63 protein-coding genes, 1 tRNA gene and 3 pseudogenes are annotated in these 53,634 nt (G+C 66.2%); 23 read left to right on the top strand and 44 right to left on the bottom strand.

Going from position 1 to position 53,634, the window contains the following annotated elements; all coding sequences use genetic code 11:
* The first annotated feature begins 169 nt into the window (after positions 1-169).
* Both APQ99_RS09495 and APQ99_RS09490 read left to right on the top strand, forming a co-directional pair.
* The gene (locus APQ99_RS09495; RefSeq protein ID WP_049892500.1) at positions 170-370 is read left to right on the top strand and encodes a hypothetical protein; all 201 of its coding nucleotides are present in this window, start codon (positions 170-172) and stop codon (positions 368-370) included.
* Between the two features lie 65 nt (positions 371-435).
* Entirely contained in the window at positions 436-579 is a 144-nt protein-coding gene (locus APQ99_RS09490; RefSeq protein ID WP_244288980.1) for a DUF2061 domain-containing protein, read from the top strand.
* A gap of 142 nt (positions 580-721) precedes the next feature.
* Here APQ99_RS09490 and guaB read toward each other — a convergent pair whose 3' ends face one another.
* Positions 722-2,221: an IMP dehydrogenase gene (guaB, locus tag APQ99_RS09485; protein ID WP_136361313.1), complete on the bottom strand. Its 1,500-nt coding sequence runs from the start codon at positions 2,219-2,221 to the stop codon at positions 722-724.
* Positions 2,222-2,731: 510 nt separating this feature from the next.
* Between guaB and APQ99_RS09480 the strand changes: the two genes are divergently transcribed.
* The gene (locus tag APQ99_RS09480) at positions 2,732-3,649 is read left to right on the top strand and encodes a DUF5794 domain-containing protein (protein WP_136361314.1); all 918 of its coding nucleotides are present in this window, start codon (positions 2,732-2,734) and stop codon (positions 3,647-3,649) included.
* Between the two features lie 80 nt (positions 3,650-3,729).
* Entirely contained in the window at positions 3,730-3,954 is a 225-nt protein-coding gene (locus APQ99_RS09475) for a DUF5795 family protein (RefSeq protein WP_010902716.1), read from the top strand.
* A 4-nt stretch (positions 3,955-3,958) separates the two neighbouring features.
* Here the strand turns inward: APQ99_RS09475 and APQ99_RS09470 are convergent, their stop codons facing one another.
* Entirely contained in the window at positions 3,959-4,171 is a 213-nt protein-coding gene (locus APQ99_RS09470) for a hypothetical protein (RefSeq protein ID WP_010902717.1), read from the bottom strand.
* Between the two features lie 109 nt (positions 4,172-4,280).
* Here APQ99_RS09470 and APQ99_RS09465 point away from each other — a divergent pair.
* Positions 4,281-4,456, top strand: a tRNA-Trp gene (locus tag APQ99_RS09465).
* 272 nt (positions 4,457-4,728) lie between these two features.
* Positions 4,729-4,854 (top strand): hypothetical protein, encoded by a 126-nt coding sequence (locus APQ99_RS12960; protein WP_274546368.1) that lies wholly within the window; start codon positions 4,729-4,731, stop codon positions 4,852-4,854.
* Positions 4,855-5,612: 758 nt separating this feature from the next.
* On the opposite strand, the gene APQ99_RS09460 is transcribed toward APQ99_RS12960, so the two are convergent.
* From APQ99_RS09460 to APQ99_RS09440, 5 genes are all read right to left on the bottom strand, one after another.
* Entirely contained in the window at positions 5,613-6,077 is a 465-nt protein-coding gene (locus APQ99_RS09460; RefSeq protein WP_136361315.1) for a hypothetical protein, read from the bottom strand.
* Positions 6,077-6,367 (bottom strand): hypothetical protein, encoded by a 291-nt coding sequence (locus APQ99_RS09455; RefSeq protein WP_136361316.1) that lies wholly within the window; start codon positions 6,365-6,367, stop codon positions 6,077-6,079. Before APQ99_RS09455 ends, APQ99_RS09460 begins: the two co-directional genes overlap by 1 nt.
* 565 nt (positions 6,368-6,932) lie before the next feature.
* Positions 6,933-7,190, bottom strand: a complete 258-nt coding sequence (locus tag APQ99_RS09450) for a DUF7692 domain-containing protein (protein WP_136361317.1) — start codon at positions 7,188-7,190, stop codon at positions 6,933-6,935.
* Between the two features lie 304 nt (positions 7,191-7,494).
* On the bottom strand, positions 7,495-7,812 hold the full coding sequence (locus APQ99_RS09445; RefSeq protein ID WP_136361318.1) for a DUF6166 domain-containing protein: 318 nt from the start codon (positions 7,810-7,812) through the stop codon (positions 7,495-7,497).
* Between the two features lie 236 nt (positions 7,813-8,048).
* A complete protein-coding gene (locus APQ99_RS09440) occupies positions 8,049-8,516 on the bottom strand; it encodes a hypothetical protein (RefSeq protein WP_136361319.1) in 468 nt (155 codons plus the stop codon).
* Between APQ99_RS09440 and APQ99_RS09435 the strand changes: the two genes are divergently transcribed.
* Positions 8,506-8,916, top strand: coding sequence for a Cdc6/Cdc18 family protein (locus APQ99_RS09435; RefSeq protein ID WP_136361320.1), 411 nt, complete (start codon positions 8,506-8,508; stop codon positions 8,914-8,916). The genes APQ99_RS09440 and APQ99_RS09435 overlap by 11 nt on opposite strands.
* 67 nt (positions 8,917-8,983) lie before the next feature.
* Positions 8,984-9,475 carry a hypothetical protein gene (locus APQ99_RS09430; RefSeq protein ID WP_136361321.1) on the top strand — a complete coding sequence of 164 codons (492 nt, stop codon included), beginning with the start codon at positions 8,984-8,986 and terminating at the stop codon, positions 9,473-9,475.
* A 178-nt stretch (positions 9,476-9,653) separates the two neighbouring features.
* Here the strand turns inward: APQ99_RS09430 and APQ99_RS09425 are convergent, their stop codons facing one another.
* From APQ99_RS09425 to APQ99_RS09365, 13 genes and pseudogenes are all read right to left on the bottom strand, one after another.
* Positions 9,654-10,616 carry a hypothetical protein gene (locus APQ99_RS09425; protein WP_136361322.1) on the bottom strand — a complete coding sequence of 321 codons (963 nt, stop codon included), beginning with the start codon at positions 10,614-10,616 and terminating at the stop codon, positions 9,654-9,656.
* 235 nt (positions 10,617-10,851) lie between these two features.
* Entirely contained in the window at positions 10,852-11,340 is a 489-nt protein-coding gene (locus APQ99_RS09420) for a hypothetical protein (RefSeq protein ID WP_136361323.1), read from the bottom strand.
* A gap of 173 nt (positions 11,341-11,513) precedes the next feature.
* On the bottom strand, positions 11,514-12,767 hold the full coding sequence (locus APQ99_RS09415) for a hypothetical protein (RefSeq protein ID WP_136361324.1): 1,254 nt from the start codon (positions 12,765-12,767) through the stop codon (positions 11,514-11,516).
* A 213-nt stretch (positions 12,768-12,980) separates the two neighbouring features.
* Positions 12,981-13,325, bottom strand: coding sequence for a DUF7522 family protein (locus APQ99_RS09410; RefSeq protein WP_136361325.1), 345 nt, complete (start codon positions 13,323-13,325; stop codon positions 12,981-12,983).
* Positions 13,326-13,378: 53 nt separating this feature from the next.
* Complete coding sequence (ilvD, locus tag APQ99_RS09405; RefSeq protein WP_136361326.1) at positions 13,379-15,091, bottom strand: dihydroxy-acid dehydratase; 1,713 nt, start codon at positions 15,089-15,091, stop codon at positions 13,379-13,381.
* A 67-nt stretch (positions 15,092-15,158) separates the two neighbouring features.
* On the bottom strand, positions 15,159-16,127 hold the full coding sequence (locus APQ99_RS09400; protein ID WP_136361327.1) for an isocitrate/isopropylmalate dehydrogenase family protein: 969 nt from the start codon (positions 16,125-16,127) through the stop codon (positions 15,159-15,161).
* Positions 16,120-16,800, bottom strand: coding sequence for a 3-isopropylmalate dehydratase small subunit (leuD, locus tag APQ99_RS09395; protein ID WP_136361328.1), 681 nt, complete (start codon positions 16,798-16,800; stop codon positions 16,120-16,122). Before leuD ends, APQ99_RS09400 begins: the two co-directional genes overlap by 8 nt.
* Positions 16,797-18,221, bottom strand: a complete 1,425-nt coding sequence (gene leuC, locus APQ99_RS09390) for a 3-isopropylmalate dehydratase large subunit (protein WP_136361329.1) — start codon at positions 18,219-18,221, stop codon at positions 16,797-16,799. Before leuC ends, leuD begins: the two co-directional genes overlap by 4 nt.
* The gene (locus tag APQ99_RS09385) at positions 18,214-18,516 is read right to left on the bottom strand and encodes a hypothetical protein (protein WP_136361330.1); all 303 of its coding nucleotides are present in this window, start codon (positions 18,514-18,516) and stop codon (positions 18,214-18,216) included. Before APQ99_RS09385 ends, leuC begins: the two co-directional genes overlap by 8 nt.
* Positions 18,509-19,585, bottom strand: coding sequence for a ketol-acid reductoisomerase (gene ilvC, locus APQ99_RS09380; protein WP_136361331.1), 1,077 nt, complete (start codon positions 19,583-19,585; stop codon positions 18,509-18,511). The genes APQ99_RS09385 and ilvC overlap by 8 nt, the downstream gene beginning before the upstream one ends.
* Positions 19,582-20,208 carry an acetolactate synthase small subunit gene (gene ilvN / locus APQ99_RS09375; protein WP_136361332.1) on the bottom strand — a complete coding sequence of 209 codons (627 nt, stop codon included), beginning with the start codon at positions 20,206-20,208 and terminating at the stop codon, positions 19,582-19,584. The genes ilvC and ilvN overlap by 4 nt, the downstream gene beginning before the upstream one ends.
* Complete coding sequence (ilvB, locus tag APQ99_RS09370; RefSeq protein WP_136361333.1) at positions 20,205-22,109, bottom strand: biosynthetic-type acetolactate synthase large subunit; 1,905 nt, start codon at positions 22,107-22,109, stop codon at positions 20,205-20,207. The genes ilvN and ilvB overlap by 4 nt, the downstream gene beginning before the upstream one ends.
* 268 nt (positions 22,110-22,377) lie before the next feature.
* Positions 22,378-23,556 (bottom strand): annotated as a pseudogene (locus APQ99_RS09365) (LeuA family protein); the annotation flags it as partial.
* A 208-nt stretch (positions 23,557-23,764) separates the two neighbouring features.
* On the opposite strand from APQ99_RS09365, the gene APQ99_RS09360 reads away from it, so the two are divergent.
* The 4 genes from APQ99_RS09360 to APQ99_RS09345 all read left to right on the top strand — a co-directional run bounded on the left by APQ99_RS09360 (position 23,765) and on the right by APQ99_RS09345 (position 26,660).
* Positions 23,765-25,186: a lamin tail domain-containing protein gene (locus tag APQ99_RS09360; protein WP_136361334.1), complete on the top strand. Its 1,422-nt coding sequence runs from the start codon at positions 23,765-23,767 to the stop codon at positions 25,184-25,186.
* On the top strand, positions 25,186-25,482 hold the full coding sequence (locus APQ99_RS09355; RefSeq protein ID WP_136361335.1) for a DUF3006 family protein: 297 nt from the start codon (positions 25,186-25,188) through the stop codon (positions 25,480-25,482). Before APQ99_RS09360 ends, APQ99_RS09355 begins: the two co-directional genes overlap by 1 nt.
* Positions 25,483-25,551: 69 nt before the next feature.
* Positions 25,552-25,911, top strand: coding sequence for a hypothetical protein (locus APQ99_RS09350; RefSeq protein WP_089667527.1), 360 nt, complete (start codon positions 25,552-25,554; stop codon positions 25,909-25,911).
* 167 nt (positions 25,912-26,078) lie between these two features.
* A complete protein-coding gene (locus APQ99_RS09345) occupies positions 26,079-26,660 on the top strand; it encodes an archaellin/type IV pilin N-terminal domain-containing protein (protein ID WP_136361336.1) in 582 nt (193 codons plus the stop codon).
* 105 nt (positions 26,661-26,765) lie between these two features.
* On the opposite strand, the gene APQ99_RS09340 is transcribed toward APQ99_RS09345, so the two are convergent.
* Together APQ99_RS09340 and APQ99_RS09335 are read right to left on the bottom strand one after the other, a co-directional pair.
* The gene (locus tag APQ99_RS09340) at positions 26,766-26,978 is read right to left on the bottom strand and encodes a hypothetical protein (RefSeq protein WP_089667525.1); all 213 of its coding nucleotides are present in this window, start codon (positions 26,976-26,978) and stop codon (positions 26,766-26,768) included.
* Positions 26,979-27,043: 65 nt separating this feature from the next.
* Positions 27,044-28,141, bottom strand: a complete 1,098-nt coding sequence (locus tag APQ99_RS09335; RefSeq protein ID WP_244288981.1) for a PQQ-dependent sugar dehydrogenase — start codon at positions 28,139-28,141, stop codon at positions 27,044-27,046.
* Between the two features lie 568 nt (positions 28,142-28,709).
* Here APQ99_RS09335 and APQ99_RS09330 point away from each other — a divergent pair.
* The gene (locus APQ99_RS09330; protein ID WP_089667523.1) at positions 28,710-29,474 is read left to right on the top strand and encodes a GTP cyclohydrolase III; all 765 of its coding nucleotides are present in this window, start codon (positions 28,710-28,712) and stop codon (positions 29,472-29,474) included.
* 18 nt (positions 29,475-29,492) lie between these two features.
* Here APQ99_RS09330 and APQ99_RS09325 read toward each other — a convergent pair whose 3' ends face one another.
* Positions 29,493-30,944, bottom strand: coding sequence for an RtcB family protein (locus APQ99_RS09325; protein ID WP_136361337.1), 1,452 nt, complete (start codon positions 30,942-30,944; stop codon positions 29,493-29,495).
* 135 nt (positions 30,945-31,079) lie between these two features.
* Positions 31,080-31,217 (bottom strand): hypothetical protein, encoded by a 138-nt coding sequence (locus APQ99_RS12590; RefSeq protein ID WP_168731187.1) that lies wholly within the window; start codon positions 31,215-31,217, stop codon positions 31,080-31,082.
* A 280-nt stretch (positions 31,218-31,497) separates the two neighbouring features.
* Between APQ99_RS12590 and dinB the strand changes: the two genes are divergently transcribed.
* Positions 31,498-32,676, top strand: a complete 1,179-nt coding sequence (gene dinB, locus APQ99_RS09320; protein WP_136361338.1) for a DNA polymerase IV — start codon at positions 31,498-31,500, stop codon at positions 32,674-32,676.
* A gap of 30 nt (positions 32,677-32,706) precedes the next feature.
* Complete coding sequence (locus APQ99_RS09315) at positions 32,707-32,982, top strand: hypothetical protein (RefSeq protein WP_136361339.1); 276 nt, start codon at positions 32,707-32,709, stop codon at positions 32,980-32,982.
* 76 nt (positions 32,983-33,058) lie between these two features.
* Here the strand turns inward: APQ99_RS09315 and APQ99_RS09310 are convergent, their stop codons facing one another.
* The 6 genes from APQ99_RS09310 to hisC are packed head-to-tail and all read right to left on the bottom strand — an operon-like array spanning position 33,059 to position 36,743.
* Positions 33,059-33,238 (bottom strand): hypothetical protein, encoded by a 180-nt coding sequence (locus tag APQ99_RS09310; RefSeq protein ID WP_136361340.1) that lies wholly within the window; start codon positions 33,236-33,238, stop codon positions 33,059-33,061.
* A 43-nt stretch (positions 33,239-33,281) separates the two neighbouring features.
* The gene (gene tpiA, locus APQ99_RS09305; RefSeq protein WP_136361341.1) at positions 33,282-33,929 is read right to left on the bottom strand and encodes a triose-phosphate isomerase; all 648 of its coding nucleotides are present in this window, start codon (positions 33,927-33,929) and stop codon (positions 33,282-33,284) included.
* A 54-nt stretch (positions 33,930-33,983) separates the two neighbouring features.
* On the bottom strand, positions 33,984-34,523 hold the full coding sequence (locus APQ99_RS09300) for a multiprotein bridging factor aMBF1 (RefSeq protein ID WP_136361342.1): 540 nt from the start codon (positions 34,521-34,523) through the stop codon (positions 33,984-33,986).
* Positions 34,524-34,564: 41 nt separating this feature from the next.
* Complete coding sequence (locus tag APQ99_RS09295) at positions 34,565-35,164, bottom strand: CDP-alcohol phosphatidyltransferase family protein (RefSeq protein ID WP_136361343.1); 600 nt, start codon at positions 35,162-35,164, stop codon at positions 34,565-34,567.
* Positions 35,161-35,670 carry an adenylate kinase family protein gene (locus APQ99_RS09290; protein WP_136361344.1) on the bottom strand — a complete coding sequence of 170 codons (510 nt, stop codon included), beginning with the start codon at positions 35,668-35,670 and terminating at the stop codon, positions 35,161-35,163. The genes APQ99_RS09295 and APQ99_RS09290 overlap by 4 nt, the downstream gene beginning before the upstream one ends.
* Positions 35,667-36,743 carry a histidinol-phosphate transaminase gene (hisC, locus tag APQ99_RS09285; RefSeq protein ID WP_136361345.1) on the bottom strand — a complete coding sequence of 359 codons (1,077 nt, stop codon included), beginning with the start codon at positions 36,741-36,743 and terminating at the stop codon, positions 35,667-35,669. The genes APQ99_RS09290 and hisC overlap by 4 nt, the downstream gene beginning before the upstream one ends.
* 101 nt (positions 36,744-36,844) lie before the next feature.
* Between hisC and APQ99_RS09280 the strand changes: the two genes are divergently transcribed.
* From APQ99_RS09280 to APQ99_RS09270, 3 genes are read left to right on the top strand one after another with little or no spacing between them, the layout of a single operon-like run.
* Entirely contained in the window at positions 36,845-37,264 is a 420-nt protein-coding gene (locus APQ99_RS09280) for a hypothetical protein (RefSeq protein WP_136361346.1), read from the top strand.
* A gap of 46 nt (positions 37,265-37,310) precedes the next feature.
* Entirely contained in the window at positions 37,311-37,736 is a 426-nt protein-coding gene (locus APQ99_RS09275; protein ID WP_136361347.1) for a hypothetical protein, read from the top strand.
* Between the two features lie 39 nt (positions 37,737-37,775).
* Positions 37,776-38,210 (top strand): Rieske (2Fe-2S) protein, encoded by a 435-nt coding sequence (locus APQ99_RS09270; RefSeq protein WP_136361348.1) that lies wholly within the window; start codon positions 37,776-37,778, stop codon positions 38,208-38,210.
* 76 nt (positions 38,211-38,286) lie between these two features.
* Here APQ99_RS09270 and APQ99_RS09265 read toward each other — a convergent pair whose 3' ends face one another.
* From APQ99_RS09265 to APQ99_RS09240, 6 genes are all read right to left on the bottom strand, one after another.
* Positions 38,287-39,543, bottom strand: a complete 1,257-nt coding sequence (locus APQ99_RS09265; RefSeq protein ID WP_136361349.1) for an RNA-guided endonuclease InsQ/TnpB family protein — start codon at positions 39,541-39,543, stop codon at positions 38,287-38,289.
* Positions 39,544-39,755: 212 nt separating this feature from the next.
* Positions 39,756-40,001 (bottom strand): hypothetical protein, encoded by a 246-nt coding sequence (locus APQ99_RS09260; RefSeq protein ID WP_136361350.1) that lies wholly within the window; start codon positions 39,999-40,001, stop codon positions 39,756-39,758.
* 89 nt (positions 40,002-40,090) lie between these two features.
* Complete coding sequence (locus APQ99_RS09255) at positions 40,091-41,689, bottom strand: GMC family oxidoreductase (RefSeq protein WP_136361351.1); 1,599 nt, start codon at positions 41,687-41,689, stop codon at positions 40,091-40,093.
* The gene (locus APQ99_RS09250) at positions 41,686-42,204 is read right to left on the bottom strand and encodes a gluconate 2-dehydrogenase subunit 3 family protein (RefSeq protein ID WP_136361352.1); all 519 of its coding nucleotides are present in this window, start codon (positions 42,202-42,204) and stop codon (positions 41,686-41,688) included. Before APQ99_RS09250 ends, APQ99_RS09255 begins: the two co-directional genes overlap by 4 nt.
* A 60-nt stretch (positions 42,205-42,264) precedes the next feature.
* Positions 42,265-42,999: a fumarylacetoacetate hydrolase family protein gene (locus APQ99_RS09245; protein WP_136361353.1), complete on the bottom strand. Its 735-nt coding sequence runs from the start codon at positions 42,997-42,999 to the stop codon at positions 42,265-42,267.
* A 72-nt stretch (positions 43,000-43,071) separates the two neighbouring features.
* Positions 43,072-44,055 carry an aldo/keto reductase gene (locus tag APQ99_RS09240; protein ID WP_136361354.1) on the bottom strand — a complete coding sequence of 328 codons (984 nt, stop codon included), beginning with the start codon at positions 44,053-44,055 and terminating at the stop codon, positions 43,072-43,074.
* Positions 44,056-44,154: 99 nt separating this feature from the next.
* On the opposite strand from APQ99_RS09240, the gene APQ99_RS09235 reads away from it, so the two are divergent.
* The 4 genes from APQ99_RS09235 to APQ99_RS09220 all read left to right on the top strand — a co-directional run bounded on the left by APQ99_RS09235 (position 44,155) and on the right by APQ99_RS09220 (position 47,301).
* Positions 44,155-44,877 (top strand): metal-dependent hydrolase, encoded by a 723-nt coding sequence (locus tag APQ99_RS09235; RefSeq protein WP_136361355.1) that lies wholly within the window; start codon positions 44,155-44,157, stop codon positions 44,875-44,877.
* 179 nt (positions 44,878-45,056) lie between these two features.
* Positions 45,057-46,274 (top strand): RNA-guided endonuclease InsQ/TnpB family protein, encoded by a 1,218-nt coding sequence (locus APQ99_RS09230; RefSeq protein ID WP_136361356.1) that lies wholly within the window; start codon positions 45,057-45,059, stop codon positions 46,272-46,274.
* 101 nt (positions 46,275-46,375) lie between these two features.
* Positions 46,376-46,774, top strand: coding sequence for an OsmC family protein (locus APQ99_RS09225; RefSeq protein WP_136361357.1), 399 nt, complete (start codon positions 46,376-46,378; stop codon positions 46,772-46,774).
* A gap of 80 nt (positions 46,775-46,854) precedes the next feature.
* Complete coding sequence (locus APQ99_RS09220) at positions 46,855-47,301, top strand: DUF5799 family protein (RefSeq protein ID WP_136361358.1); 447 nt, start codon at positions 46,855-46,857, stop codon at positions 47,299-47,301.
* A 36-nt stretch (positions 47,302-47,337) separates the two neighbouring features.
* On the opposite strand, the gene APQ99_RS12585 is transcribed toward APQ99_RS09220, so the two are convergent.
* Complete coding sequence (locus APQ99_RS12585; RefSeq protein WP_168731188.1) at positions 47,338-47,484, bottom strand: DUF7557 family protein; 147 nt, start codon at positions 47,482-47,484, stop codon at positions 47,338-47,340.
* Positions 47,485-47,560: 76 nt separating this feature from the next.
* Here APQ99_RS12585 and APQ99_RS09215 point away from each other — a divergent pair, with 76 nt between their 5' ends.
* Positions 47,561-47,854, top strand: coding sequence for a DUF5779 family protein (locus APQ99_RS09215; protein WP_136361359.1), 294 nt, complete (start codon positions 47,561-47,563; stop codon positions 47,852-47,854).
* Positions 47,855-47,870: 16 nt separating this feature from the next.
* Here the strand turns inward: APQ99_RS09215 and APQ99_RS09210 are convergent, their stop codons facing one another.
* From APQ99_RS09210 to APQ99_RS09185, 7 genes and pseudogenes are all read right to left on the bottom strand, one after another.
* Complete coding sequence (locus APQ99_RS09210; RefSeq protein ID WP_136361360.1) at positions 47,871-48,224, bottom strand: type II toxin-antitoxin system PemK/MazF family toxin; 354 nt, start codon at positions 48,222-48,224, stop codon at positions 47,871-47,873.
* Between the two features lie 2 nt (positions 48,225-48,226).
* Complete coding sequence (locus APQ99_RS09205) at positions 48,227-48,493, bottom strand: AbrB/MazE/SpoVT family DNA-binding domain-containing protein (protein WP_136361361.1); 267 nt, start codon at positions 48,491-48,493, stop codon at positions 48,227-48,229.
* A gap of 55 nt (positions 48,494-48,548) precedes the next feature.
* A pseudogene (locus APQ99_RS12855) lies at positions 48,549-49,043 on the bottom strand (UDP binding domain-containing protein); the annotation flags it as partial.
* Between the two features lie 3 nt (positions 49,044-49,046).
* Positions 49,047-51,242: pseudogene (locus APQ99_RS12955) on the bottom strand (nucleotide sugar dehydrogenase); the annotation flags it as partial.
* Between the two features lie 73 nt (positions 51,243-51,315).
* Positions 51,316-51,666 (bottom strand): TRAM domain-containing protein, encoded by a 351-nt coding sequence (locus tag APQ99_RS09195; RefSeq protein WP_136361363.1) that lies wholly within the window; start codon positions 51,664-51,666, stop codon positions 51,316-51,318.
* Between the two features lie 64 nt (positions 51,667-51,730).
* On the bottom strand, positions 51,731-52,435 hold the full coding sequence (locus APQ99_RS09190; RefSeq protein ID WP_136361364.1) for a VOC family protein: 705 nt from the start codon (positions 52,433-52,435) through the stop codon (positions 51,731-51,733).
* A gap of 151 nt (positions 52,436-52,586) precedes the next feature.
* Positions 52,587-53,579, bottom strand: coding sequence for an IS5-like element ISNpe16 family transposase (locus tag APQ99_RS09185; RefSeq protein ID WP_015298782.1), 993 nt, complete (start codon positions 53,577-53,579; stop codon positions 52,587-52,589).
* Between the last annotated feature and the right edge of the window lie 55 nt (positions 53,580-53,634).

Genomic DNA, 53,634 nt, shown 5'->3' with positions numbered 1-53,634 from the left:
CAACCCCCGCATGGAGACACCCCAGCACGTCCACGGAGACGTGTGCACCGCCGTCCGGATCAGGTAGCCAATGGGTCTCGAAACCCACGTCGTGACGCGCTGGCTGCCGCCAGCCCGCGTTTAATTACATATAACAACAGTTAATGTGGGTGCGCGAGACGCTCCGGTCGTGTCCGACTACACCACCATCTCTCTGAGGAAGGACTTCGTCAGCGACGTCGAAACCTACATCGAGGACGAACCGTTCGCCTCCCCGAAGGAGTTCGTGAAACACCTCGTCGTCCGCGAGATGGAGGACGACGGCGAGATCACCGAACAGGAGGCCCGCGAACTCGGGCAGAAACTCGCCGAACTCGGGTACGTGGAGTGAGCCCCCGATGGCAGACTCACGCTACCGGTCGGCGGTGAAGGCAGCGTCGTACCGCGTGTTCGCTGGTGTTCACCATCGCGTTCCTCTACACCGGCGAGTTCGGCTCCGCGGCGAAGATCGGCGTTTCTGCTGCTGTCGGAAAGACCGTACTGTACTACCTCTGGGAGCGCCTCTGGAGCACCATCTCGTGGGGACGGCAGGCCGCCTGACGAGGCGGCTTGGGAGTGGTGGCAACCCCGCACCGACCTCTCCCGGACTATGCACCGTGCGCTCGCGCACGTAAGCTGCGTGACCGACCTGCCGTCCGACCCCCAGCGGTCCAAAATCCCGTTCAGTCGATCGCGGAGGCCGCTACTCCCCTTGTGGGCTGTAGTTCGGCGCTTCGTCCGTGATCATCACGTCGTGAGGGTGGCCCTCGGTCTGTCCCGCCGCGGAGACGCGCACGAACTCGGCGTCAGCCTTGAACGCCGGGATCGACTCGGCCCCGACGTACCCCATGCCGGACTGGATGCCGCCGACGAGCTGGTGGAGCTCCGACGCCAGCGACCCCTTGTAGGGGGTTGCAGCCTCGACGCCCTCGGGGACGTACTCCTCGTCCTCGTCGTCGTCTTTGAGGTAGCGGTCGCTGCCACCGGACTGCATCGCCCCGACCGAGCCCATGCCGCGGTACTGCTTGTACTTCTTGCCGTTCATCGTGATGACGCGGCCGGGTGCCTCGTCGGTGCCGGCGAAGTACGAGCCGAGCATCACGGCGTCGGCACCCGCGGCGATTGCTTTCGCGGCGTCGCCGGAGTACCGGATTCCGCCGTCGGCGATCACGGGCACGCCGGCCGGCGCGGCGACGTCGGCGACCTGTGAGACGGCCGTGATCTGTGGCATGCCGGACCCGGTGACGACGCGGGTGGTGCAGATCGATCCCGGCCCGATCCCGACCTTGATGCCGTCGGCGAAGTCCACGACCGCTTCGGCGGCTTCGCGGGTGCCGACGTTGCCGACGACCACGTCGGCGCCGACGCTGGCTTTGATCTCGCGGGCGGAGTCGATGACGTTCAGGTTGTGCGCGTGCGCACAGTCGATGAACAGCACGTCCGCGCCCGCCTCGTCGACCGCGGTCGCGCGCTCCGTGTCGAAGGGACCGACGGCGACGCCGACGCGGAGGCGGCCGTTCTGGTCGCGGGCGGCGCTGCCGTGTTCGCGGCGTTCGAGGATGCCCTGCATGGTGACCAGGCCGACGAGGTGCTGCTCGTCGTTGACGATCGGAACGCGCTCGATTTTGTGCTCGTACATGAGTTCGAGCGCGTCGCGTGCGGTGATGTCTTCGGGGGCGGTGATGACCTCGTCGGTCATCGCCTCCCGAACGGCATCCGACTCGCCGACTTCGAGATACGGCCGGATGTCCGTCGCGGAGATGATGCCGCGTACCGTGTCGTCGTCGCCGACGACGGGGGCACCGGAGACGTCGCTGCGGTCCATCATCTCGTCGACGGCCTCGACGGTCTGCTCGGGGGCGGCCGTGACGACGTTCTCGCGGTCGATGACGAGTTCGTCGGCGCGCTTGACGCGTTCGACCTCCGCGACGACTCGGTCCGTGTCCATGTTCTGGTGGAGGACGCCCAGGCCGCCCTCGCGTGCCATCGCGATCGCAAGCCGGGACTCGGTGACCGTGTCCATGGCGGCCGACAGTACGGGGACTTCGAGTTCGACGTTCGTGGAGACGCGCGTGGCGACGTCGGCGTCGTCCGGTTCGACGCGGCTCTCGGCCGGGCGCAACAGCACGTCGTCGAACGTGAGCGCTTCCGGGACGCGGAGCTTCTCGGAGAATCTGCCGTCCGTTGAGGAATCGTTCGCCATGTCAAACGGTCGGTGTGAGACCGCAAAAGCGTTGCGAGATTGGGCGAACGTGACCGGGCGGAGATAGGTGGGGGAGACCACCATGCATGGTTGTGCATTCCCGTCGGGGGAACAACACGTGTACAGTTCGACGGGCGTTCTCCCACCAGTTCTTCATAGACGTTCTAAAGCATCGTTGTATTCTCGATAAACTACCACCGTGGGTAGATAACCCAAAGCCCCGACTTAAATGCCGGTATCGGTTCCTTACCATATGCGTCTCTTTGTCACGCAATCTTTATGCATTCAAACGAATTTACTGCACGTATGGACTCCATCAGTCCCAACACGAAGCGTACGACCGGCAACCACACTGCCGTTTCCCCGGACGTACCGAAATTTACCCTTGGGACGATGGACCACCGACGTGGGCGCTGGCTCGGATTCCCGCCAGCAACAAATACAGGCGCACGCACGACCGCCCGTCTGTATCGTCGCTCCGACCACACCCCCACGTTGAGAAGATAGCATATGAGCAGCTCACGTCACCCCGTTGCGCTCCGGCTGGAGCAACAGGTAGGCGGCGCGACCAAGCTTCTCGCGACGGTAACGCTGTTGCCGCTCGTCGATGGGATCTTCGCGGCGCTCGTGCTCGCCGGCGCACTCGACACGTGGGCCGGCGTCCTCCAGACGGGCCTGCTCGTGTTCGGCGGCAGCGCCACCCTGGCAGTCATCCTCGCGGAGATGGACGGCACCCGCCGCGAACAAGCCACCAGCGTGCTGATCGTCGGCGTCCCGCTCATCGTCATCGCGACCGCCGAAGCGGCGCTCGCGCCGACGGTCGACACGGTCGTCGACATCCACACCTTCGAGCGCTTCGCGGCGCTCGTCATCCTCGCGATCGCCGCGAAAACCGCCAGCGCCACCATCGGGGAGTACCTGCCGTCGCCCAGTGTCATCATCGGCCTGGGCTTTCTCGCCAGCGCGAGCCCGGCCAACGCCAGGCTCGTCACGCAGTACGAGAACGGGCTGCTGTTACACGCCGCCGCCGCCGGCGGCGTTGCAGTCACGTTCGCGCTCGTCGTCGTCGCGCTCGGGCCGGCCCTGCGCCGCGTCGTCGACATCGACCGGTTCCGGTTCGGCTCCGCCGTCGCGCTCGCCACGCTCGCGCTGTCCGTGTTCAACCTGGTGCCGTCACAAGCGCCGCTGATGGTGTTCGCGGTGGCGGGCCTGCTGGCGTTCGACCCCGACCAGGCGGCCAGCGACGACGCCGAGGCCGCCCCCGACGGCGAGGGCGGCCCGGACGGCATCACGGTCCCGGCCGACGACGGCCCCGACGCCCGCGCCACGCCCCCCGCAACTGACGGCGGGAACGGCCACGAGCCCGACGAGGCCGCGTACGGCTACCCCGGCGAGGACACCGCCGAGGAGCGCGCGCCCTGGCTGTAGCCCTCGGACCACACCGCATCGCAGTCATCGTGTGCCCGGCGACGACACGCTTTCATGTGCGCACAGTCAGGCGTACATGTATGGCTGACAACCGCGTCGTGCAGGGTCGCATGGTCACCCCAAAGAAACTCGCGGAACTCGTCGAAGGCACGTCGGTGATGGACGCCGAGCCGATCAGTGACGCCGACCGCGACTGTCCGGAGTGCGGCAGCGACGTGCTGACCGTCGGCTATATGCCGTCGGTCACGGAGTTCATCACCGGGTACAAATGCCAGGACTGCGACTGGAGCGCCCGAGAGTCGTAGCCGCTCAGTCGGTCGTCCAGCGCACGGTTTCGATCTCCGTGGTGGACGCCGCAACGACCGTGCCGACGCGGTCGCCGTCCTCGTACTCCGGAACCGCCACGCGGTCGTAGCCCTCGACGACAACGTCCCGTAGATCCCCCTCGAAGTCGTCGGCGTCCTCGACGCCCAGTCGGTTCTCGCCGCCGAGCTCCCGCACGACAATCGGATACTCTGGCATACACCCAAGCGATGCCGCGCGATCCACAAAACCCACTCGCTGCGTGGCGGTCCGGGCGGCCCCCGAATCGAAACCCTCTTGAGGAGATTCGCCGTATGATGGAACGCACGGGGCTGTGGCCAAGCCAGGCATGGCGACTGACTCCAGAGGCCCGCGCCCGGGACGACGCTCCAGACTGGTATACCGAGCGGCCGACTGATCATCGGTCCGCTGTGACGACCCTCTGGAGTTCCGAGGCGCACCGGAGATATCAGTCGATCGGGGGTTCAAATCCCTCCGGCCCCATTCTGCAAAAAAGTACTTCGGAAGCTCTTGCCGGCTTCCGTTTACTTCACGTAAATCCACCAGCGTCGGCTCCGCGGGGTGGTCCGCGTGAGCCTGTCCACGGACATCTACGCTCGTGGCCGGCGCGTCCACACGCTCACCGCGTGCCCATGCGGCTACGTCATCGCCGAGAACGAGAACCGCTGGAAACACTTTCTGGAGGGCCACTCGCCCGAAGACTTCGGACTCTCTCCGCTCGGTGAGCGTGACGAGTCCGCCGGAGGTGTTCAGCGGTGAGTCTCGAAGCGTACGGCGTCGAGACGCCCGACGTGGTCCGGGAGCCTGTCGAAGATCGCCACGACGCGGACCTCCGGGCCTGTCCCGAGTGCGGGCTGCCGGTCGGGGAGCCCACGGCGTGAGCGGGAACGCGACACGGAGGCCGTTGAGGACGACGACGCCGACTCCGACGGCTCGCGGAGCCGGTGGCGGTACCTAGCGGACTGGCGCGGAACCCCGCAGATGCTAATCGACGAGATCGTCCGCGGTGACCGCGCGGAGGACGACGTCCGAGTTCGCCTCCTGGACGACGAACACGACGCTGACGGCCCACCGCCCACGTAGCGGCGTCTCACAACCGGGCTCGCCCCGACGAATAGCGACGCCTCTGTAACGCTCGACTGTTTTTCGCGGCTCGACCGTTCGTCGACGCCCTCGATCCGCTGATTACGAGGAAAATCTCGGCACTCTCTACTTTCACACGGGTGTATACGGACTGGCCCTGTTCTGTACACTCCAGTTTTTCGCGCATAATACGTGCGCTCACACGCTCGAAAGCAGCCACTTACGCCCGCTCGCGTTCGGAATCCAGCACTCTCGGCCGCTGGCGCGTCCGCCCAAGTTACCGCATACCGCTACGGTAGTGCCCCTAAGGGGGCAGGCCAAATGCGGGGCGCGCAAACGCGCGCCCCTCACCGCAATCAGCCCCAGCTGCCGCTACCGGATTGGAGAGACGCTGAGGTACTGGATTGCGTGTGTTCAGTACATGGCAATGCAGATTGTCAGGAACTCCTACGCCTCCTGGGCTAAGGCCACAATTCCAAAACACTTCCCACCGTTCCGCAGCGACACCCGCAACTAGCCCTGACGGAAGCGCGAAGATTTTGGCTTCCAGTCGAGGTTATGCCTCAGATAGTTTCTCAAGAGCTTTCTCTTCTAACTCTGCGGCTTGCTGCTTCGCCGTGCGTCCTTGTTCCTCGAATTCGGGTAGCACGTTCATGTGTGTTCGAATCTCGTATACGCTACGACACGCTTCTGCGGTCTCTTCAACTACGTCTACCACGTCCTCGTCCACTTCCACCCCATTTGCTTCTGCAGCGTGGTTGGTGAGCTGAGTCTGAAATAGGTTCATCTCTCTCTGAACTTCATCAAATGATGTGAATTGGTTCTCCTCATACGGCCGCTCGAATTTTGTTTCCCAGGTGGACTGGACTTTATTGGCGTATGAAGCAGCGTCTGCATACCATTCAGATACTTCGTCGTCTTGCTGAATTGATCTAGACCGACGAATCCGATATTCGACTGATGCCAGAGATACGGCAACAGAGACAACGGCGCTCAAAACAATAGAAACTGTATCAACCATTACTTAAATGCGTCTTCCAATTCGGATTCGATTTCTCCTACTGCGTCATGTACTTGAGAATCATCGATATTCAGGTCAATCCGTTTATTGCAGGACTTACATATAGCAGCCCCCTCCAAATGGTTCTGGTTACTTAGCCAGATTTCTGCATCAAAGACTTCTGAATCACAACCGTCAGTTGGACAGTCGATTTCTCCCTGCTCGACCTTTTTCTCGTACTCTTCAGCGAAGCCTTGCAAAAACTCTCTACGATCTACATCAATGTCCGCGTCGAAGCTGATGTCAACCATGCCCTGAAGCTTCAGCGATATAACTTATTTCTTGGGTTGGTGAGGTGAAGAGGCTCCCACTGTCTATGGAATCTGGACAGAACATACACACCCAGATTCACGTCTTCATCCGCTCTTTAAAACAGTAAATTTAGGATGCCCTTCCCTCCGGCCACTCGTTACGCTTCCGCTCAGGTTGCCCCCCGTCACTTCTCCACTCCTCGATTCGCAACGAATACGCCCTACCCCTATTCAGGAAGTAGTAGAATAGCGCAGCTAAAAGTATCATGAGAAAGCCAATCACTGCAAGCAGGGTGTGTACCAAAATCCCACCAGCTATGTTCGCAGCGTAGAACAATGCCCCTCCAATTGCCCCACTTACCACATCCCGTGCTGCTCGATTGTATTCCCGTTGGAATAGCTCCCCATCAATTTGCTTAATCCAAGAAACCGAATTCAATCTGGACATTTCTACTAAGTTTCGTAACAGGCGATTTGGGTATAAATCTACGACCAAGAGTGGGATGCGAGTCGATCATCTCATGGTCTACTCTACGGAAGCTACTACGAAGGGTAGAACACTGACTCAGTCGACTCGCACCGACGCCTTCGTCTCTGGAACCTTGACATCCACTCGGCGTGTAGAAATTGTCTCGGCCAACTCCCGACGGATACGGGGTGGGAGATCGGGATGCTCTAGTGCGTCCTCCACGCCGTTCAGGACGTCGCCGACGACCTCGCAGGAGACCAGCACGGCGTGGGTCTTGTTGCAGTCTAAGCGGTTCGCAGCTGCCTCAATGGTGTCCTCGCGGTGTGCGTACTCGCCGTCAGTGCGGATTCGCATATTCGACTCGTACACACGACCCCGGATAACCGAATGAATTTGTCTCACTGAACACCCGAAAATCGGGGTGAGTTCACATCCTCCTATCACGGCCACGGTAGTTCCGCCGGTGCGCGGCGACGACCGAGCGCGAATATGCACACGAGCGGACACGGGTTCGTGTGCATATCCGGGCGAGCACGTTCTCGGACGCGAAACCCCACGCGTCAACGCAAGAATGGGGAACTTAGTCGAGAGAACATGGTTGACCGCCCTGAGTGTTTCTCGTTTCTACGGTTCTCTCACTTGGACGTAACAGTCTGTCTCAGTGATTTCTCAAGAACTCCTTGACCTCTTCCATGCTCAGTGTCCACTCCTCGCTTTTGCCTACCGGTATAGTGAATTCTCCAGCGAACTCGCTTCGAACGCTGGAGGCATTAACATCGAATGATTCGTCGGTCTCAGCAATCGCATGCTCTAGGATAGACTGTGCTACGTTATTCGGACCTGCACCGGTATATCCCCAGGAAAAGTCGTCTTGTGAACTGTCTCCGTAGGGAACGTGTTCAATTCGTTCGCCATCGTACAGCACTTCTCTGTCGCCTGTTTCCGGGTGTTCAAGAACTGCCCTATAGTCGGACATGCAGATAGTTTTTAATTCCAACATGACTTAAAATTGTCTCCTGCTCAAAATGAAGCTTGTATAACACAATAGCCCACAGACACTCGAATTTATGACGATCTACAGCCTACTGAAGTGCGACATCCTAGCGCAAGCGGGTAGCCGGCCACGTCCACGAACACCGTGCTCAGAACCGCTCGCTATCGAGGGAGCTGTCGACGACGAAACCGCTCAAGACCGTATCGAAGACATCCTCGTTAGTCATCGTCGGCCCCTGCGGAGACGCCGTCGTTGTCCCACGCGTGCTCGTCGTCCAGCTCCGTGCTCCCGTCGCCTTTGATTGTCGAGATCGTCGACCGATGGAGGTCGAACACCGCCCCGATCTTCGCCTGTTTCACCCCCACCTGACAGAACCGCCGAATCAGCGTGTCCCGAACCGGCTTTGAGATGTCGTCGACCGACGTCACGCCCGCCTCGTCGTCCTCGTCGTCATCGCCCGCGAGATACGAGTTCTCCGCGAAGTTCTCCATGTGCTCGACCTTCTTCTCCTCGAGCACCTGGTGTTCCGGGTGGTCGTCCAGCGGCCCCCACCGAACCCGGTGCATCCGCTTCTCCGTCATTTCCCCCGAGTGGTCGTCGACTTTCGTTTTGTAGACGACCACCACCCCGCGCTCGAGGACGTTGATACGCCAGTCGCACAGTTCCTTCAGCCGGATGTCCAGCATCGACGACGAGACGCTGGCGTACGTGGCCGATCGGGCAGCGGGAGACGCACGAGCAGGGATTGCGCTGCTTCGGAGCGCGGTCGAGCGTGCAGTTGCCGGCGACTGCGACCAGATCACGCGGGCGATTGTCGAGGACGTCGAGGAGGAAGCGCGCGCAGAGATGCGCACGCATCGGGTCCGGGAACTGGACACCGACAAGCGACTGCTCTACGAGATCATTCAGGAAGCCGGTGACGTGGACGCCGGAACCCTGCACGCCCGCTACGAGGACCGGTCGCAGGACCCCGTCGCGCGGTCTACTCGGCGGAAATATCTCGGCAGACTCGTGGAGTACGAGCTAATCGCCGTCGAGGGAAGTGGCCGAGGGAAACGGTATCTGCAGCCAGAAGTCGAGGACTGAACGCTGATGGCGGATATGACCTCGGTATAGGTTAGATATTTTAGTTGTAGGTGTGCATCTGTATCTTGTGCCTCAGCTCTGGCTGATCCCTGCTGACGAGCAATCGTTCAACGAAACCCTCGCGAAGTCGCGAAACCTCACACCTGCTCCAGACAAACCCGACGGCTTCCCGGACCATGCACGTGTGTGGGGAGTCAGAACGGACCCTGAGCACCCCGACGCACCGTGGAAGCGCAACGAACGGAACCTAGAGAAGATGGAGCCGGGCGATCCCTTGCTCGTGTATCGGAACAGTGAGAGTCGGTACGTTGCCGCTGGGCGAATTGGCGGGCCTCTCTGGCACACTGAGTGGGTGCGGGACGAATTCTGGAATGGCGGTCCGGCACTCGACGTCTTCCACATCGACCAGTGGACGAGTATCGATCTCGAACCAGAGACTGTCAACCGCATCCTCGAATACGAAGACAGCTTCTGGCCGCAGGGACTGTGGCGAGTCGCCGACGATCGACCGACGTCGCGTCTCCTCCAGCGAATCGAGCAGGAAGGAGCTAGTCTCTGAAACCGGGAGCTTACAGCGGTCTATTCTGCCACGAGTGAATCACCATCTCTGAGAAGAACCCAGCACCGTGCCCGACAAGGTTCGTGAACCTGCCTTGGCTTTGGTGATTAGCGTGGCCCCCATTACCGGAGAATCAAACAGACATATCTATACTTCCCGTTTGGGAGTCTAACCGTAACTAGCGGAATGTCTTGAGAAATGGTCTACCCTTTAGAACCGAAGGGGTGACCGAGATTATGGCGAAAATTATCCCACTTACCGCTGCCCAGATGCGGACTGACTGAGGCGCGGTTTCGAGGCCCTCAACCACCAAATCAGGTCGGAAATATATTAGTATAGGTATACTTCCCAAGAGAACAGCCAAGGCCAGATAGAGCATGCCATAAAGTATCAACAACAGTAGGACAAGAACGGTAAACAGTACACCAATGCATGCAAACATGAATAATAGAGAGCCGTCGGTATGTGTAATGGCCTCGCTAGTACTGGAGAGAACTTGAATAGCTTTCAATTCTGGAGTGGTGAAAACTCTAACCGCGAAGTACAGATCAAGAATTGCAATAGTACTGCCTGCAAGTATTGAACTATACGGTTTGCGAAGACAGGGCTGGAGAATACCGGACAGTTCTTTATTAGCCGATTTGATGCAAAGATAAATCAGCAGGACAACGGCAAAATGCGCTACCAGCGCGACGGTATACGGCCATACGTACTCGCCGGACGAAAACATCGGAACTGAGATGAATAAATCAATCGCGACAATCCCGATCGTCGGTGAGAAAGCGTGCGCTAAGGTCCAGCCTTCCCCGAGACGGTCGCGTATTATCCTGGTAAGTTCGTGAACTCTCAGGTGCAGTGTCTCGTGGAAGACGTATACAACGCTGGCTGTGATTCCACCCCTTGCGATGACTGGCGAATTCAGTCCTGATGCTACCAAGAAAATCAAGCCTCCCAAAAGAAGATACGTGAGTCTAGTCGAATAACCGTCTATCCTCGAAGAGAACGACTTGAGAAGCCCTTTAGCCTGTTTAGCAAGCTCGTTTTGCCATCGAAAGTCTCCATCGTCTCGGCCTTCCGATTTGTCGTCTGATCCACTCTCTCGGTCAAGATATCTGTTCCCATCGGACCCTTTACGCGGCATTCATACCACAGAAGAAAAACCTAAAATAAGTGAGTTGCTGTTCGTCAGAAGCAAAGGAACCCAGCCACTTTCGTTAGTATAAGGCCAGAGTCACGGTACGAGCCGACGTGCGCCACGAGTATCCCAGTGAAGAACCCGGCACCGTGTCCGACGAGGTTCGTGAAGCCGCCCTGATTCTGGACGCTGGCGGGAACGGTGGCGACCACGGCAGATTATGATCGGTTAGCGAGCCGGCTCAGGCAGAGTCTGCGCTTCGCTCCTGGCAGGTATCGACGAAGTCCTGAACCACGGCTTTGAACTCGTCCAGTTCGCCGTTCGAGACAAGCGCCTGGAAGTCTATGGCTTTCGAGTCCCGCACCTCGCTCAGGGAGCAGAGTGCTCGTTGGTAGGCTTTGTAGTCTGCTACCTCCCACGGAACGTCGTCCATCGCGTCTTCTTTCTTCGGCATCATCGCGGGCCAGATCAGTACTTCTCCGTCGACGTTCGCGGTGAAGACACTGGGGTCACCACGGTACGTTCCCTGATGGACGTCGACCTTGACCTCGAAGTTCGCGTTTTTCGCGCCGCCGATGTCGACACGGTCACCGATCTCGTGACCGAACTCGTAGAGGTCCAAGAACGCCTCCGCGGCGACTTCCGACAGCTCGCCGTTGTTCACCTTGAGCTCGAGATCCGCGTTCAGTTCATCCTCGTTCTCGACGAATGCCGGGCCAGTTCGGGACATCGACCTTTGGAGGACCCAACCCCTCAGGTAAATAAACTCCTCATCTATCGTATGCGCTTCGCCCACGGTGCCCGGCAGTTGGTGGGGCGCAACCACCGCGCCGTCGGCGGGGTAACGGTGGGCGCTGCCGCCGGCAAGCCGTCGATTCGTGACGGAGTAGTCGCTACGACCGACTACCGCGCCTTCGCTTGCTGGATTCGTTCGGCGACGCGTTCGGGGTTCTGGACGTACGGGAGAGACTGACGGTAGAAGCCGTACGGCGACTGGTCGATGTCCAGGTCAGTCCGGTCGAGCGTGACCGTCGCTGCGTCCGTTCGAGGCGGCCGCTCCGAGCGGTCCCGTTCGATCGAAACGGCCCGGATAGCCTGCAGCGGGACGTGCCACTGGACGGCGTCGAGTCGCGTGTCGTACGCGACTAGAGCGTCGCCGTACAATCGGTATTCCATCGTACCGAACGCCAGTTCGAAGTGCGCGATACCGGTCAGCACGAATCCCACTGCGAGGACGCCGAGCGCGAGGCCGGTCGCGACGAGCCCCACTGTCGGTCCGACGGCGAGGGCCACCGAGAACCCCACGACAGCCACCGCAGAGAGGGCCGCGAGTCGGGAGACGACGTTGAGCAGGTCCCACTCGGTCCGGGGGACGAGCCCGTCGAGCGCTCCCGCGGTCCGGACCGCGCGCTGCTCGACGTGGAACACCTCGGTCGGTCGCCCCGGTGGCGTCGAAATCTCGAACGGCTCCGCTCCGGTCGGCGGGTCGCTCCGCCGCGTCTCGTGGGTGATTCGCCCGACGACGAGCAGGAGTGCCACGGCCGTGAATCCAGCTGACGGGTCGAAGTCGGCCCCCGCATAGACGGTGTCGATGGCGGCCACAGGGAGTGCCATCAGAACCGGCCCGAGCCACTGCACGCCAGGGAGGATTCGTCTGGCTGGCGGACGCTCCGAGCGGACGAACTGCTGGAGCGCCGACCCGTGTTTCGCGAGGACAGCGACGCCGCCGGCAGTCAGCAGTCCGGCCGTCGGCCACGACCCGAGGGCGAACGGTGGGGCGAGTCTCCCCACCGTCGCGCCGACGGCGACGGCGGTCAGCGGGGCCGCGGTGAACAGTCCGACCACGGCCGGCTTGAGGTTGTGAATCGCTATCGGCGGCAGCCACGTGACCGGCCGGAGGGTCCCGAGCTTGGGGGTGAAGAACCGCAGCGGGTTCGGGTCGCCGTTCCGCCGCATCGCGGGCGGACCGGTCGGCGAGAACGCCTCGCGTGGAGCCGCGACCACCGTCTGACAGAAGCGGCGGGCCGTCCCACCGAGCAGGTCTACCCAGTAGACGAGGACCACGACGGACAGCGGGAACGGGTGGAACAGCACCGCCGAGAGCGCGACGAGATCGACGGACAGCGCTGCGCCGCGGCGGAAAATACCGGGCCCCATACTCCTGAATCACTGATGGGTGGGATAAAATCTGTCGTCGTCTGGTACCGCCAGCCTCGGCGGAGTCGTCCGCCGAGACACCGTTCTGTCGCAGAGGTGGTTCTGGGCGTCACTGTACTCGAAGTACTGGACCCGAACTGGATGGGTGCTCTCGCGGCGACGATGCACACACGACCAGAGCCGGCAGAACAGTCGCACTCCGAACGCCCGCGGTCAGATGCCGTCACACGCCCTTGCCACGGCTTCTAGGTCCACGTCGGCGTCGGTGTCGACGCTCACGAGGACGCCCCTGTAGTCGCCGGTGGCGTGGTGGATGCAGATGGCGTGCTCGAAGCGGTGCATCGTGCAGTGCCACTTGCCGACCCGGAAGAGCTGTTCGAGGCGGCCGATGCCGATGTCGTTGAGGATGAGTTCCTCGTGGATGTCGTCGACGACGCGGTCTTTGGTGGAGACGTCGTCGCGTTCGTACACGAGTTCGACGTCCTCGCGGTCGTAGGCCGCGAGTGACCGGAGTGCTGGCCCGGCGGCGTCCCGGAACGGGGGTACGCGGACCTCCATATCTGGAGGTACTCACAGCAGCTTGAAAAAAGTGCTAGGTGGTTTTCACCGGGTCAGGGGTCGCGTTTCGCGCCGGGGTCGGTGACCGCACCGTCGGCGGCCGAGGCGAAGAGGTCGCCGTACTTCCGGAGGACGCCGGCGTCGTAACGGGGGTCGGGTTCGCTCCAGTCCTCGCGGCGGGCCGCGAGCTCGTCGTCGGGGACTGCCACTGAGAGCTCTCGGTTGGGGACGTCGACGGTCACTTCGTCGCCGTCTTCGAGGAGCGCGATCGGGCCGCCGACCGCGGCTTCGGGCGCGACGTGGCCGACCATGGGGCCGCGAGTGGCACCCGAGAACCGGCCGTCGGTCAGCAGCGCGACGTCGTCCTCGTGGCCTTGGCCGACGACGGCGGCAGTGACTCCGAGCATCTCGCGCATCCCGGGGCCGCCCCTCGGGCCCTCGTTCCGGATGGCGATGACGTCGCCGGACTCGATGTGGCCCTCCTGGACGTACGCCATGGCGTCCTCTTCGGATTCGAAGACGCGGGCCGGGCCGGTGTGCTGGGTCTCATCTTTGCCGGTGACTTTGAGAACTGCGCCGTCTGGCGCGAGATTCCCGGTGAGGACGGTGATTGCGCCGGTCTCGTGGAACGGGTCGTCGACCGGGCGGAGGAAGTCCACGTCACCGTCCACGCTGCCGTCTTCACCGAGGTGTTCGAGTTCCTCGGCGATAGTGCGGCCGGTCACGGTCATCGCGTCGCCGTGAATCAGGCCGGCGTCGAGCAGGCGCGCGAGGACGACCGGAACGCCGCCGACCTCGTGGAGGTCGTTCATGACGCGCGTGCCGCCGGGCTGGAGGTTCGCAATCTTCGGGGTGCGGTCGCTGATGTCGTTGAAGTCCTCCACGTCGAGGTCGACGCCCGCCTCGGCGGCGAGCGCGAGCAGGTGCAACACGGCGTTCGTCGAGCCGCCGAGCGCGACCTGGACGGCGATGGCGTTCTCGAAGCTCTCTCTGGTGAGGATATCCGAAGGTCGGCGGTCCTCGCGGACGCACTCCGCCGCGAGACGGCCGGCGCGCTCGGCGACATCGTACCGGCCATTGCTCTCTGCGGGCGGGCTCGCGGAGCCGAGCGGTGCGAGTCCGATGGCTTCCGAGATGGACGCCATCGTGTTCGCGGTGAACATCCCGCCGCAAGCGCCCGCGCCGGGGCAGGCGTCGCGCTCCATCGACTCGAGTTCGTCCTCGGTCATGTCCCCGGAGGCGACGGCTCCGACGCCCTCGAAGACGTTCTGGACGGTTATCTCGCGGCCGTCGTGTTCGCCGGGCATGATGGAGCCGCCGTAGAGGAACACCGACGGGAGGTCGGTGCGGATGGCGGCCATCATCATCCCGGGGAGGTTCTTGTCGCAGCCCGCGACTGTGACGAGCGCGTCCATGCGCTCACCGAACGCCACCAGTTCGACAGAGTCCGCGATGACCTCTCGGGAGACGAGGGAGGCCCGCATCCCCTCGGTCCCCATCGAGATGGCGTCCGAGATGGTGATTGTGCCGAACTCGATTGGCATCCCGTCGCCGGCCTCGACGCCGTCGACGGCCGACTCGGCCACGTCGTCGAGGTGGACGTTACAGGGCGTGATGTCCGCGGCGGGGTTCGCGACGCCGACCATCGGCGAGGAGAAGTCGGCGTCGTCGTAGCCCATCGCGCGGAACATCGCGCGGTGCGGGGCGCGCTCGGGCCCCTCGGTCACGTCCGCGCTCGGAAGGTCCGGGTCCTTCTGTCCGGTCATGGTGCCACCTCGCACCGCGCAGCGGTAAATGTCGCGGACCGCGCAGTCGCTGCCAGCGAGCGCCCCGTCATCGGACCACCTCCAGTATGGCGTCGCCGACCTCGCGGGTCGTCGCCTCGCCGCCGAGGTCGGGCGTCGTCGGCCCGTCTTCCAGTACGTCCTCGACCGCGCTGCGGACGCGCTCACCCGCGGCGTCGTGGCCGAGGAACTCCAAGAGCATCGCCGCCGACAGCACGGCGGCCGCCGGGTTCGCGACGGCGTCGCCCGCGATGTCCGGCGCGGTGCCGTGGACAGGCTCGAAGACGCCGCGCTCCGGGCCGATGTTCGCGGACGGCAGCAGGCCGAGGCCGCCCACCAGACCCGCGGCGAGGTCCGAGAGCACGTCGCCGGCGAGATTCGGGCAGACGACTACGTCGTAGTCCGCCGGATTCTCCACGAGGTGCATCGCCAGCGCGTCCATCAGCGCCGCCTCCGTCTCGACGCCGTGCTCGGCCGCGACGCTCTCGACCGTGTCCCGGAACAGGCCGTCCGTCACGCGCATCACGTTCGCCTTGTGGGCGACCGTGAAGCCCTCTGGCGCGTACTCGCAGGCGTACTCGGCGAGCCGTCGGCTCGCGTCCTCGGTGACGACGCGCGTGCAGGTCGTCACGCCGTCCGCGAGTTCGGCCTCGTGGCCAGCGTAGACGCCCTCCGTGTTCTCCCGGAGGAAGACGAGGTCCGTCTCCGGCTGGACCGCGTCCACGCCGGGGTACGTCCGCGCGGGCCGGACGTTCACGAAGGAGTCGACGGCCGCGCGCAGCGGGAGGATGACGTCCGCGGCCGTCTCGCCCGCCGCGCCGAACAGCGTCGCGTCCGCCGTCTCGACCGCCTCCCGAGTCTCCGCCGGGAGCGGCGTCCCCTGCTCGCCGGCGACCTCGTCGCCCGCCTCGGCGTGGACGAACTCGAAGTCGCCGACGGCGTCCAGCACGTCGACGGCGACCGGCGTTACCTCGCGACCGATGCCGTCCCCGGGGACGACCGCAATCTCCTCAGTCATCGGTGTAGGGGAGGCTGGCAGCGGTCGCTTCGACGCTGTCGGCGTTCGCGGCCATCAGCGCGGTGGTGTCCCAGACGCCGTCGACGAGCGCGCGGCGCTGGGCGTCGTCGACCGACGCCTCGATGGTGGTTTCGCCGTAGCGGACCTCCTCGGCGGCGACGTCTACCTCGATTTCGGCGTCGGGGTGCTCGTCGACGTAGTCCTGTAGGGCTTCGATATCTTCCTGTGAGGCCGTCACCGTCGGGATACCGAGCGCGAGGCAGTTCCCCGCGAAAATCTCGGCGAACGACTCGCCGACGACGGCGTCGATGCCCCACCGCATCAGCGCCTGCGGCGCGTGCTCGCGGGACGAGCCACAGCCGAAGTTCGCGTTCACGGCGAGCACGGACGCCCCCTGGAAGCGCTCCTCGTTGAACGGGTGGTCCAGTGGCTCGTCTGCTCCGACGGCTCCGCCGTCTCGCGACTCCTCCGGAGTCGCGCTATCGAATCGCTCGTCGAAGAACGCGAACTGCCCGAGGCCGTCGAACGTGACGACCTTGAGGAAGCGCGCCGGGATGATTTCGTCCGTGTCCACGTCGTTCCCCCGGACTGGAACGCCCGTGCCGGTGACTCGGCGGACCGTATCAGCCGGACCGGAGCTGCTCGTCGCGTCACCCCCGGCGTTCGGGCTCACGCTCGCACCTCCCTGACCGCCTCCAGTTCGCGCACGTCGGTTACTTCCCCCTCGACGGCCGCTGCGGCGACCATCGGCGGACTCATCAGGACCGTCCGGCCGTCCTTCGAGCCCTGTCGGCCGACGAAGTTGCGGTTCGACGAGGACGCGCAGCGCTCGTCGCCGACCAGCTGGTCCTCGTTCATGCCGAGGCACATCGAGCAGCCCGCGCCCCGCCAGTCGAAGCCCGCCTCGGTGAACACCTCGTCGAGACCCTCCGCTTCGGCGGCGGCCTTCACGCGCTGGCTGCCGGGAACGACCATCGCCCGGACGTCGTCGTGGACCTCGCGGCCCCGCACGACAGCGGCGGCCTCGCGGAGGTCCGGCAGCCGGGCGTTCGTACAACTCCCGAGGAACGCCACGTCGATTGGGTAGCCCGCCATCGTGTCGCCCGGTTCGACGCCCATGTGTTTCTGGGCACTGCGGGCGGTCTCCCGTTTGTCCGCCGGGAGGTCCTCGGGGGCCGGAATCTCCTCCGAGATGCCGACGCCCTGCCCCGGCGTCGTCCCCCAGGTCACGACCGGTTCGAGGGCGTTGCCGTCGACGGTGACAACATCGTCGTACTCGGCGTTCGGGTCGCTGGCGACGGACTCCCAGTACGCCCGCAGTTCGTCGAAGGCGTCGCCCTGGGGGACTGCGTCGCGGCCCCGCAGGTACTCGTAGGTGGTCCCGTCTGGGTTCACGTATCCCGCGCGAGCGCCGCCCTCGATGCTCATGTTGCAGATGCTCATCCGGCCCGCCATGTCCATCGCCTCGACGGCCTCGCCGCCGTACTCGTAGACGTAGCCGACGCCGCCGTCCGTGCCGAGCTTCCGGATGACGGTCAGGATAACGTCCTTCGGCGTGACGCCGTCGCCCAGTTCGCCGGTGACCTCGATGCGGCGGACCTGTTTCTTCTCCATCGCGACGCAGCCAGTCGCCAGCACGTCCCGAATCTGGGAGGTGCCGATACCGAACGCCAGCGCGCCGAACGCGCCGTGGGTGGCCGTGTGGGAGTCACCGCAGACGATGGTCATCCCGGGCTGGGTCAGCCCCTGCTCCGGGCCGACCACGTGAACGATGCCCTGCCGACCCGTCGTCGGGTCGTCGAAGTCGATGCCGGCCTCGCCGACGTTCGCCTCCAGTTCCGCCATCATCTCCTCGGCGGCGTCGTCGCTGTACGGCCGGGACTGGTCGGCGGTCGGGACGATGTGGTCGACGGTCGCGTGGGTCCGCTCCGGGTACGCCACGTCCAGCCCGCGCTCCGCCAGCATCCCGAACGCCTGCGGGCTCGTCACCTCGTGGACGAGGTGGAGGCCGACGAACAGTTGCGTCTGGCCCGTCGGCAGCTCGGTGACCGCGTGGCGGTCCCAGACGTGGTCGTACAGCGTGCCGTCACTCATCGTTTACGGAGTTGTCGTCCCCGTCCGGGGCCGATTCGCCGCCGCGCTCCCAGACGCGGTTCGCGCTCGCGTCCTCGTCCGGCGGCGTCTGGTCGACGTCCTTCATCTTCTGGCTGTCCTCACCGTCGCCGCCGTCTTCGGCGTCCGCGCCGCCGTCGGGGCGCTGGGCCGCGGCCACGCCGCGCTCGCCGCCGTCCGCGACGACCGCCGGCCCGCGTCGGAACACCGTGCCGACGGCGTGGTCGGGGTCGACGGGGTTGCGCTGGCTGACCGACCGCATCGTGCGCTCAGTCATCGGCGGACACCTCCGGCTCCCGCTCGGCCTCGGACGCGGTCTCGTCGGCCCACGCGAACAGGCTGCGGAGTCGCTCCCCGACGTCCTCGATGTCGTGTTCCTGCTCGGCTTTGCGGCGCTGCTTGTACGACGGCCGGCCGGCCTGGTTCTCGGCGACCCACTCGGTCGCGAACGCGCCGTTCTGGACCTCCTCCAGAACTTCTTCCATGTTCTCGCGGACGGACTCGTCGACGACAGCCTCACCGCGCGTCAGCCCGCCGTACTCGGCCGTGTCGGAGACCGAATCCCACATCGCGCCGATACCGCCCTCGTACATCAGGTCCACGATGAGTTTGAGTTCGTTCAGGCACTCGAAGTACGCCATCTCGGGGCTGTACCCGGCGTCCACGAGCGTCTCGTAGCCCGCCTTCGTGAGTTCGGCGACGCCGCCACAGAGCACGGCCTGCTCGCCGAACAGGTCGGTTTCGGTCTCCTCCCGGAACGTCGTCTCCACGACACCAGCCCGCGCACAGCCGATGGCGTCCGCGTACGCCAGGGCCTCCTGCCGCGCCTCGCCGGTGGCGTTCTGGTAGACCGCCAGCAGCGCGGGCGTGCCCTCACCGGCCTCGTAGTTCCGGCGGACGAGGTGGCCGGGAGACTTCGGCGCAATCATCGTCACGTCGACGCGCTCCGGCGGCTCGATCTGGCCGTAGTGGACGTTGAAGCCATGGGCGAACTGGAGCGTGTCGCCCGCGTCGAGTTCGGGCTCGATGGCGTCGAACACGTCCGGCTGAACGGTGTCCGGCACGAGCACGGAGACGACGTCGGCCTCGCTGGCTGCCTCGACTGGGGTCGCTACGCGCAGCCCGTCGGCTTCGGCCGCCCTCCGGGAGTCGGAGGTCTCCCGCAGGCCGACGACCACGTCGACGTCGCTGTCGGCGAGGTTCTGGGCGTGCGCGTGCCCCTGACTGCCGTAGCCGAGGACGGCGACCGTCTTGTCGTCGACGTGTCGTCGGTCCGCGTCGGACTCGTGGTACACTGGTTGCGTGAACTGCTCGTCTCCGCTCGGACTGCTGTCTGTCTCTGTCATTTGAGGTGGTCTGGAACGACTGCTGTTTTCGTCTCGCCACGGGCCAGTGCCGTCTGGCCGGTGCGGGCGATCTCGCGGATGCCGAACTGGCGGAACGCGTCGATGGCGTCGTCGATTTTCTGTTCGTCACCGGTGAGTTCGACCGTCACCGTCCGCGGCCCCGCGTCGAGGGTGGTCCCGCCGTACATTTCGGTGATTGCGTGGACCTCCTCCGGGCGGTCGGCGTCCACTTTGACGACGACGAGCTCGCGGGCGAGCGCGTCGGCTTCGAGTTCCCGGACGTGGATGACGGGAACGACCTTCGCGAGCTGCTTCTCGACCTGGTCGATGCCCGGGTCGGGCTCCTCCACGACGACGGTGATGCGCGCCCAGTCGTCGTTCTGCGTGTCCGCCACGGTCAGCGACTCGATGTTGAACTGCCGGCGGCTGAACAGCCCGGAGACCCGTGCCAGCACGCCCGGCTCGTGTTCGACGAGCGCGGAGATGACCGTGCGCCGGGCCGGATGCTCGGCTTCCGCCTCCGGGTCGACGCGGACGCCCTGGGCCGTCCGCCGGCCCCGCGGCCGCTGGCGGTCCTCGGGCGCGGGACCCGGGAGCCCCCGCTGTTCGTTCCGGCCGCTCATAGGTGGGCCTCCGAGAGCGCGAACTGGCCGTTGTCGCCGCCAGACGGGACCATCGGGTAGACCTCCTCGGTCGGGTCGATGTAGACGTCCACGACCGCCGGCCCGTCGGTGGCGAGCGCCGCCTCGACGGTGTCAGCGACATCGTCGTAGCGCTCGATGCGGAAGCCGTCGGCACCGAACGCCTCGGCGAGCGCGTCGAACTCCGGCACCCAGGGGTACTCCGAGGCCATCCGCCGGCCGTCGAAGAAGGCGTCCTGCCACTGCTTGACCATCCCGATGGCCTCGTTGTTCAGCACGAAGACCGTGATGTCGAGGTTCTCGCGGGCCGCAACGACGAGTTCCTGACACGTCATCAGGAACGAGCCGTCGCCGTCGAAGCAGACGACGGACTGGTCGTCGTCGGCCGCCAGCCGCGCGCCGACGGCGGAGGGCAGCCCGTACCCCATCGCGCCGAGGCCGTGGCTGGACACCCACGTCCGGGGTTCGGTGTACGTCCAGTACTGGCAGGCCCACATCTGGTGCTGGCCGACGCCGGTCGTGACGACGGTGTCGTCGTCGGTCGCGGCGTCGACGGCCTCGACGACGAACTGCGGTTTCACCGGCTCGTCGTCGGGGAACGCCGACGCGTCGGGTGCGCCGTCGTCGGTCTCGGCAGCGGGCACCGCGTAGTCCATCGGGTACTCCGTCTGCCAGTCGCTGCACTGCGCCAGCCACTCGTCCGTGTCCGGCGAGCCGTCCATCGCTGCCGCCAGTTGGTCGAGGACGGTACCGGCGTCCCCGACCAGCGGGTGGTCGGCCTCGACGTTCTTCGAAATCTCTGCCGGGTCTATGTCGACGTGGACGACGGTCGCCTCCGGCGCGAACGAGTCGACGCCGCCGGTCAGCCGGTCGTCGAATCTGGTGCCGACCGCCAGCAGGCAGTCGGTCATCGTCGTCGCCATGTTCGCGTACCCGGTGCCGTGCATCCCCGCCATCTCCAGTGCGAGGTCGTGGTCTTCCGGGAACGCGCCGATGCCGGGCATCGTCGTCGCCACCGGAATCTCGTGGTCTTTCGCGAACGCCCGCAGTTCGTCGGTGGCGTCGCCCTTCACGACGCCGCCGCCCGCGAGAATCACGGGTCGGTCGGCGGCAGCGATGGTAGCTGCGGCGGCGTCGATTGCGGCCTCGTCGGCTCGCTCAGGGACCGAGACGGTGCCGGGAACCGTCGGTTCGGTCGGTTCGGCGTCCGTCTTATCGGTCGGTTCGGCGTCCGTCTTATCGGTCGTCACGTCTTTCGGGAGGTCGACGAGGGTCGGCCCCTGTCGACCGCTGGCCGCCAGCGCGAACGCCGTCGACACGTCCTCGCCGACCTCGTCGGCGCTCGACGCGAACGTGTTGGACTTCGTGATGGGGGTCGTGACGCCGACCGTGTCCGTCTCCTGGAACGCGTCGTTGCCGACCAAATCGGAAGGGACCTGCCCGGTGAGCGCGACGACCGGCTCGGAGTCCATGTCGGCGTCCGCGATGCCGGTCACGAGGTTCGTCGCGCCGGGCCCCGAGGTCGCCATGCAGACGCCCGGCTCGCCCGTGACTGCGCCGTACGCGTCCGCAGCGTGGGCCGCCCCCTGCTCGTGAGCCATCGTCACGTGGGACACGTCGTCGGCGTCGTACAGCGCGTCGTAGACCGGCATGATAGCGCCGCCCTGCACGCCGAACACCGTCTCTGCACCGGCTGCTTCGAGCGCGGCGACGACCGCGTCAGCGCCGGTCGACGTCTGCGTCGTCTCGTCGGTGCTGTTCTCCCGCTCCGGGTCGCGGCCGTCGTCCGTCTCCCCCTCGGGAGTCGGCGCGTCCGCGTCGGGCGTCGGTTCACCCGGCGCGTCCGCGTCGTCGAACTCCGGCACTGCGCCGTGGTCTGTCATCGATACCCCTCGGTCCGTGTCGTGTCTCGGGTGTCTGCTGCGTGTGTCATTGCGGATGCTGCGGTGGCTGTCGGTCTGGAAATTCGGTACCGGCCGGGTCGGTGAGAAGTGTAGGTAGGGGAGCTTACGCCCCTACAATACCGAGTCCGACAGCCACACCGCTGCCCGCGAGAACGGCCGAGCGTGCGGTGTGTGACTGCATCGTACACTCCGCTATCGCGCGGCCACGTATAGATGTGACTGGTGGCGCAAGGCTTGCCGGCCGGCGTCACGCCGTCACCTCACCCCGTTCGCGTCGGACGCCCACTTCGCCGGCGAACGCCCGCAGCATGGTTTCGGTGACGACCCTGTCGTCGGCGGCGTGCGCTTTCACCTTCCGGGTGACCGCACGCAGCTCCTCGTCGGTCGGCTCGAAGCCGGCGTCCTCCAGATGCTGGCGGACGGCGTGTGTCCCCGAGTGCTTCCCGAGCACGACTTCGCGCTCCGCGCCCACCATCTCCGGCGTCATCACGCCGGGCTCGAAGGTCTCGCTGTTCTCGATGACGCCCGCGGCGTGGATGCCGGACTCGTGGGCGAACGCGTTCGCGCCCACCACCGGCTTGTTCACCGGGACTGGGACCGACGACCGGTCGGCCACGGTCGCCGCGATGTCGGCGATGGCGGTCGTGTCGACGCCGGAGTCGGCACTGTAGACGCTCTCGGCGGACATCACGACCTCCTCGAACGCCGCGTTGCCGGCGCGCTCGCCGATGCCGTTGACCGACACCTGGACCTGGTCTGCGCCCGCCTCCACGCCCGCGAGGGCGTTCGCGGTGGCGAGTCCGAAGTCGTCGTGCGTGTGCACGTCGATTCGAGCGTCGGTGTGGTCGCCGACGAACTCGACCAGTTCACCGAACCGCCGCGGGGTCGCGACCCCGCACGTGTCCGGGATGTTCACCCAGTCTACGCCGGCGTCGTCGACGGCCTCGACGACCTCGGCGAGGTACTCGGGGTCGGTCCGGGTGGCGTCCATCGGCGAGAACATCACCTCGACGCCCGCCGCCTCGGCGCGCTCGACGGCCGCCACGGACTGGTCGACGACCTCGGCGCGCGTGCTGTGCATCGAGTCCTCGATCTGGACGTCGCTGGTGGACGCGAACACGTGGACCATGTCCACGCCGGCGTCCACCGCCGCGTCCACGTCCGAGGCGACGACGCGGGCGAGCCCGCAGGTCGTCGCCTCGGTCGCGTCGGCGACGTCCGCCACGGCCTCCGCTTCCGCCTCGCCGTTGGCCGGAAACCCGGCCTCGACGACGTCGACGTTCGCGTCGTCGAGCGCGGCGGCTATGTCGCGCTTGTCGTCGTAGCTGAACGACGTGCGTGGCGTCTGCTCGCCGTCGCGGAGCGTGGTGTCGAAAACTCGGACTGACTCGAACTCGTTACGCTGGGCTAACGTGCCCTCGAAGAACCCGTTCCCCCGGACTTACACCGGGCGTCTCGTTGTGAGACATCGTATCACTCCCCAGTCCGCGGTTGCACTTACGTCTTCCCCCGCTGGCAGACGTTGCCAAAGGACGCGCCCTCTCGTTGGTGCCGCGACTGCGGCCTGCTCGCCCGAGAATCGGACGCGAGTGCGCCCAGAACACCTATTCGCGCGGGGAGTGTTGGGATAACACATGGACCGGCGTCGAGTCATCGTCGTTCTCGGTGTGGTCGCCCTCGTCGCCCTCGCGGGGTGTACGGGCGCGGTCAGCGACGGGGCCGTCGCGCCGAGCGAGCAGACCGACGCACCGCCCGATTCCCAGTCCGCGTCGGGGAGCCAGCCAACCGTCGACTCACCGAACGGCACGCTGTCTGTCCACTTTCTCGACGTCGGCCAGGGGTCGAGTGTCTTCGTCGAGGGTCCGACGGGCGAGACGATGCTCGTGGACTCGGGGGACTGGCGCGACGACGGCGAGGACGTCCTCGCGTACCTCGACGCCCGGGGCGTGGAGCGCCTCGACTACCTCGTGACGAGTCACGCCGACGCCGACCACATCGGCGGCCACGCCGCGGTCATCGAACACTTCGAGACCGAGAGCGAGGGCGTCGGTGCCGTCTACGACCCCGGCATCACGGCGTCATCCCAGACCTACGACAACTACCTCGACGCCGTCGAAGCCCACGACGTGCCCCTGTACGAGACGCGCGCCGGCGACCCGATTCCGATGGCCGGCGTCGACATCGAAGTGCTCGCGCCGCCGCGCCGCCACCTCGCGGGCGGCGACCGCAACGAGAACAGCGTCGTCCTCCGACTCGGGTTCGGGAACACGACGCTGTTGCTGCCGGGCGACGGCGAAGACGAAAGCGAAGCGTTCCTCGTCGACGAGTACGGCGACGGACTGAACGCGACCGTGCTGAGCGCGGGCCACCACGGCAGCGCGTCGAGTTCGGGCGCGACGTTCCTCGACGCCGCGACGCCGCGGGTCGCCGTCGTCTCCAGCGCGTACGACTCCCAGTACGGCCACCCCCACGAGGCGGTGCTCTCGCGGCTCGCCGAGCGCGGCGTTCGGACGTACTGGACGGCCACCCACGGCGCGGTGCGCGTGACCAGTAACGGGTCCGCCGTCACCGTCGCGACACAGCGCGACGCGCCGACGGGCCCGCTGGCCCTCCGAGACGGAGCCCCGAGCGACGCCGAACCGGCGGACGACCTCGCGGTCCGGGCCGTGATTCCGGTGGCGGGGCCGGTGGCGGACGTGCCGCCGACCACCACCGAGCAGATGGACGGTTCGCTCTCGGTCGTGGACGTCCACGAAGACGCACCCGGCGACGACAACGAGAACCCGAACGGCGAGTACGTCGTCTTCGAGAACGACGGCGCGGAGCCACTGAACCTCGGCGGGTGGACTGTCACCGACAAGGCCGGCCACGAGTACGTGTTCCCGACCGGGCTCGAACTCGGACCCGGCGAGCGCGTGACGCTGTACACGGGCACCGGAACGGACACACGGACGGCGGTCTACTGGGGACTGGACCGCGCGGTGTGGAACAACGCCGGGGCCATCGTTACGGTGCAGGACGACGACGGGTCGACTGTGACCCGGGAGGCGTACTGATGCCGGCAGACGGAACCTACACGGGCGTCGTGGACCGCTTCGAGGGGGATCTGGCGGTCGTGCTGCTGGAAGTCGACAGCGAGACAGTCGGCGAGCGCGCGCTGGATAGGGCTCGGCTACCCGAAGCCGGCCGCAGCGTGGACGCCGTCCTGCGCGTCGAGGTCGAGGACGGCCGGGTAGCTGCGGTGTCGTACGACCCCGACGAGTCCGAGCGGCGCTCCGGGCGTGCACGCCGGCGATTCGGCGAGCTGTCCAGCCGACCGCCGGCAGCCGACGACGACCCGGACTCGGGCTGACCCGGGATCCTACCGGCGGGTCGCGAAACGCGGAACTAACAATCAGTGCGTCCGTCGACGGTAGCCGGTATGGCGCTCCTCGACTCTCTGGTCGTCTTCGTCGTCAGCCTCCTGGTCGGCGCGCTCGGCATCTACGTCGGCGCGCGGGTCGTCACCGACCGCGAGGACTACACGTACGCCATCGTGACGGCGCTGCTCGGTGCCATCATCTGGGCAGTCGTCGGCTTCCTGTTGGGCTGGATTCCGCTGCTCGGACCGTTGCTGGTGTTGCTCGCGTACGTCGCCGTCATCAACTCCCGGTATCCCGGCGGCTGGGGGAGCGCCGTCCTCATCGCGTTCGTCGCCTGGCTCACCGTCCTCGTCGTGCTCTACGCGCTCGCGTTCCTCGGCCTCTCGACGTTCGATGCGGTGGGCGTCCCCGGCGTCTGAACCGGAACTCTGAGAAGAACGAGCGCGGGAGACACCGCGACGGTAGTGTCTGACCCGAGCGCCCGCCATACCGTGGTTTTCACGCCAGATAATCGGAGCGAACGTTTATGAGTGCCCTGCGACTCCAGTCGAGTACTCGCGTCGGTATCCGCGCGGGCACTACGCACATGTTCGAGTTTATCAACGACGAGGACGAGCGGGGTCAGGTCGGGATTGGCACACTCATCGTGTTCATCGCGATGGTGCTGGTCGCGGCGATCGCCGCCGGCGTCCTCATCAACACGGCCGGCTTCCTCCAGTCCAAAGGCGCAGCCACGGGCGAGGAAGCCAGCGCACAGGTCTCTAACCGTATCGATGTCGTCTCCGCCTACGGCAACGTCAATAGCTCCGACATCGTCAACTATACGAACCTGACGGTGCGGCAGGCGGCTGGGGCTGACAACATCAACCTCAGCAAGTCCACCATCCAGTGGATTGGCCCGGACACTGCCACTACCCTCGTCTACAACACGAGTAATCCGGACGATACGAACTTCACGACCGAGCAGATCAAAGGCAACAACAACCCCGTGCTTGTCGACCAGTCCGACCGCCTCACGATTGTCATGAACTCGTCGGCAATCACGGAGAACGGTCTGAAGGCCGGCGAAGAGGTCCAGCTCACGCTGACCACCCAGTACGGTTCGAAAACGTCCTACTGGGCGAACGTTCCCGAGTCCCTCAAGGACAAGAACGCCGTCAATCTGTAACGGCCCCACTCTTCTGTTGTTTTTCGGACTCGACAGACACAGTCGGGTCCAGCGCCGGTTTCCGGCGCGTCGTACTGACGCTTTCCAGTGGCCGCTGCGACTGCGCTAGTTGGTGAACGCCCAGTGCCCGGACGGCGTCCGTTCGACCGTGCCGATTTCGCTGGCGGCTTCGAGGACGCGCCGCACTTCCTCGTCGCTAGGGCGGTGGTCGAAGTGGATGTCGTTGCGGACGTTCGAGATAGAGAGCGGGTCGTCTCGCTGAGCGTGCCGCAGTACCGACGCCCAGATGCGGTCTCTCGTGGTGACGTCGCGGTCCATGGACTGTGCTGGAAGCCCGTCGTCTTTGGTGTTCGGTACCCGGACCGGGTTGCCGGGACGACCCGTCACGCGGTCGAGACGAGTCGGTGCACCGTACCCGACTGCCCCGTCGGCGTCCCGGAGTCGGTGGTGGCGACGTACAGTTCGTCGTCGGCGCCCCGGCCGAACGCGAGCAGGTACTCGCCCGGGCCGGTGTCGCCACCCGTGAGGTCGACCGTCTCGGTCTCCCAGAGGCCGTCGTCCGGTCGTGCGATGAAGAGGCGGCCGTCGGCCTGCCAGTCGCCGAAGACGTATGCGCCGGCGAGCCCCGGGAGCGCGTCGCCGGTGTAGCGGTAGCCGCCGATGACCGAGACGCCGGAGAGGTCGTCCCCGTCGTGGGCGTACTCGACGATGGGGTCGCGGAGCGGGTCGCCGTCGGCTGTCTCTGTGGGGCAGTCGTCAGGGGGCGACCCGGGGGTCTCCGGGTCGAAGCAGTGGGTGGCCTCCCGGACATTCCAGCCGTAGTTTCCGCCGGACTCGACGACGCTCACCTCCTCGAAGCGGTTCTGACCGACGTCCGCGACGTAGAGGTCGCCGTCGGTGAACGAGAATCGCCAGGGGTTCCGGAACCCCCAGGCGTACTGCTCGTCGAGCCCCGGCCGGCCAACGAGTGGGTTGTCCTCGGGGATGCCGTAGGGCTGGTCGCCGTCGGCGTCCACGTCGATTCGGAGAACACTCCCCAGGAGGTTCTCCGTGACGTCTTGGCCGTTCCCGCCGTCGATAGCGTCGTACCAGTCCGCGACGTGGCCGGTCCCGACGTCGTTCGCGCCGCCGCCGTCGCCGGTGCCGACGTGGAGGAAGCCGTCCGGACCGAAGGCGACGCTCCCGGCGTTGTGGTTCGCCTGAGGCTGTGGGAGTTCCAGGAGGCGTGTCTCGCTGTCGGGGTCGGCGCTGCCTTCGGTGACTCGGAACGACGACAGGACGAAGCGGTGGCTGTAGTTCGGCGGCGTGTCGACGGTCGCTGGCGCGCTGTATCGCGCGAAGACGCGTCTGTCGGCCTCGAAGTCGGGGTGGAAGGCGAGGCCGAGCAGGCCGCGCTCCTCGTAGCCCGAGAGGTCGACCAGCCGGTCGCGCACGTCGAGGAACGGCTCCTCGCGGACGCCGTCGCGACCGACTGCGTACACGACGCCGGGCTGGTCGGACGACGTACGGCGTCCTCGTGTCGCCTGGTGCGAACTCGACGCCGAGCGGGTTCGCGAAGCCGCCGGCGACGAACTCGGTGCCGACGGCGTCGGGCGTCTCGCTTCGACTACCCGTCGGCGTCGTCCCGCCGTCCCGGACGGTCGTCGTTCGGCTGGGCTGGTCGGACGACCCGAAGCCGGTGTCGAGTGTCAGGCAGCCTGCGAGCGCGCTGCCCGCGCCGAGGGCGAACCCCGCGCGGAGGACCTGGCGGCGGGTGTGCCGACGGTCGTCAGTCATCAGTCCACCCCGGGAGCGTGTCGGACGACGCGAGTGCGCGGCTGAGTGGTCGCATACCATCCACGAGGGCCGCAACCGTGTTAGGTTTTGACGGGGCGTGTCTGGACCCGGTCGGAAACCGGCCGACAGCCGGGGCGTAATCCGGGCTGGCGTTCGACGCGCACGTGGAGATCGGCACCGGTGAGGAACAGGTCTCGGTCTCCACCCCACGGACCCAAATATGGAACGCAATCCAAAACCGATATATCCGGCGCGCGGTGAGTGTCCGGTATCGTGACGAACACGCAGGTCACTCTCGTCCAACTCGACAACTACGGACCGTGGACCGTGACGCCGTCCCCCCGGCGGGAAGTCGACCTCCAGACGCTCCAGTCGCGGCTGTACGCCGACCTCTCGCAGGCCATCGGGATGCGTGACGGCTACACCTTCTTCACGCGCTTCGACAACATGGTCGCGGTCACGAACGGCCTCGACCTCGAAGACCACGCCCGCATCCAGGAGTCGATTCGGAACCGCTACCCCGTCACCGTCAGCCTCTCCATCGGGACGGGAGCCACCCCCGCAGACGCGCTCGTCGAAGCCACCGCGGCCATCCAGGACGAGGGCAGCGCCCAGGACGCCGACCGCAGCGAACTCCTGCTCGGCCAGCCGGTCCCCGAGTCCGAGCGCAGCGACGACGACGTCCAGATCGCGCACTTCGACGTCGTCGACGCCACGGGCAAGTACACCGACGAACTGGACGCGTTCTCCTCGTTCATCCACATCGAGCAGGGGTACGCCGAACTCATGAAGCACATGCACGTCGCCCACGACTCGCTGTCGTTCTTCGTCGGCGGCGACAACATCATCGCCGTCTGCCCCGGTCTCTCCGAGGACGACTACGCCGAGGCCGTCGAACACGTGCGCGAGACCGCCGGCGTCGACCTCCGGGTGGGTGTCGGAACGGGCGCGTCGCCCCACGACGCCGGCATGGGAGCCAAGCACGCGCTCGAACTCGCACGCGAGGACGAGACCGACGTCGAAGGCGACCTGCACTGACCGCGACCGGCCGCCAGACTACTCTTCGGCTTTCACGTTCAGCACCGGCGTCAGCGTCTCCTCGACGGTCGCCGTCGCCTCCAGCGCCGACAGGATGCCGTCGGTGTCCTTGTACGCCATCGGAGCCTCGTCGAGCGTCGCCTCGGTCACGCTCGACGAGTACACGTCCCGCATCTCCTCGCGGAACGTCTCCACGTCGAACTCGTCGAACGCCCACCGGCGGCTCCCCCGGCGACCCGCGCCGTGTGGCGCGCTCCGGTGCCAGTCCTCGTTGCCGAGCCCCCGGACGAGGACGGCTCCGTCCCGCATGTTGAACGGGATGACCCCGCGCTCGCCCTCGTGGACGCGCGTCGCGCCCTTCCGAATCACGAGGTCCTCGAAGTCGACGTAGTTGTGCGTCGACACGACGCTGTCCAGCACCTCGGCGTCCAGCACGTCGGCGACGGCCTCGGCCATCCGACGCCGAGACACCGCCGCGTACGTCTGCGCGAACACCATGTCGTGGAGGTATCCTTCCCGGGCCGACCCGGAGAGGTAGTCGAGGTCGTCGCCGTCGTCGTCGCCGGCGGCCTCGACCATCCGCCCGATGTCGCGGAGATCGTCCACGAGGTCACTGATCTCCTCGCCGTCGAGTCGCGTCCGAATCTCGTCGGTTGCCTTCCAGTCCTCGCCCCGGCCGCCGAGCAGCCACGTGACGAGCGTCGCGTCCGAGACCGAGTCCAGGTCGAACTTGTACGCGAACTCGGGGACGTCCGTCAGCGCCTCGCGAGCGCGGTCAGCGCGGTCGTCACAGAGCTCCGTCGCCCGGTCCTGCCAGTACTGGGCGATGGTCAGCCCGATGCCGCGCGAGCCGCTGTGGACGACGACCCAGTAGTGGCCGGTCTCCTCGCTGCGCGCGACCTCCACGAAGTGGTTGCCGCCGCCGAGCGTCCCGACGGAGTTGATGGCCCGCCGCTGGCTGTACCCGACTCGCTCGCAGAGGTCGGTGAAGTACTCGCCGCCGAACTCCGCGTCGACGCTGATGCCGACGTCGTTGTGCTCGGTGAGCTGGCGCACCTTCCGCTCGCACTCGTCCCACGGGAAGTCGTCTATCATGTGGAAGTCGACGGCTTCGTCGACGTCCCCGAACGTGTCCGCGCCGAGGGGCACCCGCTCCCGGATGGCACGGTCCACGGCTGCCGGGTCGTCCTGCAGCCGGTCGTGTGGCTGCTCGCCGAGGTCGAGGGCGGTCATCCCGCAGCCGATGTCGACACCGACCGTGTTCGGGCAGATGCGCTCGCCGAGCGGCATCGTGAACCCGATGACGGCACCAGCGCCAGCGTGCGCGTCGGGCATCACGCGGATGTCGTTCCGGAACGCCTCGTGGTCGGCGATTGACTCGACCTGGTCGAGCGTGGCCTCGTCGACGTTCGTCGTCTTGATTTCGACTGTCGCGTACTCGCCGTCGATCGTGATTGTGTCTTCGGGCATCGTCTCACCAACTGGGGTCGTCGCCCGCAGTGCGGACGCGACTACAGGTACTGTAACGGGCTACTGGAACTTGAACACTCGCGTCGTGTGACAGAAATTAACGTCGGTGGCCGTGGTCCGTCCGCGACGCCAGAGCTACGCTTCGCCGGTCGTGCCGGAGTCGGCCGGCGCAACGGGATCGGAGTGGTCTACAGTGTCGTCCAGTCCCTTCTTGAGAACGTAGGCGATGCTGGCGATGCCGAGCAGGAAGCCGAGTTGTCGGAGTCGACCCATGCGTGGGCGTAGCTGGGGCTGGCAGTAACCAGTTCTGGTGTCGGCCCGGCCACCGCGGGCACGGTCGTCAACGTCTTTTCGGTGTGGGCCGAACCTCTCCGCGTCACGTGACCGCTGCGACGCATACTGCCGGCGGCCGTCCGCGTCCTTGGACAGTGGCCGGGACGCGCAGTGGACCGGACTCGGGTGACCAGAGCCGGGGTGAGGGGCGCTGACGCTGGACGAGTACACGCAGGACGCGAGTTCGACACGCGAGGAGCGCATCGTCCTCCACGTCGACATGGACTGCTTCTACGCGTCCTGCGAGCGCCGCCGCGAACCCGAGCTCGCGGGCGAGCCGCTCGTCGTCGGCATGGGCTACGAGGCGGGCAAGACCGTCGGCGCGGTCGCCACCGCGAGCTACGAGGCCCGGGAGTACGGCGTGGAGAGCGCGCAAGCCATCTCGGCCGCCCTCGACCGGCTCCCCCGGAAGACCAACGAGCCGGCGAACCCCGAGGCGGGCTACTACCGGCCCGTCGACCTCGACTACTACCAGGACGTAGCGAGCGAGGTCAAGGAGATTCTCTACGAACTCGGGGACACCGTCCGCGAAGTGAGCATCGACGAGGCCTATCTGGACGTCACCGAGCGGACCGCGTGGGAGGTCGCCGAGGGATTCGGCCGCCACGTCAAACAGCGCATTTCGCGAGAGGTCGGCGTCCCCGCGAGCGTCGGTGTCGCCCCCGACATGAGCACGGCGAAGCTCGCGAGCGACTACGACAAGCCCGACGGCCTCGTGGTCGTCCAGCCCGACGAGGTCCGGGAGTTCCTCGCGCCCATCGACATCGCGGACGTCCACGGCGTCGGTCCCGTCCGCGCGAGAGAACTCCGCGGGCTCGGCATCGAGACGGCCGGCGACCTCGCCGACGCCGACCCCTACGAACTCGAAGCCGAGTTCGGCGACCGCGGCCGGGAGCTCCGGCGGCGCGCCCGCGGCGAGGACGACCGGCCGGTCGAGCCACGGGGCGACCCGAAGAGCCTCTCCCGGGAGTCCTCCTTCGACGGTGCGACCGAGGAGTTCGACACAGTCCGCGAGCAGGCCGCCGCGCTCGGCGAGGCGGTCGCCGACCGCGCCAGCCGCAAGAACGCGTTCTACCGCACCATCGGAGTGAAAGTCGTCACGCCTCCCTACGACGTCCACACGCGCGCCGAGTCGCTGCCCGGTCCCGTCGACGACCCGGACCTCGTCCACGACGTGTCTCAGGACCTCCTGGACGAGTTCGCGGACGACGCGGTCCGGAAGGTCGGCGTCCGCGTCTCGAATCTGGACTTCTCCGAGCGCGACCAGACCAGCCTCACCGGGTTCGGCGGCGACGAGCCGTCGACCGGAGGCGAGGACGGCGACGCCGACGAGGGCGACCGCGACTGGAGCCGTGACGACGAGCGCGAGGGGCAGTCGAGTCTCGGCGAGTTCGAGTAGGCTTTTGTCTGGGCGGGCGTAGCCAGCGGTGTGAACAAGCTCCCGAGCGCGGGCGAGGACACCTGGACGCTGGCCCGCCACGCCCACGTCGTGGTCTACGAGGCGCTAGACGGCGGTGAACTGCTGACCATCTACGACTGCGGCGCGGCCCAGGCCCCGCCGAGCGCACAGATTGTCGGGCACCTCGTCCGCACGACGGCCGACCACGAGACCGAACAGCAGCCCACGGGCCACATCGTCAAACTGCGAGAGGACAGCGTGCTTCGCAAGCAAACTGAGGGCCACTACGTCATCGAACCGGTCTGATTCTCGAACTGATTTCGCGACCCCGCCGTCGATGCCGACAGTGCGGTCGCTGGCCGTAGTCACAAGCAGTGCGCTCTCAGTTCGGTTCCTCGGGGAGGCCCGCCACTGCCCCGAGGAACGAGACGACGAGCCCGCCGAGCACGCCGTAGACAGAGAGCGACGTCGGACTGCCTCGTTGAATCAGGTCGTTCACCATGAAGAACCCGGCAGCGAGTATCAGAGCGATGCCGAATAGAGTCGCGTCTCTGGCAGCCATACCGGTGGGTCGCTGCGACCGCACTTCGGCGTTGTGACCGTTCTCAGTCCAGCGGTGCAACGAGGTCTTCGAGCGCTGCCCGCGGGTCGTCGGCCTTCGCGACCCCCGACGCGAGCAGCACGCCGCTCGCACCCAGTTCTTCTGCGGCCACGACGTCCTCGCCCGTGCTGATGCCGGCACCGCAGTAGACGTCGACGCTCGGGTCGATGGCCTCGGCCGCCGCGACTGCGTCCTCCACGATGTCGGGGTCGGCCTGCGAGACCGGTGTCCCGGTGCCGATGAGCTCCGGCGGCTCGACTGCGACGGCGTCCGGACCGAGCGCCGCGGCGGCCGCCACCTGCTCGGGGTTGTTCGCGCAGACGACCGTGTCGAGGTCGGCGCGCGCCGCCGCGTCGAGGCTGCCGTCGATGTCTGCGAGCTTCCGGCGGGCCTCGGAGTGGTTCAGCAGCGTGCCGACGGCACCGTTGTCGGCGACGGACTCGGCGAGCGTGCTGCCGGTGTGGCTGCCGTGGCCGTTCGGGCTGACGTGCTGTGCGTACGTGGTGACGCCGGTGTCGGCGACCCGCGCGAGGTCGGCGGCCTGCGGCGCGACCGCGACCGTCGCCTCGGTGTCGACGGCGACGTCCGCTGCGGCCTCGGCGACCGCGACCGGGTCACAGGGGTACGCCTTCAGATTGACGAGTACGAACATACGCGAGTCGGGGACCGCACGCGGCAAAAAGGTAGCTATCGCGTCGGTCCGCGCTCAGCCGTCGTCGCCCTTGCGCCGGACCTTGTCGCCGAGCGTCAGGCCGGCGCTGCCGCCGCTCGACGACCAGTCCTCGTCGGCGTCCGCGTCGCCGCTCTCGGTGAGCGAGATGCCGAGGTGGTTCTCCAGTTTCTCTCGAACGTCGTCGCTCGGGAGGCTGTCGCCGCGCTCCAGCTTGCGGATGACGCTGGCCTTCTCGTTGAGTTCGCCGGCCAGTTCCTCCTGACTCAATCCTTCCTGCTCGCGGGCGTTCCGCAGCCGGTCGTCGTAGTCGCCGGCCAGTTCCTCCATCTCGTCAAACATGTCCCGGCGTCGCCGGCCGCCCGAGGACTCCCCGGAGGACTGCGAGCTACCGGAGGACCCGGAGGACTGGCTGGACGAGGACGTCGAGTACTTCGTGCTGGTGGACGAGGACGAGTCCGTCTTGACTTCCGTGCCGAAGTCGGCACAGTCGTCGCAGACGTCGATCTCTGCTCCCTCGACCTTCACGGTCTTCGGGTTCGAGACCTCCTTGCCACACATCTCGCACTGGGCCATGGAGAAGGGTAGCCGTGGCCGACGCTTAAAATGCACGCCCGTCAGGCGAGCTGCCGCCACGCCGAGACGAACCGCTGGACCGCCGTGAAGTGGCCGACGACCGCGAACACGACCAGCAGCGCCGCCACCGGCGAGTAGCCCGCGACGGTCGGGACGAGCGCGGTCACGGCGGTCGTCGCGCCGATGAGCGCGAGGCGGTCCGCGCGCCCGAGCAGCCCGCCGTATACCCTGTCGAGACCGACTGCCTGCGCCTGCGTGCCGAGGTAGGAGGTGAGCAGCACGCCCGTGACTGCCGCCAGTCCGAGCCCGAACTGGTCGAGGCCCGCGGCGAGCCCCGACACCACGACCACGTCGGCGTACCGGTCGAGGACGTGGTCGAGCATGTCCCCGGCCTCCGATTCCGTGCCGAGTTCCCGGGCGAGCGCGCCGTCCATCAGGTCCAGCCAGCCGTTCAGGAACACCAGCAGCGCGCCACCGGCGTACGCCAGCGGCGTCGCCACGTAGTACGCCGCGCCCGCGCCGATAGCGAGTCCGAACGCGACGACGCTCACGGCGTTCGGCGTCGCGCCGACGGCCTTCGCGGCGCGCACCCAGGGCGCGAGCAGGCGGTTCGCGACGGGACGGAACTGGTCGAGCGTCATAGGTAGTCGGTGAAGTTCACGTCGCCGGCCGACGGGCCCCGGTCGCCGTCGAGGACAGCCTGCACGTCGCTCGCGACCGCCTCCGGGTCGCGGCCGGTCGTGTCTATCTCGTACACCGCCTCCCGGCCGTGGTCGCGGACGGCCTCCGAGAGGATGACGTCGAGCGCCTCGCTCTCGGCGTTCTCGCCCGCCTTCTCGGGTGGCTCGCCGCGGTCCTGGAGCCGGTCGTCCAGTTCGCCGGGCTCGCACCGCAACACGACCACGCGGTCCAGGTCGTCGAGGTGGTGTGCGAGGTGGGACTCCACGAGCAGGTCGTCGCGCCCTTCGAAGTACGCACGGGCGGCGTCGACGTCCACGACCTTGCTGCCCCGGGCGTCGTCGACCTCGTTGTAGAGGCCCTCCGAGGCGACCAGGTCGTTGAGGTGTTCGACGTCGAGGTCAGTGTCGAGTAGCTCTGTGGCGGTCGTCTTCCCGGTGCCCGGGGTGCCCGTGACCGCGACTCTCACTCGCCCAGCACCTCGTTCAGCGTGTCGACGGCGCGCTCGGTCTCCGCGCGGGTGCCGACCGTGACGCGGACGTGTTCGGGCAGCCCGAAGCTCGTGCAGTCCCGAATCAGGACGCCCTCGCGTTTCGCCGCCTCGGTGACGCTCGCCGCGTCGCCGACGTTCGCGAGCACGAAGTTCCCGTGGCTCTCGTAGGTGCGGGCGTCGAGTTCGTCGTGGATGTATTCGCGGCCCCACTCGACGCTCTCGGTCGTCTTCGCCACGTGCTCGTCGTCGCCCAGTGCGGCGAGCCCGGCCTCGCAGGCGACCACGCTCGCCGCGAACGGCGTCTGCACGCGAGCGTACGCGTCGCCCCACGACTCGGGGACGACCGCGTAGCCGAGCCGGGTGCCCGCCAGCCCGTACGCCTTCGAGAAGGTCCGGAGGACGGCAATATCGTCGCGCTCGTCCAGCAGCGAGACCGCGGAGGGCGCGTCCGCGAACTCGCCGTAGGCCTCGTCGACGACCACGAGCGTGTCCTCGCCAGTCTCGTCGGCGACCGTCTCGACCTCGTCGAGCGTGAACCGAGCGCCCGTCGGATTGTGCGGGCTCGTGAGGTAGACGACGCGCTCGCCGTCGTACGCGTCGAGGACGGCCTCGGGCGTCATCTCGAAGCCGTCCGGCCCCTCCTCGACGGCGTACTCCGACACCCTGCCGTGGTGGAAGCGCGCGCTCATGCCGTAGTACGTGAACCCCGGCGTGGGGACGAGCACCTCGTCGTCCGGGTCGAGGGTGGCTCGCGCGAGGTAGTCCAGCGCGCCGTCGCCGCCGTTCGCCAGCCAGACCTGTTCGTCGGTGACGCCCCACTGCTCGGCGAGCGCGGCCGTCAGGTCCGCGTGGACGGCTTTCGGGTAGCGGTGGACCTCCGTCGCGGCCTCCCGGATTGCGACCGCCGCCTTCGGGCTCGGGCCGTGGGGGTTCTCGTTCGACGAGAGCTTCACGAAGTCCGAGGGGTCGCGCCCGAGTTCGCGCGCGACTTCCTCGATGCCCCGACCCGCCCGGTACTCGATGTGGTCGGAGAGGTCCCGTAGTTCCATGTCCGAGGGGAGTGGCGGACGGGCCTTAAGCGTGCCTTCACGGGATGACGGGCGGCCGCGGTGTGAAGCTATATTTATCCCCAGTCCGACACGTCTGTACGATGCGAGCGCGGCTGGAACTGCTCGGAAGTATCGCAGTGCTCTGGGTCGTCGGTGTCGCTCTCGGAACGGCCGCGAAAGCGGTCGCAAGCGGTATCCACCCGAAGACGGTGGTCGTCTTCGCCAGCGCGGTCGCGCCGACGTACGCGCTGCGAGTCGGACTTCGGTCCGCGCCCGAGCAGTTCGACTTCGATCGGTTCGCAGAGGAAGTCGAGCGGGAGACACAACTCCAGCGGCACGCGGCCGCCGCCGCCCTGGGAGTCGCGGCCGGCACCGTCGCCGGGGCCGTGACCGGAAGCGTGGTCGACGCGACGGTGGCGGGCATCGGTCCGTCGCCCGCGATGCTCGCGGCGATAGCGGTCTCCTGGGTCGTCGGCCTCCGCGCGCTGGTCTCGCTGAACGCCACCTACCGAGTGTCGTGATTCCGCCACCACCGCTTTTAGGAGCGTGCCGTCCCTCGGACAGCACATGACAGTCATCGAGACAGCAGTCTACGCGACGCACATGGTGTTCGCCGGGCTCCTCACCGGCAGCGTGCTGTTCGCTGCGCTCACTGTGCCCGGTATCGCCGCGAACGTCTCCACGAGCGTTCGGGAGTCCATCGCGGGCACGCTCCGCAACGTCTCCCGAGCCTCCGCGGTCCTGCTCGTCCTGACGGGCGGCTACATGCTCACACTCGGCGGGTACACCGACAGCGGCGTCCTCACCGGCACGGGCCGCGGGCACGCCGTCCTCGGCATGGTCGTCCTCTGGTTCCTGCTCACCGGCGTCACCGAGGCCGCGGGCAGCCGCATCGAATCCGGCGACGACGCCACGCCGTTCCTCTACGGCGGCGCCGTCCTCGCCGTCGCGCTCCTGCTGGACGCCGGCTACCTCGTCTCGCTGGCGCTCTGAGCGGGAAGACTAACTGCCGGGCGCGCACTCGCTTCTGCCATGGCCGACCGCTACCGCCTGACGAGTGTCGACACCGTCACCGAGGAGGGGTCGTGGGCGTTCACGGTGCGGGACGAACACGGCGACACCGCGAGCTACTTCCTGGTGCCCTGCGAGGACGACGACCGGCCGCCGGTCCGGGCCTGGGTGAACCGCTGCACGCACGAGGCCCAGCGGCTCTACCGGGAGGGCGTCGGCGCCGTCACGCGCGGCGGCGAGGTCGTCTGTCCGAAACACGGGTCGCTGTTCGACACCTGCTCGGGGTACTGCGACAACGGGGACGCCGCCGACACGACGCTACCGTCGGTGGACGTGGCAGTAGAGGACGGCCAGGTGTACCTCGTCGACGACGACGTCCGGTACCTCTACGACGGCCTGCCGAACGACGACGGTGACGACGACGGGCCGAGTTCGACCAGCCACCTCCAGTTGTAAACTACCCCACCCTACTCCCTCGGCGCTACGCGCCTCAGTTCGTTGAGGGTGGGACTTTGATGTGGACTCCCGGGAATCAGCTGTCGGCGGTTGGCCGATAGCCGTCATCGTTCAACGTCCCACCATGTACACGCACGTCTACTGGTGCGTCTGCGCCCCTCGACGTGGGCGAGGAACGCAGGCGGTGCTGTCGCTTCCGCATATATCGGAGCGCGATGTTTTTCGCGCCGTTGTAATCAGCGTTGATTTCGTACCCGCACTTCAGACACTGGAACTGTTCGCTGTCGCGGTTATCTTCGTGGGTGAACCCACAATCAGTTCGAGAACACCGTTGGCTCGTGTGGGCAGGCTCGACTTGTTCAACCGCCACACCCCGTTCTGGAGCTTTGTACGCAACGTACTCGACAAGGCGGTGGAATGCCCACACGTGATGCCAGTCAGCTTGAGGGAGTCGCTCTCGAATATCCGTCAACTCCTCAAACACTATCACGTCGCAATCGTGGTCAACCGCTTCGTCAACAATCTCGTTGGCGACCATGTGGATGTACTGTTTCCGCCATGCTCGCTCTCGCTTTCCAAGCCGAAGCCAGGCGTTGTGAGCGGCTTGTGTGCCACGCTGTTGCATCTCCGCCCGACGTTTCTCAAACTCCCGGATCCAGTGATCGTACCCGTCACCACTCCAGAACGTGGCTGTGCTGGCGACGGCGAGACTGTTCACACCGAGGTCGATCCCGAGGACTGTCTGGTGCCCGGTATCGTCCGAACCCTCAATCTCAACAGCCTCACCGTCTGTGTCCATCTTTCGCGTTTTGACGTGGAAGTAGAACTCGTCAGTCGCTTGGTCGTACTGGAGTGTACTCGTTCGAAACTCGTACTCCTCGGACAAGACGTACTCTTCGTACGGCGTTGGACTATCCGCTGGCAACTCGAAATCACACTCGATGCGTCCGTCCACCGTGGACAGTGAGATTTTGTTCCGGTAGAACGTCGCACTCCGCTTGTCGTAGACCATACTCCACGAGGTGAACTCTGGTTTGTTCGTCCGCTTGCCGTTTTTCCAGCGATCAACACCACTATCGACGGCGTGAACGGCACGTCGAATGGCTTCTTGGACGAGGTTTGCCGTGAGGTCCGTTTCCTCGCGGAGCCGGTCGTACAACGCGTTTCTCGCGGTCACGTTCGAGGTGATGCAATTCTCGTAGCTGGTGTTGTCCCAGCAGTAGTCACTGGCTTCGTTCGCGCAGTAGATGAATTGCTCGGCGGTTTCGTGGAGGTCGTCGTGGTACTCGTCGGGGACAACGAGTTTGACCGGCGCGGTGCGCCTGACCTCCATAGTTCAGATATTTGCCTATCGGTACTTAATGATCCGGGAGTCGGGAAGCTATTGGCTTGTGGATTGTGTCGTGAGTGTCGGCTTCCTCCCCGGTCTACTTGCTTCGCGCTTCCGACCAGCCGGAAGCCCTCGCTCCTTGAGGCCGGGGGCTCCGCCTCGAAACTGCTGAGGTGGGGCGGGCCGGGCCGCCCGATCCGGCCCCGTCGGGAGACTCAGCCCGCGTGGCGGGGCGTTCCGAGCGAGTCGCGGTGGCCGGCGTGGCCGCGGGTCGCGAGCGCCTTCCGGCCACGCTGCACGGCGAGGACGGCGACGACGGTGGCGGCGACAGTAACTGCGGTGCCGGGGGCGGACACGACGGCGACGGCGGCGAACACCGCGACGACGGCTGCCGCCGCGGTGAGGACCGTTGCGGGGAGACTGTGCGCCTCGGCGGGCGCGCGAGTGGTTCGGTGGCTCATACAGGTAGATACAGCACCCCGACCACCATAATGATAATCTGAATGATGCTTCTGTAAGCGCGCTTGCTGAAATCCGCTTCTGTCGGGAGTCAGAGCCGTTCGTCGACGTGGTCGGCGGCCTTCAGCGCGAGCGCCGCGATGGTGAGCGTCGGGTTCATCGCGCCGCCGGTCGGGAAGACGCTCGACGAGGCGACGGTGAGATTCCCAAGGTCGTGAGTCCGCAGCTGGCTGTCCACGACACTCGACTCGGGGTCTGCGCCCATCCGGGTCGTCCCCATGTGGTGGAACGCCGGGCCCGTGCTCTCGGGGCCGACGGTCCACTCGACGTCCGCGCCGAGTTCATCCATGATGCGGCGCTGAATCTCGTTGGCGCGCTCGATGGTCCGGCGCTCGTCGTCCGACAGCGACCACACGACGTCCGGCACGGGGTTGCCGTGGTCGTCGGTGCGCTCCGGGTGGAGGCGAATCCGGTTCTCCGCGCGGGGCCGCTGCTCGACGAGCGCGCCGACCGCGACGTGAGTGCCGTAGTTCGCTCGGATGCGGTCGAGCATCTCGTCGCCCCAGTCGTCGCCCCCGAGCGCCATCTCGACCGGGCTCGGGCCGGCGTAGTTCAGGAACTCCAGTTTGATGGCGCCCCGCGAGCCGTCGGGTGGCTGGTCGTAGAACTGGTGGCTCTCGGTCGTGTTGAAGCCGACGTGGTTCTGGCGCGTCGGCCGGTCGAGGGTGCCACCGACGCCAGCGAACAGGTGGTCGTGGAAGAACCGCCCCACCAATCCGGAGGAGTTCGCGAGGCCGTCGGGGTACTGCTCGCTCTCGGAGAGCAGGAGCAGCCGGGGGTTCTCCACGCCGCCGGCCGCGAGCACGAACTCCCGGGCCTCCTGGCGGTGCTGTTCGCCCTCCGGAGTGGCGTAGACGGCGGCGGTCACGCGCTCGCCCGCGTCGTCGTGTTCGAGACGCTGCACGGGCGCCCGGTCGAGTACTCGCGCACCAGCCGCCTCCGCGCGCTCGACGTGAATCGTCGCGTCGTACTTCGCGCCGGACGGACAGACCGGCTGGCAGGTGCCGTAGCCGACGCACGCGCTCCGGCCCTCGCGGCCCTCCGAGAGCCGAGCGTTCGGCACCGAGTGCGTCGCGATTCCGAGTTCCTCGCAGGCGTCGGCGAACAGCGAGTCGGAGTAACTCGGCTCGAACGCCGGCTGGGGGTGGGGGTGCTCGCGCGGCGGCGCGAAGGGGTTGTCGCTGGCGCCCGCCACCCCGAGTTCGTCCTCCGCGTCGGCGTAGTGCGGCCGCAGGTCGTCGTACGCGATCGGCCAGTCGGCGCCGACGCCCGTCTCCGTCTCCAGGCGGAAGTCCCGTTCGTGGAGGCGCATCACCATCCCCTGCCAGTGGAGCGTCGACCCGCCGACGCCCTTCACGCGGGCGGCGTTCAGGGGGTAGTACTGCTCGCCGGTGGACTCGTAGGCGTCGCGCTCACCGCCCATCTCCCAGACCGAGTCCGGGCCGTGTCCGGGTCGAATCGAGCGCTCCATCCGTCGCTCGCGGTCCTCGTGGTCGGCGTCGAATCGCGGGCCGGCCTCCAGCACCACGACGTCGTGCCCTCGCCTGGCGAGTCCGTCGGCCATCAGGCCGCCGGCGGGTCCCGCGCCGACGATGCAGACGTCGACGCGCTCCGACGGCTCGCGGTTCATTCCGGGCCCCGCTGGTAGGAGGTGGTGCCGCCAGGGTGGCCCTGGGGGTTCTCGATGCCCGCGAGGCTGCCGCCAGTCGGCGTCGAGAACAGCGCGTACAGGAGTTCGTTCACGAGGTAGTATCGGACGCGCTCGCGGTCGCTCCCCTCGGGGTCGGGGTCGGCGGTGTCGACCTCGAACCCGGAGAGCGTGCGGTCCGCGCGCTCCGCGTCGAGGTCGACGAACTCGGCGTCCTCCCAGGTCCGGCTGTACTCGTCCAGCGCGGCGACGGCGTCCGCCACGCCCGATGCGTACTCGGGCCTGTCGCGGGCGCGCTCGACGCTGTACTGCCCGACGAACGACTCGACGCCGTCGACCGCGCTGGGGTAGACGACGCGGGCGACGGCGACGAGCGTGTCGACCTCGTGGTCGCCGACCGGACCGTCGCCGGGGTCGCTGGCCAGCGAGACGCTCGCGCCGGCGGCCGCGCCGCTGGCGGCGAGCGCGGCCAGCACGTCGCGGCGCGTCAGCTCCATCTGCCCGCGACTTAGGCGAGCCTAAACTTCAGGGTTGCGTTCGTGACGGACGCCGGAGCATCAGGCGCGCTCGACGGTGTGTTCGAGCGTCCCGACGCCCTCGACTTCCACCGCGACGCTGTCGCCGTCGGTCAGTTCGTCGACGCCCTCGGGCGTCCCCGTGAGCACCACGTCGCCGGGTTCCAGGGTCACGAACTCCGTGATTTCGGCGAGCAGTTCCGGCACGTCGAAGACGAAGTGCTCGATGGACGACGACTGTCGCGTCTCGCCGTTCACGCGGAGTTCGACGGCCGCGTCGTCGGGGACCTCCTCGGGCGTCGCGAGCACCGGGCCGAGCGGGCAGGCGCCGTCGAAGGCCTTCCCCCGCACCCAGTTCTGCTCCTCGTCCTGGTCGGTGCGGTTCGAGACGTCGTTCGCGACCGTGTACCCCGCGACGGCCTTCAGGGCGTCCGCCTCGTCGAGGTTCCGGGCCTGCTCGCCGACGACGACGGCGAGTTCGGCCTCGTGCTCGACGTAGTTGTCGGCGGGCAGCGGCGTGGTGTCGCCGTGGCCCGCGACGGCGTTCGGCGGCTTCAGGAACAGCAGGGGACGGTCGGGGACTTCCTCGTCGCGCTCGTCGGCGTGTTTCACGTAGTTCCGGCCGACGCAGACGACTTTCGTGGGCTCGCAGGGCGGCAGGACGTCGATCTCGTCCGTGTCGTAGGTGCGGCCCGCCGCCGCGACGGTGTCGGTCGCCTCGTCGTACTCGCCGGTCCGGACGGCGCCGGCCGGGTCCCGGAAGCGCATCTGGTGCATGCCGTCGGCTTCCCCCGGTGGCCGCTTCAGGGTTCCGGGACCGGCAGGCCGCTCGTTTCGCCGGGGAGGATGTCACCAGCGCTGGTGGACGTGCTCCTCGACGGTGAGTTCGTAGACGTCGCGGACGGCGCCGTGCGTCTGGTGGGTGAGTGGGGCGGCGTTCGACGCGGCGACGTTGCTCGCGATGTGCTCGGGGGACGTCGACCCCGGGATGACCGTGGAGACAGCGTCGAAGTCCAGAATCCAGCGCAGCGCGAACTGCGCCATCGCGAGGTGCTCGGGGACGTGCTCGCGCAGCGCATCCACCGCCTGGACGCCGTCCGCCAGGGGGACGCCCGCGAACGTCTCGCCGACGTCGAAGGCGTCGCCGTCGCGGTTGAAGTTCCGGTGGTCGTCCTCCGGGAACTCGGTGTCCGCGTCGATGTTCCCGGTCAGGAGGCCCGACGCGAGCGGGACGCGCACGATGACGCCGACGTCGTTCCGGTAGGCGGCGTCGAGGAACTCCTCGGCGGGGCGCTGGCGGAACGGATTGAAGATGATCTGGACGGTCTCCACGCCCGGGTACTCCATGGCCTTCATCGCCTCCTCGACGCGCTCGACGCTCACGCCGTAGTGGTCGAGTTTGCCCGCGGCCCGCAGGTCCGCGAGCGCGTCGAAGGTCTCGGGCTGGTAGTAGACGTCCGTCGGCGGGCAGTGCAGCTGGAGGAGGTCGAGGCTGTCGACGCCGAGGTTCTCCCGGGAGCGGTCGACGAACGACTCCAGGTGCTCTCGGTCGTAGCCCGCGGCCTCGTGGGGGTCGAGTCGGCGGCCCGCCTTCGTGGCGACCACCGGGTCCTCGTCTCGTTCCTCGAGGACTTCCCGGATGAGGCGCTCGCTGCGGCCGTCGCCGTAGACGTCCGCGGTGTCGAGGAAGGTCACGCCCTCGTCGAGGGCGGCGCGGACGGCCTCCTTGCCGGTCGCCTCGTCGACCTCGCCCCATTCGCCGCCGATCTCCCAGGTGCCCAGGCCGACCTCGGTCACGTCGAAGCCGGTCGAGCCGAGTGGTCGCGTGTCCATACGGGGAGGTCGCCGCCCTCGCACGTAACGGTGTGGGAAGCGGACCGACCGGCCTCGCCGCCACGTTTTAAGTGTTCTTCAGGCGAACAGTGAACTGTCATGGAACTCACCTGGTACGGCCACTCGACGTGGGGCGTGACGGTCGGCGAGACGGACTTCCTCATCGACCCGTTCTTCGACAACCCGTTCACGGACACGGACCCCGAGGAACTCGACCCCGACCACGTCCTGCTCACGCACGGCCACGCGGACCACATCGCGGACGTCGACCGCTTCCGCGGCGCGCACTTCGTCGGGACGCCCGAACTCGCGGGCTACCTCACCGACGAGTACGGCATCGACGACACCACCGGCATGAACCTCGGCGGCACCGTCGAACTCGGCGACGCCTACGTCACGATGGTGCGCGCCGACCACTCCAACGGCATCGACACCGGCTACGGCACCTCCGCCGGAATGCCCGCGGGCTACGTCCTCTCGGACACCAAGCCCACGCAGGTCGCCGAGGAGGACGCCACGACGTTCTACCACGCGGGCGACACCAGCCTCCAGACGGAGATGCGGGACGTCACCGCGACGTTCCTCGAACCCGACGCCGCCGCCGTCCCAGTCGGCGACCACTTCACGATGGGACCGATGCAGGCCGCCGTCGCCGTCGACTGGCTCGACGTCGACGTCGCGTTCCCGATGCACTACGACACCTTCCCGCCCATCGAGGTCGACGTCGAGGACTTCGAGCGCGAGGTGAAGGCCACCGGCAGCCAGACCGACGTCCGCGTCCTCGACGGCGACGAGACGCTCGACCTCGACGAACTCGTGTAGGTCACAGGCAGGGACGGCGAGCGAGTCGTCGCCCCTGGTGACACCCACCTAATTCAGCGAGGGAGTCCCCGCCGTTCACGGCAGGCGGGAACCGCGTAAGCTCTGTGCCGCAACCGCAGTACAGTAGCATGGTAACTGCCTGAAATTTATATAATATTGACCCCACATGTGGTATGTAGATGGAGCTTCAGCGTACTGCTGTCGTTAAGCTCTCCGTCCCCAACGAGCGCCAAGACGACCTGAAACGGACAATGGATACGTTTCGGGACGCTTCCCAGAGGTTTGCTGATCGGGGATGGCAGGGTGACGACAGTGGCTACGTGATAACGTCGCGCTCTCGTCTTCAACCACTTGTCTACGACGACATACGGGAAGACACCGGTTTACACTCGGATTTGACTGTGGCCGCCGTCAACCATGCGTCAGACGCTCTCTCCGGGTGCGTAGACCGGATGAAGGAAGGTGAACGAACCTCGAAACCGGTGTTCACCTCGAATACGACCGTCTACAACACAAACGCGATTACGTACTTTGACGGCTACTGTTCGTTGGCCGCATACGGAAGTGGTCGTGTTCACGCCGAGTATGTCTACCCGGACGACTCTCTGCAAGCTGAATACATGGAGGGTGACGAGTGGACAAAGCAGGGCGCGAAGCTCCGCTACGACTGTCAGTCAGATACCTACTACCTACACGTTTCCGTCAAGCAGGAACGTGAAGATTCGTCGGAAGGAGCCGAGAGCCGAACAGTTCTCGGCGTGGACCGGAACGTGGACGGGTATCTGGCAGTCACAAGCACAGGCGCGTTCATCGGGAACGCGGACTTGCTGAACCACAAACGTCGCGAGTACGAACGTCGCCGCAACCGCCTACAACAGACAGGCACACGGAACGCACATCTTACAATTCAGTCCATCGGGGATACTTTTGCCAACTGGTCTGAAGACTTCTTGCACCAGGCGTCAAAGCGGTTGGTGAAAGAAGCCGCCTCACAGGACTGTTCGGTAATCGTATTCGAGGACCTGAAACGGATACGAGACCGGATTTCTGGCGCCTCAAAGTTCCAACAATGGGCGTTCCGCGAGTTGAAACGCCAAGCCGAATACAAAGCTCGTGCGCATGGAATCGCCGTCGAGTCAGTCCACCCGGCCTACACCAGCCAGCGGTGCAGTCACACCAATTGTGGCTTCACCCACGAGGACAACCGCGACGGCGACGAGTTTGCCTGTCAGAAATGCGGCAAGGAGCTACACAGCGACTACAATGCGGCACGAAACATAGCACATCGGTATGTCCAGAATCGGCTCAAGTCTGGTTCTGGACGGGCGACCAATCACCTCGCCCTGAAGTCGGGGACGCTGAACGGAAACGGCGACTACTCGCCTTCCACAGTATAGTGGACAGACCGGGAGTCAACCGACAAACCTCGCCGTTCACGGCGAGGTAGGTGATCGGAAGAACAACGCTTACACCGCAGGCGGGCAACTAACCGAACGCAATGAGCACCATCGAAGTTACCAGTACGTCCGAGGAAGGCTACACCACGCGGTCCCGCGTCGGGGACTTCGAACTGACCATCGACGCCACGGACGAGGACGGCCCGAATCCGAACGCGACGCTGCTCGCGGACTACGCGTCCTGTTTCATCCCGGCGTTCCGCGTCGGCGGCCAGAAGGAGGGCTTCGACGACCTCGGCCGCATCGACGTCGACGTCGAGGGCGACATCGACGACGACGACGACATCTCCGCCATCCGCTTCCACCTGCTCGTGGAGGAGGACCTCGACGACGACGAGTTCGACGCCATCGTCGAGCGAGCCGAGGGCATCTGTCACGTCCACGCCGCGCTCCGCGAGGAGCTCCACGCCGAAATCTCCGGCGAGACCGGCGCCTTCTGAACGCCGCGAATCGCTCGACGCCGACACGTCCCTGTTCTTTGGTCGCAGCATACAAGCCGGCGCCCCGCGTAGCCGTGCGCATGACTGACGATTGGCAGGACCTCATTGTCGGCGCCCGCATGAGCGTCGACCAGCAGTTCGCGGACCGCGTGCAGGCCTCTGGCCTGTCACGGCCCCAGTGGGGGCTCGTGATGACCGCCGTCGAGTTCGCGTTCGAGAACGCGGACGACCCGGAGACCGCCCGCATCGTCGCGGACACCTCCAGCCTTGAACACGTGCTCCCGGAGATGGACAACGTCGACCAGCAGATGGGCGCGATGGGGGGCGGCGGTGGCGGGTCCTCGGGCGGCAGCGGGGTCGTCGGCGGCATCAAGGACGCCCTCGGCATCGGTGGCGGCGACGACGACCACGAGGAACTCGCCGACGAGTCCCGGGAACTCGCGCAGGCGTACGCCGACCAACTGCAGGCGCACCTCGAGGACGAGGGGCGCTTCGAGGAAGTCCGGCGCGCCGCTGCCAGCGAGTAGTCGACCGGCGAACAGCGCGTTCTCGCGTGCTCCTCGTCAGCCGTCGCCGGAGCGGAACATCGTGAGCTCCTCGGCCTCGTAGATGTTCAACAGCTCCTCGACGAGCTCGTCGTAGGACTCGTCCTCTGTCTGCAGCGAGTCCAGGCGCTCGACCGTCTCCTCGCTGAGCGTCACCTGTGGCATATCCGAAACTACGACGGCGGACGACATAAACGCGGGGGCGGGAAGGTTTTTGCCGGCGTGGCGCCCACACCCGGACATGAGCGACGGCTTCAACCTCGACCTGCGGCGAGCCGAGGACGAGATCGACATCCCGGAGAACTTCGAGGGCGGCGTCACCCTCGGCGTGCTCGACGGCGACACCCCCGACTCGGAGTGGCGCGACGAGATTCAGCGCGGCAACGTCCTCTTCCTCGCGGTCGAGGGCGACCTGAACGAACTCGCCGCCGGGTTCGCGGGCGACGTCAAGGACGCCGGCGGGTCGCTCGTCCACTTCCGGGAGTTCCTCGTCGTCGCGCCGCCCGGGGTCGACGTCGACGCGGGTCGCCTCTGAGAATCCTATTGAGGAGCTAGACGTCGATGAGGCCCAGGCTGTAGCCGAGCGCCGAATTCAGTTCTGGTAGTCGGTCGTCGGGGATGGACCCGAGATTCTCGCGGACGCGATGCTCGATGGAGACCGTGCGGAGCTGGCTACACATCGCGACGGAGTCCTCCCGAAGCGGACTCTCGTCGGCACCGACGAACACCTCGAACGGGTAGAGTTCGTCCCCGAACGAGGTCGTGAATGGTGCGACGATTGTCGTGGGTGCGTTATCGTTACCGACGTCGTTCTGGACCACGAGACACGGTCGAGTACCCTGCTGTTCGGAACCGCGCGTCGGGTCAAGTTCCACGACCACGACATCACCTCGTCTCACCTGCATAATCACCAGTCAGGAGCGTCGCCCAACTCCTCGTTGGCCTCCGTGGAGACACCGTCGAACTCGTCCGCAAGCGCCGCATTCCGCTCGGCACGCTGGCGGTAGCCCTCGGCGAGGTCCTCCCTGGTAACAGGCTTCTCGATTACGAGCCGACCGTCGTCGTCCCGGACGACCACCTCGTCGCCACCCCGGATGTCGTAGGCCTCGCGGAACCCCTTCGGGAGCGTAATCTGACCACGCTCGCCGACCGTCCGGCGTTCACCCTCACTCATGTCTATTCATATCTCGTTCATACCTAAAGTCTCTTCGGCGAAATCGACAGCCTCGCTACCAGGTGAGTCCTTCGTACGTGAGGCCGTCCCGCGGCTCGACGACGCGGCGGCCGTCGACCACGACGCGCTCGACCATCGCGTCGAACTCGTCGTCGAGGGCCGCGAACTCGTCCCAGTCCGTGACGACGACCGCGCCCACGGCGCCGTCGAGGGCCTCGCGCGCGCTGTCGGCGTACGCAACGTCCGGGCGCTTCTCGGCCATCTTCTCGGTCGCCACCGGGTCGTACGCGACGACGTCGGCGCCGCGCTCCTGGAGGCCGTCGATGACCGGAATCGCTCGCGTCCCCCGGATGTCGTCGGTGCCGGGCTTGAACGAGAGGCCCAGGACGGCGACGCGCTCGCCCTCGACGTCGACGTGGTCGTCCAGCAGCGAGAGCAGGCGCTCGGGCTGGCGGTCGTTGACTTCGACCGCGGCCTCCAGCATCGCCGGGTCGTAGCCCTCGCGCTTCGCCGCGGCCGTGATGGCGGCGACGTCCTTTGGGAAGCAGTTGTGGACGACGAGGCCGTCAGTCGTGACGAAGTTGTGGGTGTTCTCGACCTCTAGCGAGTACACATCTGTCGTAGTTTCGTCAACCTCGACATCACGAACGCTCACAGTCGTCTGTCCGCCGTCGACGGAGTGACCGGTGGGAGCTATGTCACGGTCGTACCCGTCGAGCCGGCGTTCAATACGGGCCTGAGTTTCCGGGAGGAACATCTCCTTCAACGACGCAATCTGTTCCTTAGAACTCACACGCAGGAAGTGAGCGGGTTGCGTTGACTTCGCGGACTGCGAGGTCTTGTAACTCGGGACGATGCCGATGCTATGGAGGAGGAACTGCATCCCCTGAATCAGTTCCTCGCTGACTGACCCGTAATCGTAGACCACGGCGTTCGAGTGATTCGTGTATTCAATGTAGCCGTCGCCGCGGAACAGGCCAGCCAGCAGCGCAGTCCGACAATCGACTGACTCCTGGTACGCCGCGTCCGGGACGCGTGCCGAGTACGAGCCGGTGCCGCAACCCAACCACTCTAGGAACTCCGCGAGGACGCGACTGGACACTTCGATCTGAGTCGCAGTCTCCTGAGTCTCAGTACGATATCGGATATCCATCTCGTCGAGGTACGACTTGACGTCTTCTACGTAGGCCTGCTCGTCAGAGGGGTGGAAACTCAGGAAGACGCGACGGCGAGTCGTCGACCCACGGCCGGACTCGTCGTCGTTGATATGTCCCTCGCTGAGATAGTATCCGATGAACCGCCAGAAGTCCTCGTCGGCGTCGATAATGCCCGGCACATACGTTTGACCGCCACCGACGGTCGTGTACAGCCCAACGTTTTCCCTACCGAATGGGAGCCTGTCCTCGACGGAAAGAAACGCATCGAGCTTCAGGTAATTGTTCCGCGTGAACTCGTGTACCTTGTCGTATCCGAACTGGTCGTTGTACTCGGAGAGGGCGTCTCTGAGTTCGGCTTTGACCTCGGCGAGATCGAAGTCCGGTTTCAGGTACACGTCCCCGTTCTCGAAGGCATCCGAGTCGTCGATAATCGAAACGAGGTCGAACGACCCGGTCGGGTTCTCGGGAAGGTCAGTGAATACGGGGAGCTGGTCGCCCTCGCTCAGCTCTCTGGCTTCCCGTGTCGCGATGACATCACCGTCGGCCGTCAGCATCGGATGGTCGTGCGTGACTGTAACGGACTTGTTCATCCGGGTCCTGACAGTGTGGAGCGCGCCGTCGTACTCGCGCCGAGTCGCTGCAGTCACTGGCTTGAATCCGAACGACCCGTCGTCCTGCCGACTGAGTACGGAGACGTCTTCGAGCGTCCCCTCAGAGACATACGTCTCGAAGAACTCGGCAAGCATCATCTGCTTGGCTCCGTCCTCGTCTTTCGCGAGCACGCGCTGCTCGCCGGTCAGGCACGACCCACCCCACCCCACCCCAGACCGCAGGAACCGGCCGCTGATGCGGTCATCGTGCGCGATGGCGTCCGCGACCTCGTAGGCGTCGACGCCGAACTCCTTGCAGATATTCCCGAGGTCGTTCACGAGGCTGACCTTCGACGCGAGGAAGGCGTTGTTCGCGTACTTGATCATCTCGGACTCCCGAAGCCCCGTCTCCACGACCGCCGCGTCGGGCGCCTCGTCGAGTAGCGGCGCGTAAACCTCCCGCAGCGGTTCGAATGCGGCGTCGTCGCGCGCGCCGAACACGACCTTGTCGGGGTCGAGGAAGTCCTCGACGGCCGACCCCATCCGGAGGAACTCGGGGTTCATCGCGAGCGTCGCGCCCTCGGAGCCTCCGCGTTCGAGGGCCGGCTCGACGACGTCCTCGGTCGTCCCGGGGACGACCGTGCTCTTCACGACGACCGTGTGGTCGTCCTTCCCGGCGAGGGCCGCGCCGAGGGACTCCGAACCCGTCTCCATGATCGAGGTGTCGATGCTGCCGTCCTCGCGGGACGGCGTCGGGAGCGCGAGGAACGTCACGTCCGTCTCCCGCACCGCGTCGTAGTCCGTCGTCGCGCGCAGCCGACCGCCGGCGTGCTCGGCGATGCGCTCTTCCAGACCCGGCTCGTGGATGGGGGCCTCGCCGTCGTTGATGGTCGCGACGAGCTCCTCGTCGACGTCCACGTTCACGACCTCGTGGCCGAGGTCCGCGAAACACGCCGCGATTGTCGTGCCGACGTAACCGCTGCCGACGATGCTCACGCGCACAGGGAAGTCACCTTGGCTCCGCGTAGGCGAGGCCCCTACAAATGTGGTTCGTCACTCTGCGACTGTGCGGCGATTACGCCGCGCCCTCGAAGATGGCGTCCGCGGACGTCTTGTCCCGGTTGAACGACGTTATCGTCGCCCGGATGACGTCGCCCTCGGAGACCCGCTTCGGGATGTCCTCGGTGAACACCACGAACCCCTCGACCTTCCCGACCGCCACCCGGTCGCCCGAGTGGTGGTCCGCGAACTCCGTCACGCCGAACTCGTAGGTCTCCCCGAGGCCGACGGGTGGCTCGCGCTCCTGGGCCGCGTCGTGAGCCTGCTTCGACTGCCGGGCGCTCGACGACCGGCGACGCCACAGCACGAGCACCACCACCAGCAGCACGGCGACTCCGGCGCCCGCGCCGACGACTGTGTAATCCATACTCGGCCCATGACGGCGGGGGGCCTACAAGCCATCGGCTCCGGACGAGAGCCGTCCTCGGCGGTCACTCCGCGTGGAACGTCAGGTAGTGGCCGTCGGGGTCCCGGACGCGGTGGGGCTCACCCCCGGTCCCGTCGCCGCTCCCCACCGTATCGACGCGGCAAGCGCGCTCTGCGACGGCCTCCGCCGCCGCCTCGGGGTCCGGAGTCGCGAACCGGAGGTCGGCGTGGACGGCGCCGCGGGCGTCCGCGATGCCGCGCTGGGGCTCCCAGAGTTCGAGCGCCATCGGCCCGGACAGCCGCGTGCGCTCGCGGCCGTCGCCGCGGTCCACGACCTCGAAGCCCAGGTCCCCGTAGAAGGCTTCGGCCCGGGCCAGGTCCTCGACTTCGAGGGCGACCTCGAAGACGCCCGTCAACGGGTCGTCGCCGTCCGACCCACCAGTTCCGATTTCGACGCAGTGACCGTCGGGGTCGTCGACGTAGAGACTGCGCGCGCTCCCGAAGTCGAACTCGACCGGGTCGAAGTTCTCCTGCAAGTGCGCGAACCAATCGTCGTAGCGGTCCTCCGGCGTTGCGAGCGCGTAGTGGACGTGCAGGCCGCCCCGGGGGACCGTGGACGGCTCGCGGAGGACGAGCGTGGTCTCCCCGACCTGGTAGCGGGCCTCGTGCTCGCTGCGGTCGCCGTCGAGGCCGAGGTGGGTCTCGTACCAGTCGGCGGCCGGCCCGAGGTGGTGGACTTCGAGGGCGAGCGCGGAGAGCGTCGAGAGCATACGTCGGAGTTGGCGGCGAGAACCAAAGGCGTACCCCGTTGTGAACTACCCCACCCGACTCGCTCACCGCTGATACGGTTCGCTCATTTAGTGGGGCTTCCTGCTTCTACGACGTGCTTTGCAGATACAAGAGGGTGTCATAGAACTCTTGTCACACCGTGATGATCGTGCTTCCCGGATTATCTCCTCGTTCGTAGTTGGTGATCGCAATAACGAGACGCAGACACAACGACAGGAACACTTGTGCTCGTGCATGGACGCGGCCTCGGGCGTGGACGTGCCCGAGGCCGCAGTCCTTGACTGCGTCGTTAGTTCGTTCGACGCCTGTCCGGCGGTTGTACGTCTCATCTAACGTCGATTGCTTCAACTTCACGTCCTTGCTGTGTTCTTTGATACGGTCTTCGACCCTGTACTCTATGTCCAGTGGATCGTCGGTATTGCGTGCGTTGTACGGGGCGATTGGCACGACTCCTGCGGTCAGCAGGTAGTCGTGCCAATCGAGTGTGTCATAGGCGCTGTCTCCAAGCATCCAGATCGGAGTGTCGACGGCGAGCGCGTCACGCGTGACGCGCATCGCCGTCTCTTCTGGCGCTTGTTTGCTCTCGGTGAATTCCGCTGCAATCGGGATCTTTGAACCAGTCGAAACGATCGTGCAGCCGTAGCCGTAGTAGTACTCTTCAGCCGTTGGATCGTAGCATTTCGACGCGTCTTGATCGGCTGGCATCGTTCTCACGTCTGTCGAATCAATCGAGTAGGTCAAGTCGAGCAGGCCCCGCAAGGCGGCCTGCTCGACGAGGTGGTCGAAAATCTCGTCGATGACGTGTTCGAGATCGGTGAGGAAACGATCGACCGCGTCTCTCGACGGCGGTCGATCGAAGCCACAGCTGAGCCAGACGACTGTGTTGTTCAGTTCTCGCGCAACCGGACGAATGCCGTAGATATCCTTGTAGTAGCAGTGCAGAAACCCACGCATCATCTCGGGTGGTTCGTGGTCTCGTGTTCGCCCCGTCTCCGCCGGGGCGAACACGTCGAATTCTTCGAGAAACTCGAAGGAGAGATGCTCGAACAGCGCTAGCGTCTCCGTCTCCACGGCATTGAAGAACGTCTCTACCGTAGGATTATCTTGCAGGGTCGCTGGGCTCATACCACCTCAGCGTTCACCCTGCTCTCTGGTATGAGAACGGTTCTATGACACCCTC

This window comes from Halobacterium salinarum DSM 3754, from assembly GCF_008124605.1.
GTDB classification, from domain to species: Archaea; Halobacteriota; Halobacteria; order Halobacteriales; family Halobacteriaceae; genus Halobacterium; species Halobacterium salinarum.
Note: the sequence above shows the minus strand (reverse complement) of the source record. Positions and strands in the feature narration are given on the sequence as shown.

Coding starts and splice junctions, on each gene's coding strand:
- APQ99_RS09420 (WP_136361323.1), bottom strand. CDS start 11,340: ATGTCCCGAACTGGCCCGGCATTCGTCGAGAACGAGGATGAACTGAAC.
- APQ99_RS09340 (WP_089667525.1), bottom strand. CDS start 26,978: ATGGACCGCGACGTCACCACGAGAGACCGCATCTGGGCGTCGGTACTG.
- APQ99_RS09250 (WP_136361352.1), bottom strand. CDS start 42,204: ATGGAGCTGACGCGCCGCGACGTGCTGGCCGCGCTCGCCGCCAGCGGC.
- APQ99_RS09310 (WP_136361340.1), bottom strand. CDS start 33,238: ATGGCTGCCAGAGACGCGACTCTATTCGGCATCGCTCTGATACTCGCT.
- APQ99_RS09245 (WP_136361353.1), bottom strand. CDS start 42,999: ATGCACCAGATGCGCTTCCGGGACCCGGCCGGCGCCGTCCGGACCGGC.
- APQ99_RS09460 (WP_136361315.1), bottom strand. CDS start 6,077: ATGGTTGATACAGTTTCTATTGTTTTGAGCGCCGTTGTCTCTGTTGCC.
- APQ99_RS09400 (WP_136361327.1), bottom strand. CDS start 16,127: ATGACTGAGGAGATTGCGGTCGTCCCCGGGGACGGCATCGGTCGCGAG.
- APQ99_RS09455 (WP_136361316.1), bottom strand. CDS start 6,367: ATGGTTGACATCAGCTTCGACGCGGACATTGATGTAGATCGTAGAGAG.
- APQ99_RS09185 (WP_015298782.1), bottom strand. CDS start 53,579: ATGAGCCCAGCGACCCTGCAAGATAATCCTACGGTAGAGACGTTCTTC.
- APQ99_RS09475 (WP_010902716.1), top strand. CDS start 3,730: ATGGCTGACAACCGCGTCGTGCAGGGTCGCATGGTCACCCCAAAGAAA.
- APQ99_RS09385 (WP_136361330.1), bottom strand. CDS start 18,516: ATGACTGAGCGCACGATGCGGTCGGTCAGCCAGCGCAACCCCGTCGAC.
- APQ99_RS09440 (WP_136361319.1), bottom strand. CDS start 8,516: ATGCTGGACATCCGGCTGAAGGAACTGTGCGACTGGCGTATCAACGTC.
- APQ99_RS09255 (WP_136361351.1), bottom strand. CDS start 41,689: ATGAACCGCGAGCCGTCGGAGCGCGTCGACGTCTGCATCGTCGGCGCG.
- guaB (WP_136361313.1), bottom strand. CDS start 2,221: ATGGCGAACGATTCCTCAACGGACGGCAGATTCTCCGAGAAGCTCCGC.
- APQ99_RS09275 (WP_136361347.1), top strand. CDS start 37,311: ATGACAGTCATCGAGACAGCAGTCTACGCGACGCACATGGTGTTCGCC.
- APQ99_RS09225 (WP_136361357.1), top strand. CDS start 46,376: ATGAGCACCATCGAAGTTACCAGTACGTCCGAGGAAGGCTACACCACG.
- APQ99_RS09360 (WP_136361334.1), top strand. CDS start 23,765: ATGGACCGGCGTCGAGTCATCGTCGTTCTCGGTGTGGTCGCCCTCGTC.
- APQ99_RS09215 (WP_136361359.1), top strand. CDS start 47,561: ATGAGCGACGGCTTCAACCTCGACCTGCGGCGAGCCGAGGACGAGATC.
- APQ99_RS09195 (WP_136361363.1), bottom strand. CDS start 51,666: ATGGATTACACAGTCGTCGGCGCGGGCGCCGGAGTCGCCGTGCTGCTG.
- hisC (WP_136361345.1), bottom strand. CDS start 36,743: ATGGAACTACGGGACCTCTCCGACCACATCGAGTACCGGGCGGGTCGG.
- APQ99_RS09260 (WP_136361350.1), bottom strand. CDS start 40,001: ATGAGCCACCGAACCACTCGCGCGCCCGCCGAGGCGCACAGTCTCCCC.
- APQ99_RS09235 (WP_136361355.1), top strand. CDS start 44,155: ATGGAACTCACCTGGTACGGCCACTCGACGTGGGGCGTGACGGTCGGC.
- APQ99_RS09210 (WP_136361360.1), bottom strand. CDS start 48,224: ATGCAGGTGAGACGAGGTGATGTCGTGGTCGTGGAACTTGACCCGACG.
- APQ99_RS12590 (WP_168731187.1), bottom strand. CDS start 31,217: ATGGGTCGACTCCGACAACTCGGCTTCCTGCTCGGCATCGCCAGCATC.
- dinB (WP_136361338.1), top strand. CDS start 31,498: ATGGACTGCTTCTACGCGTCCTGCGAGCGCCGCCGCGAACCCGAGCTC.
- APQ99_RS09205 (WP_136361361.1), bottom strand. CDS start 48,493: ATGAGTGAGGGTGAACGCCGGACGGTCGGCGAGCGTGGTCAGATTACG.
- APQ99_RS09270 (WP_136361348.1), top strand. CDS start 37,776: ATGGCCGACCGCTACCGCCTGACGAGTGTCGACACCGTCACCGAGGAG.
- ilvN (WP_136361332.1), bottom strand. CDS start 20,208: ATGAGCGGCCGGAACGAACAGCGGGGGCTCCCGGGTCCCGCGCCCGAG.
- APQ99_RS09265 (WP_136361349.1), bottom strand. CDS start 39,543: ATGGAGGTCAGGCGCACCGCGCCGGTCAAACTCGTTGTCCCCGACGAG.
- ilvB (WP_136361333.1), bottom strand. CDS start 22,109: ATGACAGACCACGGCGCAGTGCCGGAGTTCGACGACGCGGACGCGCCG.
- APQ99_RS09470 (WP_010902717.1), bottom strand. CDS start 4,171: ATGCCAGAGTATCCGATTGTCGTGCGGGAGCTCGGCGGCGAGAACCGA.
- APQ99_RS09410 (WP_136361325.1), bottom strand. CDS start 13,325: ATGGAGGTCCGCGTACCCCCGTTCCGGGACGCCGCCGGGCCAGCACTC.
- leuC (WP_136361329.1), bottom strand. CDS start 18,221: ATGAGTGACGGCACGCTGTACGACCACGTCTGGGACCGCCACGCGGTC.
- APQ99_RS09350 (WP_089667527.1), top strand. CDS start 25,552: ATGGCGCTCCTCGACTCTCTGGTCGTCTTCGTCGTCAGCCTCCTGGTC.
- APQ99_RS12585 (WP_168731188.1), bottom strand. CDS start 47,484: ATGCCACAGGTGACGCTCAGCGAGGAGACGGTCGAGCGCCTGGACTCG.
- APQ99_RS09300 (WP_136361342.1), bottom strand. CDS start 34,523: ATGGCCCAGTGCGAGATGTGTGGCAAGGAGGTCTCGAACCCGAAGACC.
- APQ99_RS09445 (WP_136361318.1), bottom strand. CDS start 7,812: ATGTCCGACTATAGGGCAGTTCTTGAACACCCGGAAACAGGCGACAGA.
- ilvD (WP_136361326.1), bottom strand. CDS start 15,091: ATGACCGGACAGAAGGACCCGGACCTTCCGAGCGCGGACGTGACCGAG.
- ilvC (WP_136361331.1), bottom strand. CDS start 19,585: ATGACAGAGACAGACAGCAGTCCGAGCGGAGACGAGCAGTTCACGCAA.
- APQ99_RS09230 (WP_136361356.1), top strand. CDS start 45,057: ATGGAGCTTCAGCGTACTGCTGTCGTTAAGCTCTCCGTCCCCAACGAG.
- APQ99_RS09480 (WP_136361314.1), top strand. CDS start 2,732: ATGAGCAGCTCACGTCACCCCGTTGCGCTCCGGCTGGAGCAACAGGTA.
- APQ99_RS09325 (WP_136361337.1), bottom strand. CDS start 30,944: ATGCCCGAAGACACAATCACGATCGACGGCGAGTACGCGACAGTCGAA.
- APQ99_RS09280 (WP_136361346.1), top strand. CDS start 36,845: ATGCGAGCGCGGCTGGAACTGCTCGGAAGTATCGCAGTGCTCTGGGTC.
- APQ99_RS09295 (WP_136361343.1), bottom strand. CDS start 35,164: ATGACGCTCGACCAGTTCCGTCCCGTCGCGAACCGCCTGCTCGCGCCC.
- APQ99_RS09415 (WP_136361324.1), bottom strand. CDS start 12,767: ATGGGGCCCGGTATTTTCCGCCGCGGCGCAGCGCTGTCCGTCGATCTC.
- APQ99_RS09240 (WP_136361354.1), bottom strand. CDS start 44,055: ATGGACACGCGACCACTCGGCTCGACCGGCTTCGACGTGACCGAGGTC.
- tpiA (WP_136361341.1), bottom strand. CDS start 33,929: ATGTTCGTACTCGTCAATCTGAAGGCGTACCCCTGTGACCCGGTCGCG.
- APQ99_RS09435 (WP_136361320.1), top strand. CDS start 8,506: ATGTCCAGCATCGACGACGAGACGCTGGCGTACGTGGCCGATCGGGCA.
- APQ99_RS09450 (WP_136361317.1), bottom strand. CDS start 7,190: ATGCGAATCCGCACTGACGGCGAGTACGCACACCGCGAGGACACCATT.
- APQ99_RS09425 (WP_136361322.1), bottom strand. CDS start 10,616: ATGCCGCGTAAAGGGTCCGATGGGAACAGATATCTTGACCGAGAGAGT.
- APQ99_RS09190 (WP_136361364.1), bottom strand. CDS start 52,435: ATGCTCTCGACGCTCTCCGCGCTCGCCCTCGAAGTCCACCACCTCGGG.
- APQ99_RS09345 (WP_136361336.1), top strand. CDS start 26,079: ATGTTCGAGTTTATCAACGACGAGGACGAGCGGGGTCAGGTCGGGATT.
- APQ99_RS09220 (WP_136361358.1), top strand. CDS start 46,855: ATGACTGACGATTGGCAGGACCTCATTGTCGGCGCCCGCATGAGCGTC.
- APQ99_RS09355 (WP_136361335.1), top strand. CDS start 25,186: ATGCCGGCAGACGGAACCTACACGGGCGTCGTGGACCGCTTCGAGGGG.